The sequence below is a fragment of the Brevibacterium gallinarum genome (genome assembly GCF_014836885.1).
Taxonomy (GTDB): Bacteria; Actinomycetota; Actinomycetes; order Actinomycetales; family Brevibacteriaceae; genus Brevibacterium; species Brevibacterium gallinarum.
Genome location: NZ_JACSPY010000001.1, coordinates 112927 through 168160 on the forward strand (window position 1 = coordinate 112927; position 55234 = coordinate 168160).

Sequence of the window (55234 nt, forward strand, 5' to 3'; positions counted from 1 at the left end):
TCACGTTGACCACGGTAAGACGACTCTGACCGCGGCTATCACGAACGTTCTGGCAAACAAGTACCCGGACCTGAACCAGGCTCAGGCCTTCGACCAGGTCGACAACGCGCCGGAAGAGAAGCAGCGCGGCATCACCATCAACGTCTCGCACGTCGAGTACGAGACCGAGAAGCGTCACTACGCACACGTCGACGCCCCGGGCCACGCTGACTACATCAAGAACATGATCACCGGTGCCGCTCAGATGGACGGCGCGATCCTCGTGATCGCCGCCACCGACGGCATCATGGCGCAGACCCGCGAGCACGTCCTGCTCGCCCGCCAGGTCAACGTTCCGTACCTGCTCGTCGCTCTCAACAAGACCGACGCCGCACTCGCTGAGTACGGCGACGACGCTGATGAGATGCTCGAGCTCGTCGAGATGGAGATCCGCGACCTGCTCGGTTCGCAGGACTTCGACGAGGACGCCCCGATCGTCCGCGTCTCGGCTCTCAAGGCCCTCGAAGGCGACCCGGAGTGGGTCAAGACCGTCGAGGCGCTCATGGACGCCGTCGACGAGAACGTTCCGGAGCCGGAGCGCGACATCGACAAGCCGTTCCTCATGCCTGTCGAGGACGTCTTCACCATCACCGGCCGCGGCACCGTCGTGACCGGTCGTGTGGAGCGCGGCGTGCTGCTGCCGAACGAGGAAATCGAGATCGTCGGCATCAAGCCGCAGTCGCAGAAGACCACCGTCACCGCCATCGAGATGTTCCGCAAGACCCTGCCGGACGCTCGCGCCGGTGAGAACGTCGGCCTCCTGCTCCGCGGCACCAAGCGCGAGGACGTCGAGCGCGGCCAGGTCATCTGCAAGCCGGGCTCGATCACCCCGCACACGAAGTTCAAGGGCCAGGTCTACATCCTGCAGAAGGAAGAGGGCGGACGTCACAACCCGTTCTACTCCAACTACCGCCCGCAGTTCTACTTCCGTACCACCGACGTCACCGGCGTCATCGAGCTGCCGGAGGGCACCGAGATGGTCATGCCGGGCGACAACGTTGAGATGACCGTTGAGCTCATCCAGCCGATCGCTATGGAAGAGGGCCTGCGCTTCGCCATCCGCGAGGGCGGCCGCACCGTCGGCGCCGGCCGTGTCACCGAGATCATCGCCTGATCACTGATCAGCTGATGTGATCGAGACGCGATCACACCGAGGCCCCGGGAGTCATTCCGACTCCCGGGGCTTCGTGCGTTCGGCTCCGTGCGTTCAGCTTGGTGCGTTGAGCTTCGTGCGTGCAGGGCCCCTGATCCCGTGCTCCGGCCGGCTCCTCCCACACATTCGCGGATTCTCCGCTAAGGTGAGACCAGAATTGTGATGTGTCTTGCAGGATCCCTCAAAGTACCGCACAGGGCCGCACGGCACCGGCGAGGTTCGCAAGAACCGCGAGACGGAAGGCTGGAGGAGCGCTGATGACGGATCCATCCCGCTGCCGCAGGACCCGGCTGCTGGCCGGAGCGGCGATGGCGACAGCGACGCTCGTGGCCCTCAGCGGCTGCGGCAGTCAAGAGGACGCGAAGACGCTGACGTGGTACATCGACCCCGACAACGGCGGCAAGGCGGCGATGGCCGACGCCTGCACCGAGGCATCCGGGGGCAAGTACACCATCCAGACGTCGATGCTGCCCAGCGACGCCGCCGGCCAGCGCGAGCAGCTCATCCGCCGGCTGGCCTCCAAAGACAATTCGATCGACATCATGAGCATCGACACCGTCTATGTTCCCGAGTTCGCCAATGCCGACTTCATCGCCCCGGTGCCCGAGGAGTACGTCGACGAGTTCACTGAGGACGTCGTCGAGGCGGCAGTCGAGTCCTCGATGTGGGAGGACCAGCTCGTCGTCGCCCCCGTCCAGGCCAACACCCAGATCCTGTGGTACCGAAAGTCCGTGGCCGAGGCGGCCGGCCTCGACATGGACAAGCCGGTGACCTGGGACCAGATCATCGAAGCGGCCAAGGACCAGGACAAGGAGATCGGCGCCCACGGCATCCGCGCCGAATCGCTGACCGTGTGGGTCAACGCGCTCTACGAATCCCAGGGCGAGGCGATCGTCAAGGATCCCGAAGCCGAACCGGAGGACACCGAACTCGGCCTCGACTCCCCGGCAGGGGAGAAGGCCGCGCAGATCGTCGACACGATCGGCTCGGAGGGCCTGGGCGGCCCGAACTTCTCCAACCTCGACGAGCAGGGCGCGATGCTGCGCTTCCAGGGAGAGAACGGCGGGTTCATGGTCAACTGGCCCTTCGTCTACCCGGCCATGAAGGCCGCCGTCGAGGACGGCAGCCTCGACCAGGAGGTCTTCGACGACGTCGGCTGGGCGCAGTACCCCGCGGTCGAAGAGGGCACACCGGGTGCTGCGCCGCTCGGCGGCGGCAAGCTCGCCGTCGGCGCGTTCTCCGACCATCAGGACGAAGCCTTCGAGGCGATCAGCTGCATCCGCGAGACGCAGAAGCAGTCCGAGTACTACATCACCGACGGGCTGCCGCCGGCCACCCGCGCCGCCTTCGACGACCCGAAGGTGCAACAGGAGGCCCCGTACTCCGATGCGATCCTCGACTCGCTCGATGTGGCGAAGTCCCGGCCGATCTCGCCGTACTACAACGGCATCACCGGCGGCATCCAGCGGTCCTGGCACCCGCCGGCTGACGTCAGCCCCGAGAGCACACCGAAGACCTCAGCCGATCTCATCCTCGAGATCCTGCGTGGAGAGGCGCTGCTGTGACCAACGACGACACACATCTGCTCACGACCTCCGAGACCGAGGCGACGGACACTGCAGCAGGACAGGGCGCCTCGGCGGCGGGCAAGCGCAAGGGCAAGGCGCACAAGTCCCAGCGCACGAAGGACGAGGCGCGCCTGGGCCTCATGCTCGCCTGGCCGGCCGGTGCCGTGCTGCTGTTGGTGACCGGTTACCCGATCCTGCAGGCGGTCTACCAGTCGTTCTTCAACAAGCGGCTGACCGACCCGGACAACGCCTACTTCAACTGGGGTCTCAACTACGTCACCGTGCTGACCGATCCGCTGTGGTGGCAGACCCTCGGGTTCACGCTGCTCATCACGGTCTTCACCGTCGCCGTCGAGCTCGTCCTCGGCTTCGCATTCGCCGTCGTCATGCTCAATGCGCTCAAGGCGGTGCGCGGGCCGATCCGCACGATCATCCTCATCCCCTACGGCATCATCACCGTCGTCGCGGCGTTCTCCTGGAAGTACGCCTTCGACCTGGGCACCGGCTTCGTCGGCACCTGGCTGGGGATGGAGAGCTTCGACTGGTTCGGCAACTTCTGGTCTTCCTTCGCCGTCATCTCCCTAGCCGAGATCTGGAAGACCACCCCGTTCATCTCACTGCTCATGCTCGCCGGGCTCGCGCAGATCCCCGGCGACATGCTCGAAGCGGCCACCGTCGACGGCGCCAGCCGCTGGCAGCGCCTCGTGCGGGTGACCCTGCCGAACATGAAGGCCTCGATCATGGTCGCGCTCATGTTCCGCACCCTTGAGGCCTTCCGCATCTTCGACTCGGTCTTCGTCATGACCGAGGGCGCCAACGGCACCGCCACGGTGTCCTCACTGGCCTATGACCAGACGATCTCGCAGCTGCAGACCGGCCTCGGCTCGGCAGTCTCCGTGCTGCTGTTCATCGCCGTCGGCCTCATCTGCCTGCTGTTCATCAAGGGCTTCAACGTCAACCTCGGTGCAGGGAAGGAGTAGGACATGAATTCCGGCAAGAAGACACCGCTGGCGACCTTCGGCTGGATCGCCGCCTTCATCCTCATCGGGCTGTGGGCGCTGTTCCCGGTCGTGTGGACCCTGTCGCTGTCGCTCAAGAGCTCAGCTGACATCTCCAACCGTCAGTTCTGGCCCACGCAGATCAGCTGGGAGAACTACGACCTCATCATCAACGGGGCGGCACGCGACCTGTTCCTGCCGGCGCTGCGCAACTCGATCGCGATCTGCCTCATCGCCACGCTCATCGCCGTCATCCTCTCCACCCTGGCTGCCTACGCGATCGCCCGGCTTGAGTTCCCCGGCAAGCGGTTCGTGCTCTACATGTCGCTGGCGGTGACGGTCTTCCCGGTCATCTCGCTCGTCACTCCGCTGTTCAACCTGTGGTCGGTCGTCGGGCTCTACGACACTTGGCTCGGCCTCATCATTCCGTACCTGTCGCTGACCCTGCCGATCTCGATCTGGACGCTGACCTCGTTCTTTCAGCAGATCCCGTGGGAGCTAGAGCAGGCCGCCCAGGTCGACGGCGCGAAGTCCTTCCAGGCCTTCCGCAAGGTCATCGTCCCGCTGGCCGCCCCCGGCGTGTTCACCACCGCGATCATCGCCTTCTTCATCGCCTGGAACGACTTCCTCTACGGCATCTCGCTGACCTCGACCTCAGCGGCCCGCCCGGTCCCGGCGGCGCTGTCGTTCTTCACCGGCGCCAGCCAGTTCGAGGAGCCGGCTGGCGCGATCGCGGCCGCCGCGATCGTCGTGACCATCCCGGTCATCATCATCGTCCTCGTCTTCCAGCGCCAGATCGTCTCCGGCCTGACCTCGGGTGCGGTGAAGGGATGACCCGCACCACCACCTCGGCAGCGGCCGGCGACCGCGCGGCACACACAGCTTCGGCACCCCATTCAGGAGATCAAGATGGCTGAAATCGACCTCAAGAACATCGTCAAGCGCTACGGCGACGGCTTCCCTGCCGTCAACGACGTGTCGCTGAGCATCGACAACGGCGAGTTCGTCATCCTCGTCGGGCCCTCAGGCTCCGGCAAGTCGACCCTGCTGCGGATGATCGTCGGCCTCGAGGACATCACCGAAGGCGAGCTGTTCATCGACGGCAAGCGGGTCAACGACCTGCCGCCGCGCGACCGCGACCTGTCGATGGTGTTCCAGAACTACGCCCTGTACCCGCACTTGACCGTCTACGAGAACATCGCCTTCCCGCTGCGCCTGAACAAGGAGCACTACGACGAGAACGAGGTGAGCGCGCGCGTCGAGCGGGCCGCGAAGATGCTCGAACTCGGCGAGCACCTGCAGCGCAAGCCGGCCAACCTCTCCGGCGGCCAGCGCCAGCGCGTGGCGATGGGCCGGGCGATCGTCCGGGATGCCAAGGCGTTCCTGTTCGATGAGCCGCTGTCGAACCTCGACGCGAAGCTGCGCGGCCAGATGCGCACGGAGATCGCGCGCATGCAGCGCCAGCTCGGCGTCACCACCGTCTACGTCACCCACGACCAGACCGAGGCGATGACGCTCGGTGACAAGGTCGCGGTGCTCAAGCGCGGCGCGCTGCAGCAGTACGCCAGCCCGCAGGAGCTCTACCGTGAGCCGCTCAACCTGTTCGTCGCCGGCTTCATCGGCTCCCCGTCGATGAACTTCCTGCCCGTCGAGTACACCGACGGCCGGCTCAGCTCGCCGTTCGGTGACTTCGAGCTGCCGGGCAAGCGGGCCAAGGGGCTCACCGACGCCCCGCAGCTGCTCATCGCCGGCATCCGGCCCGAGGCCTTCCGCGACGCGACCCTCATGGACGCCGATGAGCGCGACCGCGGTGCCGTCATCACCGCGAAGGTCGACGTCACCGAATGGCTGGGCAATGAGATCTACGCCTATCTGCCCTTCGAGCCCAAGCCCGAGGTGCAGGAAGCGCTCGACGAGCTCGACCGCGACCTCGACGGCGAGGGCATGCGCCCGCAGGTCGTCGCCGCGCTCGAACCGAGCTCGCAGGTCCGCGAGGGCGACGACGTCGAGCTGTGGTTCGATCCGGCCGACGTCATGGTCTTCAACCCCGAGACAGGGGAGAACCTCACCCGCGATGAGGACCGCGCCCGCGAGATCGGCCAGCGCGTCGAGGAGCAGCGCAAGCGCGCACTCGAGCGCGCGCAGTCCGAAGAGGGCTCGATCGTCTCGAACTGACACCCGTGCAGCCGGCAGCGGCTGCGATCGCGTGAGCGCACCCGGTATCGTGCCGGGTGCGCTTCGCTGTCCGCCCCCGAGGCGGTGACGCGCCTGCGTGCGGAAGCTCACGCGGCGCTGCCCGGTGTGGTAGGGTGCCCGATTTGCCTCCCGGTGAGCGGCTGTGACAGTATAGACAAGTTGCGTTTTGGGCAGATGACCCCTGCACTGCGGCCATTGTGCCGCGAACAGCCCAGAATCGACCGGAAGAATCTGGATGATCCGGGTTCGCTTGCACCGGGCAGCCATTTGATGATGCGTGTACGTTCGGCCGGAAGGCAAGAGCGACACGCCCGACCTCGGGGGTCGGTCACAGCAAGCCGGCGCAGACCATGCGATCCGTACGGACCATGGTTGATGGCCGGAGGACCAACAGAAAGAGACGAAGCCATGGCGGGACAGAAGATCCGCATTCGGCTCAAGTCGTACGACCACGCCGTCATCGACAGTGCAGCACGCAAGATCGTGGACACTGTGACGCGCGCGGGAGCTACGGTTGTGGGCCCAGTGCCGCTGCCGACGGAGAAGAACGTGTACTGCGTCATCCGTTCGCCGCACAAGTACAAGGACAGCCGCGAGCACTTCGAGATGCGCACGCACAAGCGCCTCATCGACATCGTTGACCCGACGCCGAAGGCAGTCGATTCGCTCATGCGCCTCGACCTTGCCGATGACGTCAACATCGAGATCAAGCTCTAAGGGGGAGTAATGGCCAACACCCGTTCACAGCCGCTCCCCACCACACGTGCCGTCAAGGGCCTCATGGGCACCAAGCTCGGCATGACCCAGGTGTGGGACGAAAACGCCAACCTTGTTCCGGTCACCGTGGTCAAGGCTGACGCCAACGTCGTCACCCAGATCCGCAGCGAAGACGTCGACGGCTACTCGGCCGTCCAGCTCGGCTTCGGTGAGATCGACCCGCGCAAGGTCGACAAGCCGACCTCCGGCCACTTCGAGAAGGCCGGTGTCGCTCCGCGTCGCCACCTCGTCGAGCTGCGCACCTCCGATGCCGCCGAGTACGAACTCGGCCAGGAGCTGGGCATCGACGTGTTCGAGGCCGGCGCCAAGGTCGACGTGACCGCCACCAGCAAGGGCAAGGGCACCGCTGGTGTCATGAAGCGCCACAACTTCGCCGGTGTCGGAGCCTCGCACGGCCAGCACCGCAACCACCGCAAGGCCGGCTCGATCGGCGGGGCTGCCACCCCCGGTCGCGTCTTCAAGGGCATGCGGATGGCCGGACGCATGGGCAACGTGCGCCGCACCACCCAGAACCTGACGATCCACGCTGTCGACACCGACAACAACCTGCTCCTCATCAAGGGCGCCGTCCCCGGCCCCAAGGGAGCAGTCGTGCTCGTTCGCTCCGCAGCGAAGGAGGCCTGAGAGAGATGACTGAAACCAAGACCATCGACGTCCTCGACGCCGCCGGCAAGAAGTCCGGATCCGCTGAGCTGCCCGCAGCAGTCTTCGGCATCCAGACCAACGTGCCGCTCATCCACCAGGTTGTGGTGGCTCAGATGGCTGCCGCACGTCAGGGCACCCACAAGACCAAGACCCGCGCTGAAGTGCGCGGCGGCGGCCGCAAGCCGTACCGCCAGAAGGGCACCGGCAACGCCCGCCAGGGTTCGATCCGCGCTCCGCAGTACGCCGGCGGCGGCATCGTCCACGGCCCGGTGCCGCGTGACTACTCGCAGCGCACCCCCAAGAAGATGAAGGCCGCTGCCCTGCGCGGCGCCCTGTCCGACCGCGCCCGCCTCGACCAGATCTTCGTGGTCAGCGCTCTCATCGACGGCGAGAAGCCCTCGACGAAGCAGGCACGCGCAGCCCTGGAGAACATCTCGACACGGCCGAACAAGCTCGTGGTGATCGAGCGCGGTGACGACCTCACCGAGCGCAGCGTGCGCAACCTGCCGAAGGTTCACGTGCTCACTGCCGAACAGCTCAACACCTACGACGTCCTCATGGCTGATGACATCGTCTTCACCGAAGCCGCTCTGCAGCGCTTCCTCGACATGTCGTCGGTGCAGAAGACCACGGCTGAGTCCGGTGAGGAGGAAGCCAAATGAGCGTCACGTTCAAGGACCCACGCGACATCATCATCGCGCCCGTCGTGTCTGAGAAGACCTACGCGCTGATGGACGAAGGCAAGTACACCTTCCTGGTGGACCCGCGTTCGAACAAGACTGAGATCAAGTACGCAATCGAATCGATCTTCGGTGTCAAGGTGGCATCGGTGAACACCCTCAACCGTGAGGGCAAGCGCCGCCGCACCCGCACCGGCTGGGGCAAGCGCAATGACACCAAGCGTGCCATCGTCGCCCTCAAGGAAGGTTCGATCGACATTTTCGGCGGATCGCTCTAAGAGCGGTCAGACCTGAAGAAGGATAGAGACTCATGGGAATCCGTAAGCACAAGCCGACGACCCCGGGCCGCCGCGGCTCATCGGTCGCCGACTTTGTAGAAGTGACCCGGTCTACGCCGGAGAAGTCGCTTCTGCGTCCGCTGCCCAAGAAGGGCGGACGCAACAGCCAAGGACGCATCACGACCCGCCACCAGGGCGGAGGCCACAAGCGCCAGTACCGTGTCATCGACTTCCGTCGCCATGACAAGGACGGCGTGCCGGCACGTGTTGCGCACATCGAATACGATCCGAACCGCACGGCTCGCATCGCGCTGCTGCACTACGCAGACGGGGAGAAGCGCTACATCATCGCCCCGGACAAGCTCAAGCAGAACGACCGCATCGAAGCCGGACCGTCGGCTGACATCAAGCCGGGCAACAACCTCGCACTGCGCAACATCCCGGTCGGCACCGTGGTCCACGCAGTCGAGCTGCGTCCGGGCGGCGGCGCGAAGATCGCCCGCTCCGCCGGCGCATCGGTTCAGCTCGTCGCCAAGTACGGCCCCTACGCTCAGCTGCGTATGCCGTCGGGCGAAATCCGCAACGTCGACGCCCGCTGCCGTGCCACGGTCGGCGAGGTCGGCAACGCCGAGCAGTCGAACATCAGCTGGGGCAAGGCCGGCCGCATGCGGTGGAAGGGCAAGCGCCCGACCGTCCGCGGTGTCGTCATGAACCCGGTGGACCACCCGCATGGCGGTGGCGAGGGCAAGACCTCCGGTGGCCGTCACCCGGTCAGCCCGTGGGGTCAGCCGGAAGGCCGCACCCGCCGCCCCAACAAGGAAAGCGACAAGCTCATCGTGCGTCGCCGCCGTACCGGCAAGAAGCGTTGATAGGGAGCCTGAAACATGCCTCGTAGTCTGAAAAAGGGCCCCTTCGTTGACGAGCACCTCTTCAAGAAGGTTGATGCTCAGAACGAAAAGGGCACCAAGAACGTCATCAAGACGTGGTCCCGTCGCTCGATGATCATCCCGGACTTCCTGGGACACACGATCGCCGTGCACGACGGACGCAAGCACGTTCCGGTGTTCATCACCGAATCCATGGTCGGGCACAAGCTCGGCGAATTCGCCCCGACGCGGACGTTCCGCGGCCACGACAAGGACGATCGGAAGGGCAAGCGCCGCTGAGGCGCTGCCTGACGATCGGCAGAGAGAAAGAAGGAAACGATGGAAGCCACGGCGAAAGCACGCTACCTGCGTGTCACGCCTCAGAAGGCTCGTCGCGTCGTTGACCTCATTCGTGGTCAGCAGGCGACCGAAGCCCTCGCGGTGCTGAAGTTTGCAGAGCAGTCGGCCTCCGAACCGATCTACAAGCTGGTCTCCTCCGGCATCGCCAACGCGCGTGTCAAGGCAGACAAGCTCGGTGAGGCCTTCAACGAAGACGACCTGGTCATCTCCGAAGCATTCGTAGATGAAGGACCGACCATGAAGCGGTTCCGCCCGCGTGCCCAGGGGCGCGCCGGTCGCATCAACAAGCGCACCAGCCACATCACCGTGGTGCTCGCATCCGGTGATGACGCCAGCGCTGACGGACGGAAGGAAGACCGCTGATGGGCCAGAAGATCAATCCCAATGGATTCCGTCTCGGAATCACCACCGACCACAAGTCCAAGTGGTTCGCCGACTCGACCAAGCCGGGTCAGCGCTACAAGGACTACGTCGGTGAAGACGTCAAGATCCGTGCGATGCTCTCCGACGGGCTCGAGCGCGCCGGCATCTCGAAGGTCAACATCGAGCGCACCCGCGACCGTGTGCGCGTCGACATCCACACCGCCCGCCCGGGCATCGTCATCGGGCGTCGCGGCGCGGAAGCCGACCGCATCCGCGGCAAGCTCGAGAAGCTGACCGGCAAGCAGATCCAGCTCAACATCCTCGAGGTCAAGAACCCCGAGATCGATGCGCAGCTCGTCGCCCAGGGCGTTGCCGAGCAGCTCGCCAGCCGCGTGGCCTTCCGCCGCGCCATGCGCAAGGCGATCCAGTCGGCACAGCGCGCTGGTGCCAAGGGCATCCGCGTGCAGTGCTCGGGCCGCCTCGGCGGTGCTGAGATGAGCCGTTCGGAGTTCTACCGCGAAGGCCGTGTGCCGCTGCACACCCTGCGCGCGAACATCGACTTCGGCCTGTACGAAGCGCACACCACCTTCGGCCGCATCGGCGTGAAGGTCTGGATCTACAAGGGCGACATGACCGACAAGGAGCTCGCCGCACAGGAAGCTGCGCAGCCGAGCCCCCGCGGAGGTCGCGGTGGACGCGGCGGTCGCGGTGGACGCGGCGGACGCGGTCGCGGCGGCGAACGTCGCAACGACGCCCAGCAGAAGAAGAACGACAACACTGCCGACGCAGCTCCGGCTGCACAGGCCGGATCGGAGGGCTGATCTATGCTGATCCCTCGCCGAGTGAAATACCGCAAGCAGCACCACCCCAAGCGGCGTGGACTGGCGACCGGCGGCACGACCGTGGCGTTCGGTGACTACGGCATCCAGGCTCTCGAGCCGGCCTACGTCACCAACCGTCAGATCGAGGCTGCGCGTATCGCCATGACCCGTCACATCAAGCGTGGCGGCAAGGTCTGGATCAACATCTACCCGGACCGCCCGCTGACCAAGAAGCCCGCCGAAACCCGCATGGGTTCCGGTAAGGGCTCGCCGGAGTGGTGGGTTGCAAACGTCAAGCCGGGTCGCATCATGTTTGAGATCGCCGGCGTTTCGGAAGAAGTGGCACGCGAGGCCCTGCGCCTGGCCATCCACAAGCTTCCGCTCAAGGCTCGCATCGTGTCGCGTGAAGGTGGTGAATGACAATGGCGATCGGTTCCAAGGAACTCAACATGGACGCCCTCGACGGCTTCGACAATGACCGTCTTGTCGAAGAACTGAAGAAGGCCAAGGCCGAACTGTTCAACCTCCGGTTCCAGTCCGCCACTGGTCAGCTCGAAAGCCACGGACGCCTCAAGGCCGTCCGGCGCGACATCGCACGGATCTACACCGTGCTGCGTGAGCGCGAGCTCGAGATCCGCTCGAACCCGGCAGCTGCCAAGGAAGAGGATAAGTAATGGCCGAGCAGAAGACTCAGCCGGCACAGGCTGAAGCCGCTCCGGAACGCGGGTCGCGCAAGACCGCTCGCGGCTACGTCGTTTCGGACAAGATGAACAAGACCATCGTCGTCGAGGTCGAAGACCGCAAGATGCACCGCCTCTACGGCAAGATCATGCGCACGACGAGCAAGTTCAAGGCACACGACGAGGACAACACCGCCGGCATCGGCGACCTCGTCCGGATTGCCGAGACCCGTCCGCTGTCAGCCACCAAGCGCTGGCGTCTCGTTGAAATCATCGAGCGCGCCAAGTAAGATGGTGTGGTTTGCGCGTCGAGACACCGGTTCCACCGGTGCCTCGGCGGGCGTCCAGCTCAGCTGACGCCCCATCACCCTCCCGGTCCCGCCTGATCCGCGGCGGCCACCGGGCTTGGGGCGGACATGAAGAAAACAGACGTTCCGTCAGGCTCATCAGATCGGTGAGAACCGACGCGACGACAGGAGAGAACAAGTGATCCAGCAGGAGTCGCGACTCAAAGTCGCCGACAACACCGGTGCCAAGGAGATCCTGGCCATCCGGATTCTCGGCGGTTCAGGTCGACGTTACGCCGGAATCGGCGACACCATCGTCGCCACCGTCAAGGACGCTATTCCCGGTGGCAACGTCAAGAAGGGCGATGTGGTCAAGGCCGTCATCGTCCGCACCCGCAAGGAACGCCGTCGCAATGACGGCTCGTACATTTCGTTCGACGAGAACGCAGCCGTCATCCTCAAGACCGACGGCGAGCCCCGTGGAACCCGTATCTTCGGACCGGTCGGTCGCGAGCTGCGCGACAAGAAGTTCATGAAGATCATCTCGCTCGCTCCGGAGGTGCTGTGAGTATGGCGAACAAGCTCAAGATCAAGAAGGGCGACCTCGTCCAGGTCATCTCGGGTGCTCGTCAGGAGCGCGGCGGCGACCGCGGCAAGCAGGGCAAGGTCCTGGCCGTCTTCCCGGACACCAACCGTGTCCTCGTCGAAGGCGTCAACCGCGTGAGCAAGCACAAGCGCGCCGGACAGACCGCCTCGGGCGCAACCGCCGGCGGCATCGAGATCCACGAAGCGCCGATCCACATTTCCAACGTCATGCTCGTCGACCCAACGGACAACAAGCCGACTCGCGTGGGATACCGCGAAGAGGTCGTTGACCGCGACGGTCGCAAGCGCACCGTGCGGGTCCGCATCTCGCGCCGGACCGGGGAGGACATCTGATGACTGACACCACCGTGCAGAACCGTCCCCTGCCGCGTCTCAAGCAGATCTACCGCGAAGAGATCGTGGCGAAGCTGCAGGACGAATTCGGCTACGCCAACCCGATGCAGGTTCCGACGCTGACCAAGGTCGTCGTCAACATGGGTGTCGGAGACGCCGCCCGTGACTCGAAGCTCATCGAAGGCGCGATCCGCGACCTGACCCTCATCACCGGTCAGAAGCCGGTCGTGACGAAGGCCAAGAAGTCGATCGCCCAGTTCAAGCTGCGTGAAGGACAGCCCATCGGCGCACACGTCACCATGCGCGGCGCCCGCATGTGGGAGTTCCTCGACCGCGTCGTCTCGCTGGCACTGCCGCGCATCCGCGACTTCCGCGGACTCTCGGACCGCCAGTTCGACGGCAACGGCAACTACACGTTCGGCCTGACCGAGCAGTCGATGTTCCACGAGATCAACCAGGATGCCATCGACCGCGTGCGCGGCATGGACATCACGGTTGTCACCACCGCCAAGACCGACGACGAAGGCCGTGCGCTGCTCCGCCACCTCGGCTTCCCGTTCAAGACCAACTAAGCACTACGTTGCAGGTCCGGCCGGACATCCGGCAGGAAACCGCAACGAGGAAGGGCAGAAGCCCACATGACAATGACTGATCCCGTCGCAGACATGCTCACGCGTCTGCGCAACGCCAACTCGGCGTATCACGAGGATGTAAGCATGCCCTACAGCAAGCTGAAGTCCAGCATCGCCGAGATCCTCAAGGCAGAGGGCTTCATCGCAGACTGGAGCGTCGAAGACGCCGAAGTCGGCAAGAAGCTCATGCTCGACCTGAAGTTCGGTCCGAACCGCGAGCGTTCGATCGCCGGCCTGCGCCGCATCTCGAAGCCGGGTCTGCGGGTCTACGCCAAGTCCACCAACCTCCCGAAGGTCCTCGGTGGTCTGGGCATCGCGATCCTGTCGACCTCCTCGGGTCTGCTGACTGACAAGCAAGCCGCAAAGAAGGGCGTGGGCGGAGAAGTCCTCGCCTACGTCTGGTAAGGGAAGGAGAGCAAGCAATGTCACGTATTGGCAAGCAGCCGATCTCCGTTCCGTCTGGTGTTGAGGTCAACATCAACGGCCCCGAGCTCGACGTCAAGGGACCGAAGGGCAATCTCTCGGTCACCATCCCGGAGCCCATCTCGGTGAAGCTCGACGACGGCACGCTGACCGTCGAGCGCCCCAACGATGAGCGCGAGTCCCGTGCCCTGCACGGCCTGACCCGCACCCTGATCAACAATCAGATCATCGGCGTCACCGAGGGCTACTCCAAGCAGCTCGAGATCGTCGGCACCGGTTACCGCGTGCAGGCCAAGGGCCAGAGCCTCGAGTTCTCCCTCGGCTACAGCCACACGATCACCGTCGAACCGCCGGAGGGCATCACCTTCCAGGTCGAGGGATCGAACAAGGTGACCGTCACCGGCATCGATAAGCAGCTCGTCGGAGAGACCGCAGCGAACATCCGCAAGCTGCGCAAGCCGGAGCCCTACAAGGGCAAGGGCGTGCGCTACGCCGGCGAACAGATTCGCCGCAAGGTTGGAAAGGCTGGTAAGTAATCATGGCCTTCGGAATGAAGAAGAGCTACGGCAAGGGCAAGGCTGCCGCTCGTGCCCGCCGCCACGCTCGCCTGCGCAAGCACATCTCCGGCACCGCCGAACGTCCGCGCCTCGTCGTGAACCGTTCGTCGCGGCACATGTTCGTCCAGGTCGTCGACGACTCCGTCGGCAAGACGCTCGCCTCGGCCTCGACCATGGAAGCCGATCTGCGCGCATCGAGCGACGACAAGACCGCAAAGGCTCGCAAGGTTGGCGAACTCGTCGCCGAGCGTGCGAAAGCAGCCGGTATCGAGGCTGTCGTGTTCGACCGTGGCGGCAACGCCTACCACGGCCGCGTGGCAGCGATCGCCGAGGGTGCCCGTGAAGGAGGACTGTCCCTGTGAGCACTGAAGAGAACAAGGACCAGCAGGTCACCAGCACCGAGAACACCGCCAAGCAGGACGATCAGCGCGGTCGCGGCCGTGGCCGCGGACGCGGTGACGGCGGCGGACGTCGGGGCGGTCGTGGAGACCGTGACGACAAGAACCAGTTCATCGAGCACGTCGTGACCATCAACCGTGTGTCGAAGGTCGTCAAGGGCGGACGTCGTTTCTCGTTCACCGCTCTCGTCGTCGTCGGCGACGGTGACGGCATGGTCGGCATGGGCTACGGCAAGGCGAAGGAAGTTCCGGCCGCCATTGCCAAGGGTGTCGAGGAGGCGAAGAAGAACTTCTTCCGCGTCCCGCGCATCCAGAAGACCATCCCGCACCCGGTGCAGGGCGAAGACGCCGCCGGCGTCGTCCTCCTGCGTCCGGCCGCACCGGGCACCGGTGTGATCGCCGGTGGTCCGGTCCGCGCCGTCCTCGACTGCGCTGGCATCCACGACATCCTCTCGAAGTCCCTGGGCTCGGCCAACGCGATCAACATCGTGCACGCGGCCATCGCCGCCCTCAAGGGCCTCGAGCGTCCTGAGGAAGTGGCAGCACGCCGCGGACTCCCGGTCGACGAAGTTGCACCGCACGCCATGCTGCGGGCAGCCGAAAGCGGGGCGAACGCGTGATGGCACAGCTGAAGATTACCCAGGTCAAATCGACAATCGGTGGCAAGCAGAACCAGCGCGATACGCTGCGGACCCTCGGTCTCAAGCGGATCAACGATTCTGTCACGCGTGAGGACAGCCCGGAAGTCCGCGGCATGGTCAACGTCGTGCGCCACCTGGTCACATGTGAAGAGGTGGACTGAAATGGCAGATGAGAAGGCACTCAAGCTCCACCATCTGCGTCCTGCTCCCGGCTCCAACACCGCCAAGACCCGCGTGGGTCGCGGTGAGGCGTCGAAGGGCAAGACCGCCGGTCGCGGCACCAAGGGCACCAAGGCCCGCTACCAGGTGCCGCACGGCTTCGAAGGTGGACAGACCCCGCTGCACATGCGCCTGCCGAAGCTGCGCGGCTTCAAGAACCCGAACAAGGTTCACTACCAGGTTGTCAATCTCGACAAGCTGTCGTCGCTCTTCCCCAACGGCGGAGACGTGACGGTTGAAGACCTCGTCGCCAAGGGCGCTGTGCGCGCCAACCAGCCGGTCAAGGTGCTCGGCACCGGAGAGATCTCCGTGGCCGTCAACATCACCGCTGACAAGTTCTCCGGCTCCGCAGCCGAGAAGATCGCAGCGGCCGGCGGCTCGACCACGACGCGCTGAGGATCCGTCCTCGCCGTCTGCAGAGCCTCGCTCTGAGATGAAGAGGGAGGTCCGCCACGTGCGGGCCTCCCTCTTATCGTCTCCGGCCACGGCAGCCGAGCCCTGTCTCCGCGCCGAAATTCTCGCTTTCCGATTGCTCTCTGGCAGGCGAGTCCTGATAAGGTCGGTCAGGTACTCAAAGACTTGAACGTATTCTCGGGCCCGTGAGCAGCCACTGCTGCCTGCCTGCCCGAGGTGAAGATCCCCAGGAGGACGCTTGCTCGGCGCAATTGGGCGGGCTTTCAAAACGCCCGATCTGAGGAACAAACTCCTCTTCACTCTCGGCATCGTTGTGCTCTACCGCATCGGCGTCTTCATCCCAGCCCCCGGCATCGACTACGGGCAGGTGCAGGAATGCGTCGCCTCCCCGCAGATGACGCAGGGTGCCTTCGGGCTCATCAATCTCTTCAGCGGCGGTGCGCTGCTGCAGCTGTCGATCTTCGCGCTCGGCATCATGCCCTACATCACCGCCAGCATCATCACCCAGCTGCTGCGTGTGGTGATCCCGCGCTTCGAGGCCCTCCACAAGGAAGGCGCCTCCGGTCAGGCGAAGCTGACCCAGTACACCCGCTACATGACGATCGGCCTCGGCCTGCTCAACGCGACGACCCTCGTGACGACTGTGCGCTCCGGTGCGCTCTTCGGCGACGTCGTTGCCTGTCAGAACCTCATCGTCAACGACACCTGGTGGGGCATCGGCATCATCGTTCTGACGCTGACCGCCGGCACCGGCCTCATCATGTGGATGGGCGAGCAGATCACCGAACGCGGTGTCGGCAACGGCATGTCGCTCATGATCTTCACCGCCGTGGCCGCAGGCTTCCCGGCCTCCTTCGGCGGTATCCTGCGCACCCAGGGCATCGACATCTTCGCCATCGTGCTCCTCGTCGGCCTGGCGATCGTGACCCTCGTCGTGTTCGTCGAGCAGTCCCAGCGCCGCATCCCGGTCCAGTACGCCAAGCGGATGGTCGGCCGCCGCATGTTCGGCGGCACCTCCACCTACATCCCGATCAAGGTCAACCAGGCCGGTGTCATCCCGGTGATCTTCGCCTCATCGGTGCTGTACCTGCCGAGCCTCATCTCGCAGTTCGGCGACCCGGAGTCGCCGTGGGTGCAGTGGATCAACAAGTACTTCACCTCCGGTGACCACCCGCTGTACATGGCGGTGTACTTCCTGCTCACGATCTTCTTCGCCTACTTCTACGTCGCGATCACCTTCAACCCCGAAGAGGTCGCCGACAATATGAAGAAGTACGGCGGCTTCATCCCCGGCATCCGCGCCGGCAAGCCGACCGAGCGCTACCTCAGCTACGTGCTCACCCGCATCACCTTCCCCGGTTCGCTCTACCTCGCGGTCATCGCGATGATCCCGCTCATCGCACTCGTCCTCATCGGCGCGAACCAGGACTTCCCGTTCGGCGGCACCTCGATCCTCATCGTCGTCGGCGTCGGCCTGGAGACGGTCAAGCAGATCGACTCGCAGATGCAGCAGCGCCACTACGAAGGCCTGCTGCGCTGATCGCCGCGGGCGCGGTGCCCGCCAGGGCCGCCGTGCCCGAGGCGGTGGGCGCCCAGGTGCCCCCGCCGCCGGATCGGCCGGCTGACCGGTCGTAGAATGGGGGCACACTCCTATGAAAGGAAGCACATGAGCGTACGCATCATCCTCATCGGCCCGCCCGGTGCCGGCAAAGGCACCCAGGCCGCCAAGCTGAGCGAGAAGCTCGGAATCCCGGCGATCTCGACCGGTGACATCTTCCGCGCCAACGTCGCCGGAGAGACCGAACTCGGCAAGACCGCCAAGCGGTACATGGACGCCGGCGAGTATGTGCCCGACGAGGTCACCAACTCGATGGTCCAGGATCGCCTCGGACAGGATGATGCGAAGGCGGGCTTCCTGCTCGACGGCTACCCGCGCACCGAGGCGCAGGTCGCCGAACTCGACCGCATGCTCGAAGGCATGGGGGAGAAGCTCGATCACGTCGTTGAGCTCACCGCAGACACCGACGAGGTCGTCGAGCGTCTGCTCGCCCGCGCCCAGCTGCAGGGCCGCAGCGACGACACCGAGGACGTCATCCGGCACCGTCTCGACGTCTACGCCGAGCAGACCCAGCCGCTGACCGACATCTACGCTGAGCGCGGCCTGCTGCGCCGGGTCGACGGACTCGGCGAGGTCGACGCCATCACCGATCGCATCCTCAAGGCCATCGACGCCTGATGTTCGGACCGCGCCTGGAGTTCAAGACCCCGGCACAGATCAGGACCATGCGCAAAGCTGGTCTGGTCACACGGGCGGCCCTCGAGGCCGCCCGTGCGGCGTGTGTGCCCGGTGCCACCACCGCCGATGTCGACGCTGCCGGCGCCCGCGTCATCGCCGAGGCCGGCGCACGCTCGAACTTCAAGGGCTACCACGGATTCCCCGGCACGCTGTGCGTATCGGTCAATGAGGAGATCGTCCACGGGATTCCCGGCGACCGAGTGCTCGAAGCCGGTGACATCGTCTCGATCGACGGCGGCGCGATCGTCGGCGGCTTCCACGGCGATTCGGCCATCACCGTCTTCGTCGGCGGCGCAGAAGCCGCCAGCGCGGAGGACCGGGAGCTGTCACGGGTGACCGAGGCGGCCATGTGGGCCGGCATCGCCGCCTTCGCCACCGCCACCCGCGTCGGAGAGATCGGGGCCGCGATCGAGGAGGCCGTCGACGACCTCGGCAGCGCAGCCGCCCTCAGCCAGACGCTGGGCACCGAGCGTTCGCGCGGCTTCGGCCTCATCATGGAGTACACCGGCCACGGCATCGGATCCCAGATGCACATGGAACCCGAAGTGCTCAACTACGCAGCCAAGCAGCTCGGGCCCAAGATCAAACCCGGACTCGTGCTGTGCATCGAGCCGATGCTCACCGCCGGCTCTGCCGCATCCGAAGTGCTTGAAGACGACTGGACCGTCGTGACAAAGGACGGCTCACACGCCTCGCACTGGGAACACGCCGTCGCCCGGCACTCCGGCGGCATCTGGGTGCTCACGGCACCCGACGGGGGAGCAGCCGGGCTGGCGCCCTACGGCATCACTCCAGTTCCGCTGGACTGACCGGTGCCGGTGGACTGACCAGTTCCACTGGACTGACCGGTGCCGGTGGACTGATGCCTGCGGGCGCGACCGGTCCGGCCTCAGCGCTGCCGGACGGCGCGGCCGATCCGCTCGACGATCTCCGTGAGGATCGGCGCCGGCGTCGCCATATTCACCCGCACACAGCCGGCCCCCACCTGGCCGCACTCCTGTCCGTTCGTCAGCGACACCTCGGCGTGGGAGCGCAGGAATGCCGCAGCATCCTCGCCGATGTCATAGGCGCGCAGGTCGAGCCACGCGATGTAGGTGCCCTGCGGCACCAGGTAGGACGCCTTCGGCAGATGCGTGTCCACCAGCTCGGCCATGAGCTTGCGGTTGCCGTCGAGGTAGTCGATGAACCGGGCCAGCCATTCGTCGCCGTCGCGGTAGGCCGCTGTCGTGGCGACCAGGCCCGGGTTCGCTGCCGCGCCTGAGACGAAGCGCGCCCGGTCCCGGTAGACGTCCCGGTGCGCGGGATCGGTGAACAGCACCTGCGCGCACTTGAGACCGGGGGTGTTGAACGCCTTCGAACACGACGTCGCGGTGATCGTGTGCCGGCCCGCCGCCTCGGACACGGTGGCGTAGGGAATGTGCCCAGCGCTGTCGAAGACGAGCGGGGCGTGGATCTCATCGGAGAACACGAGTGCGCCGTTCTTCTCGATGAGCTCGGCGATCTGCTCATGCTCAGCACGTGTGTAGACCTTGCCGACCGGATTGTGCGGATTGCAGTGCAGGAACACCGCCCCGGGTTCGAGTGCGGCATCGAGGGCGTCGACGTCGATCTCCCAGTCATCTGCGGTGCGGATGAGCGGCACCTCGCGCACCACCCGGTCGCGGGTCGCCGGAGCGATGAAGAACGGCATGTACGCCGGGGTCAGCAGCACGACCGGGGCTTCCGGCGGTGAGAACAGGTCGAGCGTGGCCAGCAGAGCTGAGAGAACGTCAGGGGCGAAGTCGATATCGTCTGCCGGAATGCTCCAGCCGTAGCGGCGCGCATGGAAGTCAGCGGTGGCCTGCCGTGCATCGGCGTGCATCGCCTGGGGCGCGTACGTGAAGAGCTCCTTGGCGGTCAGCTCTTCGAGTGCTGCGTGGACCGCCGGTGCGGTGCCGAAGTCGGCCTCTGCGATGAACGCCCCCAGCGTCCCCGGGAACGTCGTCCACTTCACCGAACCGCGTTCGACGAGCTCCGCGGGCGTGTATTCCTTCACCTTCTGCTTCCTTTCCTCGGCGTCATTGCCTGTGCGGCGGCCAGCTGGCCAGCAACCAGCCTAGCGCCAGGCGACCAGCCCAGCGACTTCGCGCATCCGCCGGCTGAAGCTGCGGCGGCGCGAACCATCTGCAGGCGCGGATACCGCGCACCACGCTGCTCTGACACAGATCCGCCTACGACCTTAGTCGTAGTCCAGATCGCTGATCAGGAGCGATGTCGGCGCATTAAAAAAGTATGAGAGTCGCATCACAAAACGATCATTTTCTGCTTAGGGTTATGGGTATGACTGATTCAAGACAGACACCGCCGGCGCTGCGCAGAATGCGCACCGCCGGCGTCGCTACGACTGTGACTCTGGCGATGACCCTTGGATTCGGCACCTCTGTCCTCGCTGCACCGTCGCAGCCGGCAGAGAGCGTCCCCCAGACGGCCCCCGAATCGACGACGAATCCCACCGACCTGGTCGACAGGCTCACCATCGCCTACACCGGCGAGACGACATTCGCTGAGGCGGAAGCCCTCGAGATCCCGGTCACCGTCAAGGGCCAGTCCGGCGACATCCTCACCCTCAGGCTCAAGCACGCCCAGAACAACGAGATCGTCGAAGGCACTGATACTGACGTCACGATCGGGGAAGACGGGACGGCAGAGGCAACCCTCGAAGTCGACAAGCTCGCACCGGGCACCTATGCGGTCACTGGCGGCGACGACAACCTCATGAACTCCGACAAGACCTTCACCGTCGAAGAGTCCGGGGGTGCAGAAGCACCGGAGGCTGACGAGGAGTCCGACACTGAGGCAGACAGCACAGACGCCGACGCGGAGCAGAGCGGCAACCGCGAAGACGGCCTCGACGAGTATTACCCCGAGCTGGCCAAGGAGCTGTTCGACGCAGACGGCGACGGCACCTACGAGATCCCCGAGCCGGCCCCCGGCGGCAAGAGCACCGGAAACGTCCCGAAGGGCCTGGAGAAGCACTACGGCCAGGCACTCAACCTCTCAGCAGAGAACTGCGAGAAGCTCGGCCAGCCCAACTTCGAAGAGCGGATCGGCCGCGCACCTGAATGCGGTTACGTCATCATGCCGATCGACGCCGAGGACCCGAGCGCAGGCAACATTGCCGTCTCGGTCATGAAGGTCAAGGCCGGCAAGGTCGAGGACGGCACGTTCGTCGAGAACAAGAAGCCGCGCGGCACCGTGCTGTGGAACCCAGGCGGCCCGGGCGGCTCCGGCATGACGCTCTCGGTCGCCGGCGCGCTCTACGAGCCCGACCTGGCCGCCGAATACGACATGCTCGGATTCGACCCGCGCGGCACCGGCACCTCGATGCCGTTCTCGCAGTGCTCCTCTGACGAGCAGATCGACAAGGACCGCGAGTCCAACCCGCACGGCAAGGACACCCGCGAGGAAGTCGAAGAAGCACTCAAGGACCAGACCGAGCGGTTTGCCAATGACTGCTTCGAGAACACCGGCAAGGCCTTCGACCTCGGTGAGGACGGCCAGAAGAAGCTCATGCAGCACCTGGGCACCTGGGACGCTGTGGGCGACATGGACCTCATGCGCTCGGCCTTCGGTGATGAGAAGCTCAACTTCATCGGCTTCTCCTACGGCACGCGACTCGGATACGTCTATTCGCAGAAGTTCCAGGCCAACGTCGGTCGCCTCGTCCTCGACGGCGTCGTCGATCCCGGCAAGGTCGACGAGCTGGCGGCGATGAAGGCGATCAACGCGGCATCTGAGAAGTTCATGGACAGCGGCAGCGACGATCGGGCCGATGACGAAGACAAGACCATCAAGCAGGGTGCTGGCTTCCAGAACACCTTCGAGCAGTTCGCCAAGGACTGCACCGTCAAGGGTGCGCAGAACAAGACCTGGGGCGAACTGTGGCCCGAGGCCTTCGGGGAGAGCCCGATCGCTGACGAGACGTTCAGCTGTGCACTCGGGGACGGCGTCGAGGACGTCGATCAGCTCACCGATGCGAACGCGAAGCTGCTGCAGACGCTTGAGTCCAAGCCGCTGCCGACCGGGCAGCCGAACGACGAGCGGCTGGTCTCCTTCGCCGACGGCCGCACCGGCGTCTTCCAGGCGCTGTACTCCGAGAGCCTGTGGCCGCAGCTGGCCTACGGCCTCGCCGAGCTCAAGCAGGGTGAGACCGCCGGCATGCTCATGCAGCTGGCTGACAGCTACAACGACCGCGACGAGAACGGCCACTACGCGCCGATGCTCCAGGCGTTCACCAACATTCGCTGCACGGACGCCAACAGCTACGGTGACATGCCTGACATCGAGAAGGCACGTGACTTCGCTGAGCGCTACGACAAGGCCGCTCCGTTCCAGCGTTCGTCGAAGACTCCGGGTGAGTACGACTACTGCGACTTCTGGCAGTTCAAGGGCACCCTGCCCGCTCCGGAGAAGCTGACGAAGGTGCCGAACATCCTCGTCGTCTCGACGACGCATGACTCGGCCACCCCGTACCCGGCTGGCGTCAAGCTCGCTCGCGTCATCGACGGCACCCTGCTGTCGGCCTCGGGTGCGTCGCACACCTCGTACATGAAGCGCGACCCGAACATGACCTGCGTCGACGACACGGTCAACGACTTCCTCATCAACGGTGACGTTCCTGAGGACGGCGACTACGGCAAGAAGCTCGACAAGCCCGACACCGTCAAGGACGATCGCGGCAACGACGTAACGCTCACGACCCAGTGCAAGGTCGAGACGTTCCGCTCGTCTGGCTTCTCGATCTCGACCGACAACGCGCACGCCGGTGAGAAGCTGCTCTACACCGCTGAGCACCAGGACGATGTCGACGACTACACCGTCGCCTTCGACGGCAAGAAGGTCGCTGAGGGCACGATGGACAACGGCGGCAACGCCGCCGGTCAGTTCACCGTCCCGGAGGACGCCAAGCCCGGCAAATACGAGGTCACCCTCGTCAACGCCGCCGGCGATGTCGTCGCCACTGACTTCCTCGAGGTCATGAGCGAGGACAAGCCCAAGGGCGATGACGACGATGACTCCAACGGCGGTGGCGACACCGACAAGGACGACAAGGGATCGGACGACGACGGCAAAGGCAAGAAGGACGACGGCCGCGACAAGAATGCCGACAAGGACGGCAAGCTTCCGCGCACCGGCGCCGAGATCATGCCGTACCTGCTGCTCATCCTCGCCCTCATCGGCGGCGGTTCCGCAGCACTGTACAAGTCGCGCCGAGTCTCCTCGGACAGCTGAGCGATCAGCTGACACCTGAACCGCACGGTTCACGGTGAGCGATCCACAGGGGCGGTCTCTTCGGAGGCCGCCCCTGCGGTGTGTGAGACTGCCCCCGTCGTGTGTGAGGCCGCCCCTGCGGTGTGTGCTGAACGATGGCATCCGAGAGGTGCGAGTGCACCCGAGAGGCGCCCGGGGCGGGGAGTGCGCGGAACCTTCGACGGCGCCGCACGCAGAGCGCGCGTCAGTCCGTGGCGGTCAGTGACGGCCCGACGTTGACAGACAGGAAGATCCGCCGGAACTGCGCCTCCGACAGATACAGGTCGGTGCGCCGCGGGCGGCGGGAGCCCGGTCGCGGATCAGCGCCGCCGAGCGGATTGCGCAGATGGATGCGCAGCGGATCTGCACCGGCGGGCAACGGCCGGCCGTCCTCATCGACCCGAGCGATACCGCAGACAACGTAGACGTGACCGTTCATGACAGCGATCTGCCGGCCGGGATCATCCTCACGCGGGAGGAGCCGGGCCGGCTTCCAGCGCAGCAGCGTGGAGGCCACGACGGGCCGGCCCGTTCCCAGCCAGGATTGAACGGTGGCCAGCGGGGGTACCGGCCGGGCAGGGGCCATCTGACCGGTGAGCAGATAGAAGGCGTTGCCGGCGAAGCCGTGCTCGATCCCAGCGTAGGTGCCGCGTCCGAAGGTCACCGCGGCGGCCTTCTCGACAAGGCTGGCGAGATTCGCCCGGCCCCGGGAGTCCCCGGCGCGGTGGCGGGCGGGCACGAACGGGGAGATCGTCACAGCCCGAGCCCGCAGCCCGGTGCGCAGTCGCACCTGGATGAGCCCATTGGGAAGCCGGTCGATGAGCGAGGCGGTGAAACCGGGCCGGGTGTGCTCGCAGGCGGCGAGGGCTGCGATGAACCAGCAGTCTCCCAGCCTGCCCTGCTGCACCTCAACAGGCGTCTCGATCACCCGGCCGGTCTCATCGGTGGGCACCTCGACACGGACGTCGAGAGCCTGGGAACCACGGGCGCGGGGCTCCAAGGCGGGCAGCGCTGCCAGGGCCGCTGCCGCCTCGGGCGCGGATGCGGGAATGAGCGCCTCGATCGCACGCGCTGCGCGGTGGTGATAGAAGCCGGCACGACGCAGCAGGCGGGGGAGAGGTGTGAAACGGGAATCCGGTTCGCCTAACAACTCGGCATTGAGCGCGCCGGCATCGGCGGGTGTGATGAGCGGCGCAGTCGCAGGCGCAGAAATGAGTGGCACGAACACACTGTTTCGTGTAGAGTAGTGGATTGGTCTGTGACCTCTGGACATGCCAGTTCCGTCTTTCTCCGGGTAGCTTAGCCCATCCGGCGAGCCGTGCGGAACCGGACACTCCGGGTCAGGACTGCCGGTCGAATCAGGCCCCACCCGGGCAGCCGAAGCGGGCCTGAGACACGAACGAACGCAGCATGTCTGCGGGAAAATGGGGTTGACGAACGATATGGCCAAAAAAGAAGGGGTCATTGAGATCGAAGGAACCGTTGTCGAAGCACTCCCGAACGCCTCGTTCCGGGTGGAGCTGACCAACGGCCACAAGGTTCTGGCGCACATCTCCGGAAAGATGCGCCAGCACTACATCCGCATTCTCCCCGAGGATCGCGTCGTGGTGGAGCTCTCTCCCTACGACCTGTCCCGCGGTCGCATCGTCTACCGGTACAAGTAACAGATCTTTTCGACCGCTACTCTGCGTCGCCCCCAGGAAGCCTCCTGGGGTTTTCGCAGTCAGCAAGAAGGACTCACGATGAAGGTTCACCCCAGCGTCAAGAAGGTCTGCGAGAAGTGCAAGGTGATTCGGCGTCACAGCCGCGTCATGGTGATCTGCGACAACCCGCGCCACAAGCAGCGCCAGGGCTGATCGCTCACTTCACGCAGACTCCCGTTCGCTCCTGCTAGATGCAGCTGCGAGCACCACACCCAAGCAGACCTCGCCCCCTGCGGCAGGCCAGGCCCAGCCTGACAGGCAGCAGGACGACACCCCCGGTTCGGAGGCCGGGGACCCGGGACACCTCGGGACAGGTCTGAGCAAGCACCTTCGAAACGAAAATACGGAGTAAGAACTTATGGCACGTCTTGCCGGAGTCGACCTCCCGCGTGAGAAGCGCGTGGAAGTCGCCCTGACATACATCTATGGTGTGGGCCGCACTCGTGCGAGCCAGACCCTGACCGAGACCGGGATCAACCCGCACACCCGCGTCAAGGACCTCAGCGACGATGAGCTCGTGCAGCTGCGCGACTACATCGAGGGAACGTTCAAGGTGGAAGGCGACCTGCGCCGCGAAGTGGCCGCCGACATCCGCCGCAAGGTTGAGATCGGCTGCTACGAAGGCCTGCGCCACCGCCGCGGCCTGCCGGTGCGCGGTCAGCGCACCAAGACCAATGCGCGCACCCGCAAGGGCCCGAAGCGCACGGTCGCCGGTAAGAAGAAGTAATCCCGCTTTCACCGAACACCCTCGATCAGGAGTTTGAGATCTATGCCTCCCAAGTCACGCGCAGGAGCAGTGCGCAAGCCGCGTCGTCGCGATAAGAAGAACATCGTCAACGGCCAGGCCCACATCAAGTCCACGTTCAACAACACGATCGTCTCGATCACCGACCCCACAGGAGCTGTGATCTCCTGGGCTTCCGCCGGTGAGGTCGGATTCAAGGGATCGCGCAAGTCGACCCCGTACGCCGCGCAGATGGCCGCTGAGTCCGCTGCCCGCCGCGCCATGGAGATGGGCCTGAAGAAGGTCGACGTCTTCGTCAAGGGCCCGGGCTCGGGACGCGAGACCGCGATCCGCTCGCTCCAGGCCGCCGGCCTCGAGCTGGGCACCATCCAGGACGTCACCCCGACGCCGCACAACGGCTGCCGCCCGCCGAAGCGCCGCCGCGGCTGAGCCTCTCCGGTTCCCCGCTCCCGAGGCGGGCCGCCTGCTGGCAGGTGAGCCCGCCTCGGGCACGGGGGACCGGACGCACTGTCCACCACCCGCAAGCGTTACGAGTACTGACTTACTCAACTAGTGCATGCGAGCGTCATATAGCGGATGCTCGCTGAAAGGAAGCCCACGTGCTCATTGCACAGCGCCCCACGCTCACGGAAGAGGCTGTATCAGCCAATCGATCGCGCTTCGTCATCGAGCCGCTCGAGCCCGGATTCGGATACACCCTCGGCAACTCGCTGCGTCGGACTCTGCTCTCGTCCATCCCCGGTGCCTCGGTTACGAGCATCCGCGTCGATGGCGTGCTGCACGAGTTCACCACGGTGCCCGGAGTGAAGGAGGATGTCACCGAATTCATCCTCAACCTCAAGTCCCTCGTCGTGTCCTCGGAGTTCGACGAGCCGGTCGTGGCCTACCTGCGCAAGCAGGGCCCGGGCACGGTCACCGCTGAGGACATCTCGGCCCCGGCCGGTGTGGAGATCCACAACCCCGAGCTCTACATCGCCACGCTCAACGAAGACGGCCGCCTCGACATGGAGCTGACCATCGAGCGCGGTCGCGGCTACGTGTCTGCTGCGCAGAACAAGAACGCCGACGCCGAGATCGGCCGGATCCCGGTCGACTCGATCTACTCGCCGGTGCTCAAGGTCACCTACAAGGTCGAAGCCACCCGTGTCGAACAGCGCACCGACTTCGACCGTCTCATCGTCGATGTCGAGACGAAGCCGTCGATCGCCCCGCGCGACGCCGTCGCCTCGGCCGGCAAGACCCTCGTCGAGCTCTTCGGCCTGGCCCGCGAGCTCAACGTCGAAGCCGAAGGCATCGACATCGGCCCCTCGCCGGTGGACGCTGCCCTGGCCGCCGATCTCGCGCTGGCGATTGAGGACCTCGACCTCACGGTCCGGTCCTACAACTGCCTCAAGCGCGAAGGCATTCACACCGTCGGAGAACTGGTCGCCCGCAGCGAAGCAGACCTCATGGACATCCGCAACTTCGGTTCGAAGTCCATCGACGAAGTCAAGGCCAAGCTCAACGAGCTCGGACTCAGCCTCAAGGACAGCCCGGCGGGCTACGGCGAGGCTGGCGAAGAGATGAGCTACGTCGACGACGAGCAGTACTGAGCGGCTGACCGAACAGAGATTTCAAGGAGATAAACAATGCCTACGCCTACCAAGGGCAACCGCCTCGGCGGCTCCCCGGCGCACGAGCGGGCGATGCTGAACAACATGGCGTCCCAGCTCTTCGAGAACAAGTCCATCACCACGACGGTGACGAAGGCCAAGCGCCTGCGCCCGGTCGCCGAGCGCCTCATCACCTTCGCCAAGCGCGGTGACCTGGCTGCCCGCCGTCGCGTCATGCAGCAGATCGGCGACAAGTCCGTCGTCCACGAGCTGTTCACCTCGATCGCCCCGGCTGTCGCCGAGCGTCCCGGCGGCTACACCCGCATCACCAAGATCGGTCCGCGCAAGGGCGACAACGCCCCGATGGCCGTCATCGAGCTCGTGCTCGAGGCCTACTCACCCAAGCAGGCCACGGTGAAGGAGGCCGAGGAGACCACCAAGGCCGCCGCTGCCGATGAGCCCAAGGCCGAGGAGACGCCGGCTGAGGACACCGCCGGTGACGACGAGACCCCCGAGGTCGAGCCGGACGTCACCTCCGGTGCCCAGGACGACGAGGCACAGGAAGCCGCTGAGCAGGCTGAGGATGCTGAGAAGGCCGACGCCGCCGAGCAGGCCGACGACGAGAAGTGAGTCGCTGAGCGTCCTGCAGCATCACGCTGAGCATCGCAGGCCCGGAACCGCTGAGGTTCCGGGCCTGCACTGCATTCAGACCGCAGGTGCGGGCAGCTCTGGACGGACCGTCAGGGTCAGGCGCTACGATCAAGGGACATTGACGCATACCGGCCCGTCAGCAGATGCGGGGCCGCGTCCGGAAAGGAGCGCACATGCCACTGAGGAACAAGAAGAAGCGCAAGCAGCAGGGCCGTTCGCCGCAGGAGGGCCGGGCACTTCTCGTCGGCCTGGCCAGCACCCTCCTCGGTGCAGCCGTCAGTGCGGTGACGCGCAAGATCACAGGCGACCGGCGCCGGCGAAGGAAGAAGAAGTGACGGACTACAGCTGAGCTTTGTTGAGCTCAGCGCAGTCGCGGTGAGCGGGGCACGGGGCCGGTCGACCGTCCCACCGAGAACGCGGTGAAGGGCTGGTAGACCGGCTTCCCGCCATTGCGGGCCGGTGCCGTGCGGCGCAGCACATCGGCAAGCATCGCCGCCGGCAGCTGCACATCCTTCAGCTGTGACTCGACTGAGACCCGCAGCCCGTGCCGGGCGAAGATGAGCCACAGCCGCATGAGCTCCCGGCCCAGCAGCACCCAGCGTTCGGCGCTGACCTCACTGGGATGCCGGGCCTCGATCGCCAGCGCCAGCCGGTCCGGGGCGCGGCGGGCGATGAACGTCGGCAGCATCGTCGACCAGGCACCGGCGGTGACGAGCATGTCGCGCAGCCGGTCACGGGCCTCATCCGGTGCCTCATCACCGCCGAGCAGCCGGGCCGCCAGCCGGGCAGCCCGGCGCGGCAGGCGCAGGGTCTCAGCCGTCAGCCCGTCCTCCCGGTAGCGGGGATCGCGGTCATCGAGCCGCAGCCAGCGCAGCGTCTCATCGAAGGCCTCCCGCGGCTCGAACGGCGCCGACTGCGCATAGCGGGCGGCCTTCACCCAGATCGCCTCCGGCACCTGCGCGATGACGATGCCCGAGATCCGGTCGTCGGCCTCCTGCCGATGCACCTCACCGTGGGCGGTGCGATCGAGGATCGCCTGCGGGCGCAGTGCGGCATACTCGGCCACGGCCGCCTCGACCGCTGCGGTGTCGCGGCGCAGCCGGCCGCGATCAACCTGCCGGGTGAGCACCTCGGCAATCGAGAACCCCGCCGAGACCTCCGCATCGGAAGGATCCGCCGCATCAGCTGCAGGCGCCGTATCGGCCGCGGGCGCCCCATCGCCTGAGGGCGCCGCATCGCCTGCGGGCGCGGGGCCGGCGGGTGCCAGCAGGAACGTGAGCGTCACGTCATGGCGCTCACCGGTGACCGTGAGCTCACGCAGCCGCAGGCCCTCCTCGGCCGCGGCGATCGCACACGCCTCGACCCAGCAGCCCAGCGACATGCCCAGGTCCGCGCCGTGCTCATCGCTGACCGGCAAGGTCCGCTCGGCATCGGTGCGCACCCGGATCCGGGCCCCAGCCTCGGTGATCTCCAGCAGCCGCGGCAGCCACGGCTGCGTGTTGTGGGCGCTCGGGGCGCGGGAGGCGATGTCGAAGAGACCCTCGATCGTCTCGGCGGTCAGCGGTCGGGTCATGCATGCACCTCGCGGAAGAAGAAGCGGAGTTCGTGAAGCCAGTGGCCGCCGGCCCTGCCGGGCACGGCCGAGGAACCGAGATTGTCATCACCGACGAACGTCACGCGCAGCCGCCGGTAGCCCTTGCGCACGAGTTCAGAGTACATCTTCCGCGCCAGCAGCGACACGAGCCCGCGGCCCTGCGCCTCCGGGTGGGCGGCCTGGACGATGAGCACCGCATCGCGTCCCGTGCCCGAGGCGGTGCGCCCGGTGAGCTGCTGCCGCGCCAATAGTGCTGCAGCCGTGGCATTGAGCCGTCCGCCGGTGGCCCGCAGCACGCGGACCGGGTCGGGCACGGTGAGGATGAACGCCGCCGCCGGATCGCCTGGGCCGGCATCGAGGTCCTCGGCGGTGACGATGAGGCCGGGATCCATGAGCAGCGCCAGCCCCTGGGTCTGGGAGGCGAACTGAGCGTCCGTGATCGGCGTGTAGTAGGTCAGCGCATCGAAGGCGGCGTTCATCGTCGGGTGGATGCGGCCCAGTGCCCGGGTGAGTTCGAATCGGGACGGCGTGGTGATCCGTACGCCGGCGGCCGCGCACTCGGCCGCACTCGGCGCGGTCGCCCGGGCGGCGGGGACGTCGGCGAGCTCGACCTCCCACGTGTGCCCGCCGCCCCAGCGGTGGAACCCGGCCGCCTCATACGCCTCGGCCGTGGCTGCGGTGTTCCAGACGGTGTCGAAGAAGCCGGGGTGCTGGTGCCCGGCGACCACCACACCGCCGGTCTGGTTCGGCAGCAGGGACACCGGCCCGAACAGGTGGGTGCAGCCGGCCGCCTGCGCGCGGGCCTCCAGCTCCGCGAAGATCGCCTCAGCCGCCTCCGGTGTTTCGAACTCGGTCGCGCCGAACAGCTGGGCGCGCACCTGCCGGTGCTGCCAGTCGTCGACGACGCCTGCCTGCACCTCCGGCGGGGTGAGCCTGCGGCGCAGCCGGCCCGAGAGCCGCTCATCGAGTGCCGGATACCGGTGAGCGGTGGTGCGCCCGACGACCCGGCCGACCGGATCCTTGGCGATGAGCAGGGTGACATCAGCGGGGAACCAGGATCGGCCGGTCCACCAGGTGGTGACATCTGAGCGCAGCAGCGGCACCCAGTGATCGGCCCCACCCTGGCTGGTGGCCAGCGCGGCGGGGAAGTCGAGGAATTCGCGCAGCTCAGCCCGGGTGGAGACCTCGGAGACGGTGATGAGCATCAGCGACCGCCGCCCAGGTGCGGATCGGTGCCCGCGGTCACCGGTGCCTCGGCGGCGGTCTCACCGGCAACAGGGGAGAACCGGTCGATCATCCCGGTGGAAGCGTCCTCGGCGCGGAAGATCCCGTTCGTGTATCCCCACTCTTCGGCGGTGAGGATGCGGATGAACCCGCCGCGGGCCGGGGACTCATCACCGCGGCCCACCAGCCAGCGCATGATCTCGTGATGCTCGTGCGTGCGGGCAAACCGCATGAGGTCATCCTGGGACTCGAAGGCGACGATGAGCCCGATGCGTTTGGGGAACTCGTAGTAGCTGCGATGCCACAGGTAGCCCGGCGCGCGCTTGAGCGCCCGGGCGAGCTTGGGCCAGCGGCGGACCTGGTCGGCCATCGCGAGCGGGGAGCGGTATTCGTTGCAGCCGAGGAACACCGAACCGGCCTGGCCCTGCGGCGGGGTGTGGGAGAAGTCGGTTGTGCGCATGGTCAGTCCTCCGTCATGAGGTAGACGTTCTTGATCTTCGTCTGCCCGCCGGTGAACGGGCCGGTGCCGTGGTCGTGGAGTTCGAGGTGGATCTCCGCAGCCGAGGGGTCCTCCTCCAGGGACTGCTTGAAGTCCCGGGACACCTCCGTCAGGTGGTCGAGCACCCCCGAGGTGAGTGCGTGGGCCATCTCGGCGCGCTCGCCGTCACTCAGCGCCCGGGCCTCGGCAGTGTCGCGCAGCTGCACATGCAGGGCCGGGCGGACCTCCAGCTCGCCGTGGTCGCGCAGTTCGATGCGGAAGGACTCGATGAGCCCGGCGAAGCGCTCATCGCGGTACAGGCCGTTCTCAACATCGAGCGGGTAGATGTTCGCGCCCATATACGAGATCGTCGAATCGGCCCGGCCGTACAGCAGCACGAACGGCAGCCGCATCCCCTGCCGGCGAAACGCTGCGGACAGCCGGGCGGACAGCTCCGGGAACTGCCGGGTGACGGCGACCATGTCGGGGAAGTCGATGAGGGTCGCCTCATCGCCGATGTTGTAGCGCAGCCTGGGGCTCATGACCGAGGCGGAGTTGATGGTGACGACGAGTTCGCCGTCATCAGTGGTCTCCAGGAAGGTCTCCAGGGGGTTGTACTGGAAGATCATCGGGGTGCGGTCCTCACCAGCGCCCAGCAGGGCGGCGCGGAAGGCGTCATTGCGGGTGAGTTCGCGGCGGATCTCGACGGCCACATCGGTCTCACCGGCCATCCCGATCGTCAGATCCGAGGCGCCATAGCCGGAGTAGACGCGTGCGAAGCGCTTCTGCACATAGTCGCGCAGCCCCTCGGTCATCGCCTCCCCGCCGACGAACCCGTTGAGCCGGAACTCATCCCAGTACTCGGGGTCCTCGGCGTCCATCCGGTCGACGAGGTGTTTGAGGAACGGGGGATAGGCGCTGATGAGGTAGGTGTGGCGCGGGCCGAAGTGGCGCAGCGTGTCGAGGATCTTCTCCAGATCCGGGCCGGTGTTCTTCACCATCGCGACCTTCGCCATCGCCAGCCCGGTGTTCGTGCCCGTCGCCCAGGCACCCATCGAGAAGGCGTTGATGCAGAAGAGGTCTTCGGATCCGAACAGGAACGTGACATACCCGGCGACGTTCTTGTGCACGGTCGCCAGCTCCTTCTTCGAGCGCATCCAGTTGTACGGTGTGCCCGAGGAGCCGGAGGACTCGTCGACGACGGTGCCGACCATGTCGATGCGGCCGTTCCAGCACCGGTCCTCCTCGGCGTAGGCGCTGACATACCCGGACTTCGAGGTCTGCGGGTAGCTGTCGAGATCCCACCAGCGGAACGTGTAGCCGTTGGCGACGAGATGGTCCTGATAGGCCGGCACATCGAGGCTGGCCTGCTGGCAGATCATCCACGCATTCAGCTTGGCGAAGCGCTCCAGGCCCGGCCGGTAGTTCCGGGCCGTCAGCCGCCACAGCGCCGGGTGCGCCCGATAGGCGGTGTAGGCGGTCGTCAGGCCGAGGTTCGTCAGCCGCAGCAGTGCCTGCCGGGCGAGGTTGACCGGCCCGCGCTTGATCATCGGCTGGCGGAGGGCGTCGTCGCTGTTGAGGTTGCTCATAGGGCCAATCTATGGCCCCACACGCGCCACCGGCAGGGTCTGTGTGTGATCGTTCGGCAACATCCCAGCAACGTGCCGGTGGCCGGACCCGTTGCCGAGGCGGTGGCCGGGTTCAGTCGAAGACGACGGTGCGGTGCCCGTCGAGCAGCACCCGCCCCTCGGCATGCCAGCCGACAGCACGCGAGAGCACGGCAGCCTCGACGTCCTGGCCGAAGCGGATGAACTGGGCCGGGGTGTGGCGGTGTTCGACGCGCACGACGTCCTGTTCGATGATCGGTCCCTCATCGAGGTCATCGGTGACGTAGTGGGCGGTCGCACCGATGATCTTGACCCCGCGGTCGTGGGCCTGATGGTAGGGGCGGGCGCCCTTGAAGCTCGGCAGGAACGAGTGGTGGATGTTGATGATCCGCCCGGCCATCCGCTCGCACAGGGCAGGGGAGAGGATCTGCATATAGCGGGCGAGCACGACGAGTTCGATGTCGAGCTCATCGACCAGCCGCAGCAGCTCCGCCTCGGCGTCGGCCTTCGTCTCGGCGGTGACGGGGATGTGGTGGAAGGGCACCCCGGCGTGCTCGGCCATCGGGGCGAGCACCTCGTGGTTGCCGGCCACTGCCGCGATGTCGATCGGCAGCGCCCCGGATCCGGTGTGGAACAGCAGGCTGTTGAGGCAGTGCCCGGCCTTCGAGACCATGACGAGGGTGCGCAGCCTCCGGTCGGCCCGGTGCAGCTCAGCGGACATGTTCAGCCGCTCAGCAACCGGGGCCAGCGCTGCCCGGATGTCGTCCTCGCCGGTGTGGGTGCGGAACTGCAGGCGCAGGAAGAACTGGTGGGTGTCCGGGGAGCCGAACTGCTGGGATTCGGTGATCGTCGCATCAATACTGACGAGCATCCCGGACACGGCGTGGACGATGCCGCCCTGGTCGGGGCAGGCGATCGAGAGCACCCATTCGGGTGCGGTCTCCGCGCCCGAGGCAGGGGCTGGGCTGGCGGCCGGAACGGCGGTGGCGGGTGTGCTGGGCGAGGCGGGGGTCTGCATAGCTCATAAGTGTAGGCAGGCGCATGTGCGCGCCGGTGCCCGACCCCGGCCTCGGGTGCTGGGCGCGTGTGCTGATACGGCGGTGGACGTGTGCATGAGACGCCCGCCGTGGGGCGGTTTCCGGCTGTTAGAGTGGTCTCTGGCGAGCACCATGCCGGCGGTGAAGCCGGGCCGCCCGCTATCGAATCCCAAATAGTCCCGTCTTGCAAGGAGCCGCCGGAATGAACGATGCGTCGACCATGAACGCCTCGATCGATCAGATCGACCCGGAGATCGCCTCCGTCCTCGACCAGGAGCTCGACCGCCAGCGCGGCACGCTCGAGATGATCGCCTCGGAGAACTTCGTCCCCACCGCAGTGCTGCAGGCGCAGGGGTCGGTGCTGACGAACAAGTACGCCGAGGGCTACCCGGGCCGCCGCTACTACGGCGGCTGCGAAGCCGTCGACATCGCCGAGAACCTCGCGATCGACCGGGCCAAGAGCCTCTTCGGCGCCGAGTACGCCAACGTCCAGCCGCACTCGGGTGCTTCGGCCAATGCCGCTGTCATGCACGCCTTCGCCCGCGCCGGTGACGGACTGCTCGGCCTTAGCCTCGCCCACGGCGGCCACCTGACCCACGGCATGAAGATCAACTTCTCCGGCCGCCTCTACGAGGTCTCGGCCTACGAAGTCGATCCTGAGACCTACCGGGTGGACATGGACAAGGTCCGCGAGCAGGCGCTCGCCAGCCGCCCGAAGGTCATCGTCGCCGGCTGGTCGGCCTACCCCCGCCAGCTCGACTTCGCCGCCTTCCGCGAGATCGCCGATGAGGTCGGTGCTGCCCTGTGGGTCGACATGGCCCACTTCGCCGGCCTCGTCGCCGCCGGCCTGCACCCCAACCCGGTCCCGCACGCCGATGTCGTGTCCTCAACGGTGCACAAGACGATCGGCGGCCCGCGCTCGGGCTTCATCCTCTCCCGCGACCCCGAGCACGCCAAGAAGCTCAACTCGGCCGTGTTCCCCGGCCAGCAGGGCGGACCGCTCATGCACGTCGTCGCCGCCAAGGCCGTGGCCTTCAAGCTGGCGGGCACCGAGGAGTTCAAGGAGCGTCAGGAGCGCACCGTCGAAGGTGCCAAGATCCTCGCTGAGCGCCTCCTCGAATCCGATGTCGCCGAGGCTGGTGTCTCCGTCCTCACCGGCGGCACCGACGTTCATCTCACGCTCGTCGACTTGCGCAACTCCGCCCTCGACGGGCAGCAGGCCGAGGACCTCCTCCACGAGGTCGGCATCACTGTCAACCGCAACGCGGTGCCCTTCGACCCGCGTCCGCCGATGGTCACCTCGGGACTGCGCATCGGCACCCCGGCGCTGGCGACCCGCGGCTTCGGGGCGAACGAGTTCACCGAGGTCGCCGACATCATCGCCGAGTCCCTTAAGCCCAGCCCGGACGTTGAGGCCCTCAAGGCCCGGGTGGCGAAGCTGACCGATGACTTCCCGCTCTACGAAGGACTGAACCAGTACTGATGACTGCGCAGAGACTCGACGGCAAGGCAGCAGCCAAGGACATCAAGGATGAACTCGCCGGACGGGTGCGCACGCTGGCCGAGTCCGGGCACACGCCCGGACTCGGCACCGTGCTCGTCGGTGAGGATCCCGGCTCCCAGTCCTATGTGGCCGGCAAGCACCGCGACTGCGAGCAGGTCGGCATCCGCTCGATCCGCCGTGACCTGCCCGAGGACATCAGCCAGGCAGACCTCGAAGCGGTCATCGACGAGCTCAACGCCGATGACGAGTGCACCGCCTACATCGTCCAGCTGCCGCTGCCAGGTCACATCGACACCGATGCGATCTTGGAGCGCATCGACCCGGACAAGGACGCCGACGGCCTGCATCCGATGAACCTCGGCCGGCTGATGCTCAACGTCAACCGACCGATCGAGTCGCCGCTGCCGTGCACCCCGCGCGGTGTCATCGAGCTCATCGACCGGGCCGGCATCGACCTGGCGGGCCAGCACGTCGTCGTCATCGGCCGCGGCGTCACCGTCGGCCGGTCGATCGGCTCGCTGCTCACCCGCCGCGATCACAACGCGACGGTCACCCTGACCCACACCGGCACCCGGAATCTCGATGAGCTGCTGCAGCAGGCCGACGTCATCGTCGCCGCTGCCGGCTCGGCCCACCTGGTCAAGCCCGAGGCGGTCAAGCCCGGTGCCGTCGTCCTCGACGTCGGGGTCTCCCGCGTCGTCGACGAGGAGACCGGCAAAGGCAGGATCACCGGTGACGTCGACCCGGCCGTGGCCGAGGTGGCCGGCTGGCTGTCGCCGAACCCCGGCGGAGTCGGGCCGATGACCCGCGCGCTGCTGCTGCGCAACGTCGTCGAGATCGCCGAACGCCAGGCCGGCCAGCAGGACTGACCCGCACACCGGCAGAACACAGTGAGGGCCCCTCCCGAATGGGGGGGGGCCCCTCACTGTGTGGAGGAGCCGTGCGGCTCAGCGCAGAAGCGGTGGCTTCAGTACGAGTTGCCTCAGTACGGGTTGCCTCAGTACGAGGTCAGCGGCATGCGGAAGAACACGCGTGCGACACCGGGCCCGCCGTAGTCCTCCATGAGCTCGCTTTCAAAGCCTATCGAGGAGTGGAACGAGATCGCACCGGAGTTGTCCGGCATCGTCGTCGCCTGCACTTCCTGCACGCCCTTGCTGCGGGCCAGATCGATGAACGCATCGTAGAGATGGCGCCCGATTCCCTGATGACGGAAGTCCGAGCGGGCGGCGACCAGGTGGATGTAGGCAGGGCCGTCGATCGGGATCGCGCCGAGCAGATAACCGACGATCTCGGTCTTGTGCTTGGCGACGAGCCCAGATGAGGCGAACTGCCGGAACCAGTAGGGATCATGGTCGTCTTTGAGCTCCAGGTCTCCCCAGAACTGCTCCTGCGCATTCACGAGGAACTCGCGCAGGTCGAGGGCGTCTACTTCGTCAAAGGGGCTGATGCTCAGGGCATCCGGATCGATGGGGGTCGTATCAGCCATGGCTCCTCCTTCGGCGGGTTATCTTCTCCCACTCTACGCCCTGGTCAGCCGCAGGGGGTAGAGTGGGCAAACCCTTTGAGCAAGGTCACAGGCACCTGAAGCGCCTGTCATCAGGCCGCATGCACCCCGCTGGTGACCAGGACAGACGTCGATCGCCGGGAGGTGGGGCCCGCCTCGGGCACGGGGCAGTCCCACCTCGCGCACGGGGCAGCGCATGCGGCCCGTTCCTGCTGTGCGAGACGGCGGTCTTGAGCGCCGGAGCGGGGGCTGGACACGTGGCACAATGGTGGCCATGCTCCGAATCGCCACAGTGAATGTCAACGGTGTCCGCGCTGCCTTCCGCAAGGGAATGCCCGACTGGCTGGCCGGCGCCGGCGCTGACATCGTCACCCTGCAGGAAGTCCGCGCCCAGAACGACATCGCCTTAGGCGTCCTCGAACCCACCGGCTTCCACTCCTACTCCGCCGACGCCGAGGCGAAGGGCCGGGCAGGCGTGGCCGTCATGGGCCGCACGCCTGCGAAGGAGCTGCGGATCGGCAACGGCGATGACTACTTCGACCGCTCCGGCCGCTGGCTGGAGGCCGACTACGAGCTCGCCGACGGGTCCCTGCTGACCGTCGTGTCCGTCTACGCCCACTCCGGTGAGGCCGGCACCCCGAAGCAGGATGACAAGTACCGGTTCTTCGACCAGATGCTGCGTCGGCTGCCCGAACTTCAGCAGCATGCCGATCACGCGCTCGTCACCGGCGACCTCAACGTCGGGCACACTGAGCTCGACATCAAGAACTGGAAGGCCAACCAGAAGAAGGCCGGCTTTTTGCCTGAGGAGCGGGCGTACTTCGACCGGTTCTTCGGCGAGCTCGGCTGGGTCGACGTGCACCGCCGGCTCTCCGGCGAGGTGCCCGGCCCCTACACCTGGTGGTCGATGCGCGGGAAGGCCTTCGACAACGACGCCGGCTGGCGCATCGACTACCACGCCGCGACCCCGGGCCTGGCAGAGCTCGCCCGCGCCGCCCGCGTCGACCGGGCTGCAAGCTGGGGTGAGCGGTGGAGCGATCACGCACCGCTGGTCATCGACTACGACCTGCCGGATCTCGCCAGCGCCGACTGAGTCGACCGACTGAGTCGACCGACTGAGCCGGCCGCTGCCGGGATTCTCATTGCGATCTCCTTGCAGCTGGCAGGTACACTGGCAGAGACCTCGCCGATGGTGACAGCATCGGCGCACTCCGGCAGAGAGCACACCACCTCCGTGAAATCGACGATCACTCACCCCTGAGACGCGCAATCTGACCTGCGCTCGGCAGCCGAACCGTCTCGGCTGCAGGGCTTCGGTGATCGACCCTGCCCGCCGGACTATTCCGGAACGCCGGATTCCTGCATTCCTGCAGACCTGTCGGCACTCACCGCTGCGCTGAGCCTGTGCGCGTCTCGATTCGTCTGAACGATCTCGATACGCGGAGGTATGCGTGGAGCATTCACTCATCACTCTTGACTCTCTCACCTACACCTGGCCCGACGGCACTGCCGCTCTGGCTGGGCTCACCGGCTCGATCGCCCGCGGGCGCACCGGGCTCATCGGCGCCAACGGCGCCGGCAAGACGACCCTCGTACGGCTGCTCACCGGGGAACTGGCCCCGACTGCCGGGCACGTGCACCTCCACGGCAGCGTCGGCGTGCTGCCCCAGGACCTGGCCTTAAGCAGCCAGACCGTCGCCGAGGTGCTCGGCATCGACCGGATCCTCACCGCACTTCGGGCAGTGGAGACCGGGGACGTCGACGTCGCGCACTTCGACGTCATCGGCCAGGACTGGGACATCGCCGCCCGCGCCTGCCAGGCACTCGCGGCAGTCGGTCTGCCGCTGGATGAAGAGGAGCTCGACCGGCCGGTGCGCACACTGTCCGGGGGAGAGGCGATGAAGGTCGGGCTTGCAGGGCTGCACCTGCACCGGCCTCAGCTGGCGATCCTCGATGAGCCGACGAACAACCTCGACACAGCCGGCCGGGCACACGTGCGCGGACTCATCGACAGCTGGCGGGGTTCGCTGCTCATCATCAGCCACGACCGCCAGCTCCTCGACGGCGTCGACCGGATCGTCGAGCTCTACGGCACCGGCACCCGTAACGCGGCAGGCGAGCTGCAGGCTTCGACGATGCGCACGTGGGAGGGCCGCTTCAGCGACTATCGCCGGCAGTTGGCTGCCGAACAGGAGGCCGCAGAACAGGCGGCGGTGACCGCGCGCAGCGAGCTGGGCAGGCAGAAGCACAAGCGGATCGAGGCGCAGATCAAACTCGACCGCCGGCAGCGCACGGCCAAGCAGGCGGTCAAGGATGGGAAGGTGCCGCCTATCGTCGCAGGCGGCAAGGCGATGCAGGCGCAGAAGTCAGCTGCGAAGCTCACCGGCACCCACGCAGCCCGGGAGACAGCCGCCCATCAGCAGCTCCAAGAAGCCCAGGCTCAGGTGCGGCCACGTGTCGTCATCGACATCGAACTGCCCGACACGGCGGTGCCGGCCGGGCGGACGGTCCTCGAACTCGACAGCAGTGAGGAGGTCTTCAGCATCCGCGGGCCTGAGCGGGTGGCGCTCGCCGGTCCGAACGGAGCCGGCAAGACGACCCTGCTCAACCGGATCATGACAGCTGCTCACACGGGGGAGGAACCCGGTGTGCGCGTCATCGCCGAGGTCGGGCTGCTGCCGCAGCGTATCCTCCTCGACCCGCAGCTCAGTGTGCTCGAGACGGTCCGGTGTGCAGCTCCACATGCGGACCCGCACACGGTCCGCGCGCAGCTGGCCGGCCTGAACCTGAAGAAGGGCCGGCCCGACCAGTCGGTCGGCCAGCTCTCCGGTGGGGAACGGTTCCGCGTCGCGCTCGCGCGGCTGCTGCTGGCTGACCCGGCTCCGCAGCTGCTGCTGCTCGACGAGCCGACTAACAGCCTCGACCTGGAGAGCGTCGAGGTGCTCGTGGAGGCGTTGGCCGCCTATCAAGGCGCGCTCATCGTTGTCAGCCACGATGCAGAGTTCCTCACTGACATCGGCTGCACTCGGACGTGGGAGGTCATCGGCGGGGCACTGCGTGAGGCACGCTGAGGACCACCGCCACCCCCTCGGCAACCGTTGCCACCACCGCGGGAACGGTCGCGACCGCCTCGGGAGCGGGGCACAACGCAGCGGCCGCCGATCCACCTGACGTGAACCGGCGGCCGCCGGGTGGGACGTCACTGCTTCAGCAGCAGCGCGCCTTCGGGTTCGTCTCCTGCTCGTCGATGAGATCGCGCCAGAATTCGCGTTCGCACATCGCGCCCTCGCGGGTGCCGTGGCGGCGCTCGTAGTGCTCAAGGTAGTGGACGTAGGCGTTCTCGCCCATGACCTCCTTGAGGTACCAGTGCACGGCCTTGAACGGGCGGGCGACTGCGGCAGCAAACGAACTCATCGTCACTTCTCCTTCGGAGCGGCGTGCGAGCCGGAACCGGTGTCAGAGGCACCGTGGTCCTTCTCAGCCTTCTCCTTCGAGGATACGCCGACAGCGCCGGCGGGCGCGAGACCGTGCTTGCGACGGTACTCCTCCCACTGGGCCTCGACCTCGCGCTCGGCCTTCGTGGCGATGAGGCTGGCCGGGGCGAAGAGCTTCGTCGGCACAAACGCGGCCTCCGTCGTCTCCATCGGGCCGGTGCGGATCGACTTGATGCTCACCGCGATCGCCATGACGACGACCATGAGCACCAGCGAGGCGAACACGATCGACAGGGTGCCCTGGATGAACGTGTTGCGCACGACCGCGCGCATCGCATCAACACCTTCGGTGGTGCCCAGTGAGGTCTCACCGGCGGCGAGTGCCTGCTTGTAGGCCGAGTGCTGCGCCCAGTAGCCGAGCTTCGGGTCAGAGGAGAAGATCTTCTGCCACGATGCGGTCATCGTCACAGCAAGGTCCCAGGCCAGCGGGATCCCGGGGATCCACGCATAGCGTGCCTTGCCGATCTTGCAGACCAAGGCGAACACCACCGCCAACGCGATCGCCGCCAGCAGCTGGTTGGAGATGCCGAACAGCGGGAACAGCGTATTGATGCCGCCGAGCGGGTCGGTGACACCCATGAGCAGGATCGAGCCCCAGGCACCGACCATGACGATCGTCGAAACCCAGGCGCCGATGTTCCAGGACGGGTCGCGGAACTTCGGCCAGAAGTTGCCCATCCAGTCCGAGAACATGAAGCGGGCAACACGGGTGCCGGCATCGATCGTCGTGAGGATGAACAGCGCTTCGAACATCACGGCGAAGTGGTACCAGAAGCTCATCGCCGACTGGCCGCCGAAACCGGGCACCTGGTGCAGGATGTGGGCCATGCCCATCGCCAGGGTCGGTGCACCGCCGGTGCGCGAGACGATCGAACCCTCGCCGACGGCCTCACCGGCGGCGGCGAGATCGGCAGCGGTCGTCTGCGTCTCCATGAACGGGTTGGAGTTGATGAACTCGGCAGCTCCCTCGGCAGTGCCACCGGTCAGCGGCTCGGCTGCGTTCATGGCGAAGTAGATGCCCTTGTCGAGACAGATCGCAGCGACGAGCGCCATGATCGCGACGAAGGACTCCATGAGCATGCCGCCGTAGCCGATGAGGCGGGCCTGCGACTCCTTCTCCAGCAGCTTCGGCGTCGTGCCCGAGGACACGAGCGCGTGGAAGCCCGACAGCGCACCACAGGCGATGGTGATGAACAGGAACGGGAAGAGCGCACCCGCAAACGCCGGGCCCTCGGAGTTCGAGGCGAACGGGGTGACGGCCGGCATCTGCACGGTCGGGTTGACGATGATGATGCCAACAGCCAGCAGCACGATGGTGCCGATCTTCATGAAGGTCGACAGGTAGTCGCGCGGGGCCAGCAGCACCCACACCGGCAGGACGGCTGCGAAGAAGCCGTAGATCATGAGCGACCAGGCCAGCGTCGTCTTCGACAGATGGAACATCTCAGCCATCGCCGGGTTGGCGTTGACCCAGCCGCCGGCGATGATCGCGAACACCAACAGGGTGATGCCGATGACGGAGGTCTCGATGACCTTGCCCGGGCGGATGTAGCGCATGTAGATGCCCATGAACACAGCGATCGGGATCGTCATCGCGATCGAGAAGACACCCCACGGGCTCTCGGCCAGGGCGTTGATGATGACAACACCGAGCACGGCGATGAGGATGATCATGATGAGCAGGATGCCGAGCGAGGCGATGAAACCGCCGACGGAGCCGAGCTCGTCACGGGCCATCTGGCCCAGCGACCGGCCGTTGCGGCGGGTCGAGAAGTACAGCACCATGTAGTCCTGCACCGCACCGGCGACGATGACGCCGAGGATGATCCACAGCGTGCCGGGCAGATATCCCATCTGGGCGGCCAGAATCGGGCCGACGAGCGGGCCGGCGCCGGAGATCGCGGCGAAGTGGTGACCGAACACGACGCGGCGGTCGGTCGGGGTGAAGTCGCGGCCGTTCTCATTGATCTCCGCGGGGGTCGCCCGCTTGAGGTCGGGGCGGCAGATCTTCCACTCGATGAACTTCGCGTAGAAGCGGAAGGCGATGAGGTAGCTGCCGACAGCGGCGGCGACGAACCAGCTGGCTGAGAGGTTCTCGCCGCGCACGAACGCGACCATCACCCAGCCGACGGCGGCGATCGCAGCGATCGCAACCCACAGGACGATCTTGCCCGGAGTCCAGCGCGGACGTTCGATCACGCCGACTGGAGGCAGACTCTCATCGGTTTTGACGTATTCAACCGACATACGTGCTCCATTTCTGCTCTGTTGCATGAGCCCCGCCGGGTCAGGCGGGATATCACGGGAACGCGGGCATTCGCCTGGTGGTGCGGCATCCGCGCGGCACGGCACAGCATGGAAGGGCTGGGGCCGGGGAGGCGGAGCGCAACGGGAGAAGTGTGTGAGTTCCCTGAGACTGAATACATGGTGAAGCCAATTCTGTGATTTGTCTAACTCTCTGGCATCTTCTGAGCGAACGACCGTCAAACCGTTACCAAAGTTGCGCATATGTCCACTCTGCGGACAGCCCAGGGCCGTTCTGCGCCCCTGTCCGCCGCCGAGGCGGTGGTCGGGTGACCGAGTCGCAGACCGGGGGTGCGGAAGTGGCACAATGGAATCCATGACCGCCACGCACGACCCGCAGGCCCGCCTGCGCACCCTCTCCGGAATCCAGGCCACCTCCGACTCCCTCCACCTGGGCAACTACATCGGTGCGCTGCAGCAGTTCGTGGAGCAGCAGGAGACGCACGACGCGTTCTTCTTCATCGCGAACATGCACGCGATCACCGTCGAACAGGATCCCGCGCTGCTGCGCGAGCGGACCCTGCGCACCGTCGCCCAGTTCCTCGCCGCCGGCATCGACCCGGAGAAGTCGACGATCTTCGTGCAGTCCCACGTGCCTGAGCACACGCAGCTGTCCTGGGTGCTCGAATGCACCACCGGGTTGGGTGAGGCGCAGCGGATGACGCAGTTCAAGGACAAGTCCGCCAAGCGCGAAAAGGTCTCGCTCGGCCTGCTGACCTACCCGGCGCTCATGGCCGCCGACATCCTCATGTACCACCCCGATGTCGTTCCGGTCGGTGAGGACCAGCGCCAGCACCTGGAGCTCACCCGCAATCTCGCTGAGCGCTTCAACCACCGCTACGGTCGCACCTTCACGGTGCCCGAGGCTGGGATTCCGAAGGAGACGGCCAAGATCTACGATCTGCAGGACCCGACGGCGAAGATGTCGAAGTCGGCGGCCTCCCCGGCCGGTCTCATCAACATCCTCGACGAGCCCAAGGCGCTGGCGAAGAAGTTCAAGTCCGCCGTCACCGACAACGACACCGTCATCGCCTACGATCCCGAGCGCAAGCCCGGTGTGTCGAACCTGCTGACGATCTACTCCTCGCTGTCCGGCCAGCCGATCGATGCGATCGTGACCGAGTTCGACGGCAAGATGTACGGCCACCTCAAGGTCGCCCTCGCTGACCTCGCCGTCGAGACGCTCTCACCGGTGCGCGAGCGCACCCTCGAGCTGCTCGATGACCCGGCTGAGCTCGAGCGGCTGCTGGCGATCGGTGCCGATGCCGCCCAGGCGATTGCCGAGCAGACGATCAAGGACGTGTATGACCGCATCGGGTTCCTCCGCCGCTGAGTCACCGGGCCGTGTGACCCGTCCCCACGAGCCGGGCCTCGGGCCGGCGTGGGGAACGCCGCCGGGTGTCCCCGAGCTGCCGCCGGACGACGGCACCGGGATGGTCTCGATCGGGGTGACCCTCGACGTGCCCGAGCCCTACGGCTCCCAGCTGCAGTCGCTGCGGGCCTCACTCGGCGATGCCCGTGGCACGAGCGTCCCGGCTCACATCACCCTCATCCCGCCGATGGAGATCCCGGCCACCGCGTGGCCGATCGTGCGCGAGCACATTCGCGGCGTCGCGAACACAACCTCGCCGTTCACACTGCAGCTGCGGGGGACCGGGACGTTCATGCCGACCTCGCCGGTCGTGTTCATCACCGTCGCCCGCGGCATCTCCGAATGCCAGCAGCTCTCCGAGGCGCTGCGCCACGGAGTGCTGAATCAGCAGCTGGCGTTTCCGTATCACCCGCACGTCACCATCGCCCAGGAGCTCGACGAGGAGGTCCTCGAACGGGCCTACCGGGAATCGGCCGACTACGACGTGTCATTCATGGCCCACGGCTTCGGCGTGTACTTCCACACCGCCGATGAGGAATGGCAGCTGTTCGACAACGTGCCCTTCGGCCCGTAACCCAGCCACCGCCTCGGGAACGGTGGGCCAGGAGAGTGGCATCTGCTCAGCTGAACCGGAACAATGGCAGGTGTGAAGAAGAAGACCGCACCGCGCAATCTCGCTCCCGAGATGCTGCACACCGCCGCCCGCCTCGAAGACCGCTACCACGCCTGGGCGCGGGAGAAGGCGACGAAGCGCGGCTGGCATCGCACCGTCATCGCCTACGACTCCTACGGCAGCGAGAACTTCATCCGCGTCCTCGCCCGCGTCGTGCTGACGAAGACCGGCCAGCCGGCAGCAGATACGCAGGCTTCGATCCGCGGCTGGCGCTCCTTCGGCAATGTGCCGCTGTCCGATGACCACGCCTGGGTGCGCGTCAACGGCGCCGAACATATGGTCACCGCCGACCGCGGCGGGATCGTCGATGCGATCATCCCCGGTGAGTTCGAGCCCGGCAATGTCGAGATCGAGCTGTGGACCGATGATTCGCTCGTCGACACCGCCAATGTGCGCATCATCGGTCAGGAGCAGGGCTTCGGGATCGTCTCCGACATCGACGACACCGTCATGGTCACCGCACTGCCGCGTCCGTTCCTCGCGGCCTGGAACACCTTCGTCCTCGATGAGCACGCTCGCTCGCCGGTGGCCGGGATGTCGGTGCTCTACGACCGGCTGACCTACCTGCGACCGAACTCGCCGATCCTCTACCTGTCCACCGGGCCGTGGAACGTCGCCCCGACGCTCAAACGCTTCCTCACCCGGAACATGTACCCGGTCGGTCCGCTGCTGCTGACCGACTGGGGACCGACGGCCACCCGTGCGTTCCGCTCCGGGCAGGATCACAAGCGCGCCACCCTCGAACGCCTGGCCCGGGAGTTCCCGCAGGTCAAGTGGCTGCTCATCGGTGATGACGGGCAGCATGACGAGGAGATCTACGGCGAGTTCGTCGAAAACCACCCGGACAATGTCGTCGCGGTGGCAATCCGGCAGCTGACCGTCGGAGAGGCGGTGTGGGCCGGTGGTCGTTCGAAGGGCTCCGGCCGCGGCCAGGGGGTGCCCTGGATCTACGCCCCCGACGGTGCCGGGCTTGCCTCGAAGCTCACCGAGCGCGGCATCTTCTCCTCACTCTGATCTGCCGTCCAGCCTGAACTGTTCCTCACTCTGAGCTGTTCCTCACTCTGAGGTGGCAGCGGCTCGGCGCCGCTCATCGCGCCGGCGCAGAGCGGTGAACGCGATCCCACCGGCTGCCAGCACGGCAGCGGCTGCGGCGATAAGGATGAGCGGTGAGCTCAGCGGGCTGGCCGGCTCCTGTGCCTCGGCTGCCGCAGTCTTCTCATGCGTGGGTGCGGCGGGCTCCGGACTCGGCTCCTCGCTGGGCTCCGGGGTCAGCGCGATGGTCGTCTCGACCGGCAGGTCCGACTGTGCGAACGACCAGTCGAGCAGGTCGATGGCCGCCTGTCGGGTGCTGTTATCCGAATGCAGGATCGCGGCTGCATAGGTCTTGCCGTCCCGTTCGGCTACGGCGACGAAGCTGCCCTTGGACTTGACGGTGTAGCCGTTCTTGAGGCCGAGCCCGCCGTCGACGCGCCCGACGATCTTCGTGTGATCCTGGATCGGGTAGCCCTTGAACTTCTCCTTCGTCTCCGGGTTCACGCCCCCGGGCATCCTGTACTCGGTCGTCTGCACGATCTTCATGAGATAGTCGTTGTCCAGCATCGCCCTGGCGATGATGAGCTGGTCGTGCACTGTCGTGACCTGGCCGTCGGCATCCAGGCCCGAGGTGTTCTTCGGCACCGTGCCGGTCAGCCCGAGCTCTTCGGCCTTGGCCTCCATGAGCTCAACGGCCCGGTCCTGCCCACCGGCGGCATTGCCCAGGGCGTGGGCGGCATCGTTGGCACTCGACATGAGCATCGCGTGGAAGAGCTGGTCGATGGTGTACTCGTTCTTCTGCACGAGTCCCACCTTGGTGCCGTCGACGGCCATATCGTCGAAGACCGCCTCGTACTTCTGCTCCGGGTCATCGAGCACATCGACGAGAGCCAGGGCGGTCAGCAGCTTGATGACCGAGGCCGGGGCAAGCTGCCGGTCCATCTCCTGGGAGGTGAACACCTCGCCGGAGTCGAGATCGCCGACCACCCATGCGGACGCTTTCGGCTGCGGGGCCGGGGCGCCGTCGTCGATGCGTGCGCGTTCGTACATCGTCTCCGTGGGCGAGGCCTCCGGCTCGGCCACGATATCAGCTGCAGCGGAAGAGGAGACCGGAGCAGCAGGAGAGGCCAGCGGGCTGGGGGAGGCCAGAGCAGCAGACGGTGCGAGCGCGCTGCCGGCCGCGACGGCTGCAGCGGCGAGGCCGGCGCCGAGGCGGGTGTTCAGGCGTGCACGCCTGGGTCGTGTCGGACGAATCGAGTGGTTCACAGCTTGCAAGTCTAACCATGCCAGCTGAGACCACCGCACGTCGCCGGCCACCGCCTCGGCGCCGGCGGGCAGGAACCGGCGGTGAATGCACGCAGGCCCCGTGCCGCGAAGATGCGGGACGGGGCCTGATGTGTGAGGCGGGTCAGAAGGCGCGCTGGAGCAGCGCCTGCTTGACCTCGGCGATCGCCTTGGTCACCTCGATGCCGCGCGGGCAGGCTTCGGTGCAGTTGAAGGTGGTGCGGCAGCGCCACACGCCCTCCTTGTCGTTGAGCACCTCCAGGCGCATGTCGCCGCCCTCATCGCGGGAGTCGAAGATGAAGCGGTGGGCGTTGACGATCGAGGCCGGCCCGAAGTACTGGCCGTCGGTCCAGAACACCGGGCACGAGGTGGTGCACGCCGCGCACAGGATGCACTTGGTGGTGTCGTCGAAGCGCTCACGATCCTCGATCGACTGCAGACGCTCACGCGTCGGCTCGTGACCGGAGGTGATGAGGAAGGGCATGATCTCACGGTACGACTGGAAGAACGGCTCCATGTCGACGATGAGGTCCTTCTCCAGCGGCAGGCCCTTGATCGCCTCGACGGTGATCGTCTTGCTCGTGTCGAGGTCCTTCAGCAGGGTCTTGCAGGCCAGCCGGTTGCGGCCGTTGATCCGCACCGCATCCGAACCGCACACGCCGTGCGCACACGAGCGGCGGAACGACAGCGAACCGTCGATCTCCCACTTGATCTTGTGCAGGGCATCGAGCACACGGTCGGTGCCGTACATCGTGACCTTGTACTCCTCCCAGTGCGGGGCCTCGTCCTTCTCAGGGTCGAAGCGCGCGATCTGGAAGGTGCAGTCGAACGACGGGATCTCGCCGCCGCCACCGCCGAGGTGGTCGGGGAGATCGACCTTGGATGCAGGCTCTGCAGTGTTCTGATTCTCGCTCATCAGTACTTACGCTCCATCGGCTGGTATCGGGTGACGACGACCGGCTTGGTCTCCAGGCGCATGCCCTTGATGCCCTCGGCCTCGCCGTCCGGATCGAGGTAGGTCATCGTGTGGTGCATGAAGTTCTCATCGTCACGGTCGGGGAAGTCCTCGCGGAAGTGACCGCCGCGGGATTCCTTGCGGTGGATGGCTGCCACCGTGACGACCTCGGCGATCTCGAGCAGGAAGCCCAGCTCGATCGCTTCGAGGAGGTCGAGGTTGAAGCGCTTGCCGCGGTCGTGGATGCCGACGTTGCGGTAGCGCTCGCGCAGCCGCTCGATCTCGTCGAGTGCCTCGCGCAGGGTCTCGTCGGTGCGGAACACCTGGACGTTGGCGTCCATAATCTCCTGCAGGTCCTTGCGGATCTCGCCGACGAGCTCTGTGCCGTTCGATGCGCGCATCGTGTCGACGAGCTCGACGGTGCGGTCAGCGGCACCTTCCGGCAGCTCCGGCAGCTCGGCGGTCTTGGCGTATTCCGCGGCGGCGATGCCAGCGCGCTTGCCGAAGACGTTGATGTCGAGCAGCGAGTTGGTGCCCAGGCGGTTCGAGCCGTGCACGGAGACGCAGGCGGTCTCACCGGCGGCGTAGAGGCCGGGGACGATGTCGGTGTTGTTGGCCAGCACCTCGGACTTGACGTTGGTCGGGATGCCGCCCATCGCGTAGTGCGCGGTCGGGAACACCGGCACCGGCTCGGTGTAGGGCTCCACACCGAGGTAGGTGCGGGCGAACTCGGTGATGTCCGGCAGCTTCGCGTCGATGTGCGCTGGCTCCAGGTGGGTGAGGTCGAGCAGCACGTAGTCCTTGTTCGGTCCGCAGCCGCGGCCCTCGCGCACCTCGTTGGCCATCGACCGGGCGACGATGTCACGCGGTGCGAGGTCCTTGATGGTCGGGGCGTAGCGCTCCATGAAGCGCTCACCGTCGGCGTTGCGCAGCACCGCTCCCTCACCGCGGGCAGCCTCGGAGAGCAGGATGCCGAGGCCGGCCAGGCCGGTCGGGTGGAACTGGAAGAACTCCATGTCCTCCAGCGGGATGCCGTTGTTGTAGGCGACTGCGACGCCGTCACCGGTCAGGGTGTGGGCGTTCGAGGTGGTCTTGAAGATCTTGCCGAACCCGCCGGAGGCGAACACGACGGCCTTGGCACGGAAGACGTGGATCTCGCCGGTGGCCAGCTCGTAGGACACCACGCCGGCCGGGCGGCGCACGCCGTCGACCTCGGTCATGATGAGGTCGAGGACGTAGAACTCGTTGTAGAACTCGACGCCGTGCTTGACGCAGTTCTGGTACAGCGTCTGGAGGATCATGTGGCCGGTGCGGTCTGCGGCGTAGCAGGCGCGGCGGACCGGGGCCTTGCCGTGATCACGGGTGTGGCCGCCGAAACGACGCTGGTCGATCTTGCCCTCCGGGGTGCGGTTGAAGGGCAGGCCCATCTTCTCCAGGTCGAGGACAGCGTCGATGGCCTCCTTGGCCATCACCTCGGCAGCATCCTGGTCGACGAGGTAGTCGCCGCCCTTGATGGTGTCGAAGGTGTGCCACTCCCAGTTGTCCTCCTCGACGTTGGCCAGCGCGGCGCACATGCCGCCCTGTGCCGCGCCGGTGTGGGAGCGGGTCGGGTAGATCTTGGTCAGCACGGCAGTGCGTGCGCGCTGGCCGGCTTCGATGGCGGCGCGCATTCCAGCGCCGCCGGCGCCGACGATCACCACGTCGTAGTCATGTACCTGCATAGAAATCCAATTCTCCTTGGCCGGAAAGAGCCGGTGGGACGAGTGAGAGAGGCGCGATCACCGTGAGCAGAAGTCAGGGATGAGCGACGGATCGGCTCCGACGGGGCACGGATCGAAGGTGAAGATCACGAGCGTGCCGAGGACGATGATGACCGCCGAGGCGATGTAGAGCGTCAGCAGCAGCGCCATGCGGGTGCGCGGCTTCTCGGCGTAGTCGCTGATGATCGTGCGCATGCCGTTGGTGCCGTGCAGCATGGCCAGCCACAGCATGAGCAGATCCCAGATCTGCCAGAACGGGCTGGCCCACTTGCCGGCGACGAAGCCGAAGTCGAGGCCCTGGACGCCCTCGCCCTGCCACAGGTTGACGAACAGGTGGCCGAAGATGAGCACGATGAGCACGACGCCGGAGAGGCGCATGAACAGCCAGGCCCAGAGTTCGAAGCGCGAGCGCGTGGACTTATGCCGGTCGTAGCCGGTGCGCGGTGCGGGAATGGTCGACGTCATGTTCCTCAGCCTCCGAACGTGTGCATCAGGTGTCGGGGCAGGAACGCGGCCATCATGATGACCCAGCCGATGATGACTGCCCAGAACAGCTTCTTCTGGTTCTTCGGGCCGCCGGACCAGAAGTCGACAGCGGCGATGCGCAGGCCGTTGAAGGCGTGGAACACGATGGCTCCGACCAAGCCGATTTCGCCGATGGCCATCAGAGGGGTCTTGTACGTCGCGATGACGGCGTCGTACGCCTCAGGCGAGACACGGACAAGAGCTGTGTCGAGCACGTGTACGAGCAGGAAGAAGAAGATGCCGACGCCGGTCACGCGATGCGCAACCCAAGACCACATTCCTTCATTTCCGCGGTACAGAGTGCCCGTTGACGCATTGGCCACGGGGCATCCTCCAAGTGAAATGCGAACAGATGTGTACCTCTTGAAATTACGCCGAACTTGGGAGAATCGCCAATCTGCCGGGCGGCATTGTTGCCGATTCGATGTGAATCCCCTCAAAGAGGCGTCCATCAAACGGACGGGAGATCTCGCGCGTCATTTAGGGCATATCCGTGTGCCGTAAACATGCGCGCCGCAGTGATGGGTCTGTGTGCGCATCCACTGCGGCACCCGTGAGCGTGTGCGCCTGTGCTGAGCAGGAGAGACGGTATCGTGGCCGGCAGGTGCGGGGTGCGCCGAGGGTGCCGCCGGTGCCGCAGTCAAGCCACAGATGCAGTCTGAGACGGAGGATGAGACGCGATGAATCCGCACTTCCACGCAGTGATCCCGGCCGGCGGCTCCGGCACCCGGCTGTGGCCGGTCTCGCGGGAGGCCACCCCGAAGTTCCTCCACGATGTCCTCGGCCTCGGCCGCACCCTGCTGCAGTCGACCTGGGATCGCGTCATCCCCCTCGTCGACGCCGACCGCACCTGGGTCGTCACCGGCACCAGCCACGCACATGCCGTGGCCGATCAGCTCCCGCAGCTGCGCAGTGACCGCATCATCACCGAACCCTCGCCCAAGGACTCCGCGGCCGCGATCGGACTGGCCGCGATGCTCATCCACGACACCGACCCGCAGGCGATCATCGGCTCCTTCTCCGCCGACCACTCGATCACCAACGTCGCAGAGTTCCACGATGTCATCGGCCAGGCGGTCACCGCCGCCGAGCAGACCGGCGACATCGTCACCATCGGCATCACCCCCACCTACCCGGCCACCGCCTACGGCTACATTAAGACCGGCTCCCACCTCGGGATCCCCGGCGCCTACGCCGCCCGCCGCGCCGCCGCATTCGTCGAGAAGCCCGCCGCTTCGGTCGCCCGCACCTATGTCTACTCCGGCTCCTATCGCTGGAACGCCGGCATGTTCATCGCGACCACCGAGGCGCTGCTCGCGGTGCTGGCCGAACAGGCCCCTGAGCTCTACGCCGCGCTGCGCTCGGTCGCCGACGTCTGGCACGATGAGCAGGCCCGCGAGCAGCAGCTGGCCGAGGTGTGGTCGGGTCTGGAGAAGCGCGCCATCGACTACGTCGTCGCCGAACCGGCCGCCGAAGCCGGGCGCGTCATCGTCGTGCCCGGCGACTTCGGCTGGGACGACGTCGGGGACTTCGACTCGGTGGCCAAGCTGCGCCAGCCGGTGCCCGGCGAATCCTCGGCCGTCTACGCGATCGGCGAGGAATGCCAGATCGTCGACGTCGACACCTCGGGGGTGGTCTTCTCCAGCACCGACCGGCTCGTCGCCCTCGTCGGGCTCGACGACGTCGTCGTCGTCGACACTGACGATGTGCTGCTCGTCGCCTCCCGCTCCCACGCCCAGGATGTCAAGGCCGCTGTCAGCCGGGTCGCGGAGCTGGGGCGGCAGGACCTGCTCTGAACCCGCGCCCGCGGCGGGCCGGCCGCCCGGCGCCCGCGCGCCTGGGGTGGATTGTGAAGTTTTGGGACACGCGCCCAGGATCGTCGCAGGTCGGCTGACTAGACTCTTGCGCTGTGATCCAAAGCCACCTTGCGCCCTTCTACGATGAGCTGCTCGAGTTCCGGCGTGACATCCACGCCCACCCTGAGCTGTCCTACGAGGAGTTCCGGACGACGGAGAAGATCCTCGGGTTTCTGCGCAACGCCGACCTCGCCCCGCAGGCCCTGGAGGGTACTGGCGTGGTCTGTGACGTGGGGGAGGGTCCGCTCGTCGCCGCGCTGCGCGCCGACATCGATGCGCTGCCGCTCGACGATCTGACCGGCACCGAGTTCGCCTCGACGGTGCCCGGTGTCGCCCATGCCTGCGGCCACGACATCCACCTCAGCGCGCTGGCCGGTGCCGGCCGGGTGCTGAGCGCCATCCACAAGGAGCTGCCCGGTGGACTCGGCGGGCGCATCCGGATGATCTTCCAGCCGGCTGAGGAGGTCACTCCTGGAGGTGCGCTCAAGGTCATCAGCCAGGGTGTGCTCGCCGATGTGCCGCGCGTCTTCGCCATCCACTGCGACCCCAACGTCGACGTCGGCAGAGTCGGCTCGCGCATCGGCCCGATCACCGCCGCCGGCGACACCGTCATCATCCGGCTCTCCGGCCACGGCGGCCACACCTCGCGCCCGCACCTGACCGAGGACCTCGTCTACGCCCTCGGCAAGCTCACCACCGACCTGCCGGCCACGCTCTCGCGCCTCATCGACCCCCGCCATGCGATCTCCCTGGTCTGGGGCGAGATCCGCGCCGGCCACGCCCCCAACGTCGTGCCGGCCGACGGGTTCCTCCAGGGCACCCTGCGCTGCCTCGACGTCGACGGCTGGAACCAGGTCGCCGAGGTGCTGCCTGACCTCGTCGAACGCGTCACCGGACCCTACGGCGTCGACGTCGAGCTGGAGCACCGCCGCGGTGTGCCGCCGGTCGTCAACACCGAGGAGGAGGTCTCCCTGCTCGAGGCCGCCGTGCGCGATGAGCTCGGTCCCGGCAGCGTGCAGCTGACCCCGCAGTCGATGGGCGGGGAGGATTTCGCCTGGTATCTGACGAACTGCCCCGGCGCACTCGTGCGCGTGGGCACCCGCACCCCGGGCGGGATTACGTACGATATCCACCAAGGCGACTACCTCGTCGACGAACGCGCACTGGAGATGAGCGTCCGCGTCTACACCGCGATGGCGCTTCGAGCCCTGGGAGTCCCGTGGTCCTGAAACCTGCCGCAGCCCTCACCACGGCCCTCATCGTGCCCGGACTGGTGCTGCTGACAGGGTGCGGAGCCGAAGAGCCGGCCGAGCCGCTGCTCACCAGCGGCTGCATGGTCTCCTCGCCGGCGGGCTTCGACGACCGCTCGATCGGGCAGCTGAGCTTCGGCGAGGTGTCCAACGCCCAGCGCTCCGATTTCCTCGGCTCGACGTCCACCCAGCGCGTCGACTCGCTCGACGACACGCGCCGGGCGCTGGAGGACTACGCCGACCGCGGCTGCACGCTCACCGCGCTGCTCGGCCCCGGTGGGGCGCAGATGCTCGCCGAGGTCGCCGCCGGCCACCCCGACCAGGCGTGGATGGCGGTGGCCACCGGCGGCGCCGGAGCCGGCGGCCAGGACTTCCCCGACAACGTCATCACCGTCGACTTCGACCTCCTCGAACCGGCCTTCATCGCCGGCTACATCGCCGCCACCAGCTCCGAGACCGGCATCGTGTCGGCCTACTCCTCCTACGGATTCGAGAACAACCGCGGACTGCTCACCGCCTTCGACGCCGGCGTCGAGCAGTTCAACGAGGACACCGACGCAGCAGACGACGAGCGCGTGCGCAGCCACCGCGCCGGCCAGATCGAGGGCCGCACCGTCTCCGACACGACCGCCGCCGGATTCGACATCACCGCCGAGGCGATTGAGGCCGATGCCGATGTCATCGTGCCCTTCGCCTCGGGCGCGGCCAGCGGTTCGCTCACCTGGTTCCACGAGCACTACTTCCCGCCGGACGAACAGACCACCGGGCCCGAGGCGGAGGACGCCCCGGCAGACGAACCCAAGCGCACCCTCGTGTGGTACGGCGCTGACGGCTCGGAGACCCTCGGGCGCGTCGGCCGCTACGTCATCGCCTCGATCGTGCCCAACATCGCCGCCGGCTTCCAGACCACCATCGAAGGCTGGCCGCAGACCGGCTTCGCCGGCGAACTCGAACCGGCAGGCCAGCAGCCCGAACCGATCGGCGACCTGCTCGTGCGCTCCCGCAGCTACCGCGGCACGATCGAGAACGGCGGCATCACGATGGTCGCCTCCGATGTGCCGCTGTCCGGGGTGGCCGGGGTCGGGCGCGAGGTGACAGACGTGCAGGAGCGGATCCGCTCCGGGGAGATCGAACTGCCCTGACCCGCCTGCCGGCAGGCGCGCCCCCCGCGCTCGCCGCAGCAGGCCATGCCGTCAGCAGCAGGCCATGCCGTGCGCTGGAGGCCATGCCGTAAGCTGAGGGACGTGGATTCCAAACTCTTTGAGACTCCCTTCGGAGTCGACCCAGATGACCCGATCCTCGAGCTGCCGAAGGTGTCGCTGCACGACCACCTCGACGGCGGCCTGCGCCCGCAGACGATCATCGACCTCGCCGCCGAGATCGGCCATGAGCTGCCGGCCACCGACGCCGAGGCGCTGCGCCGCTGGTTCTCCGAGTCCGCGAACTCCGGTGACCTGCCGCGTTACCTGGAGACCTTCGACCACACCATCGCCGTCATGCAGACCGCTGAGGGCCTGACCCGGGTGGCACGCGAATGGGCCCTCGACCAGGTCGCCGACGGTGTCTTCTAC

General features: G+C 66.5%; 62 protein-coding genes (2 of these 62 running past the window's edge). 47 read left to right on the forward strand and 15 right to left on the reverse strand.

The window, feature by feature from the left end; all coding sequences use genetic code 11:
• From tuf to map, 28 genes are all read left to right on the forward strand, one after another.
• Positions 1-1153: the 3' portion of an elongation factor Tu gene (gene tuf, locus H9634_RS00535; protein ID WP_191724906.1), read on the forward strand. Its footprint begins 56 nt before the window's first position; 1153 of the gene's 1209 nt are visible here — the last part of the coding sequence; its start codon lies off the left edge, out of view; the stop codon is at positions 1151-1153.
• A 296-nt stretch (positions 1154-1449) separates the two neighbouring features.
• Entirely contained in the window at positions 1450-2757 is a 1308-nt protein-coding gene (locus H9634_RS00540) for an extracellular solute-binding protein (RefSeq protein WP_191724907.1), read from the forward strand.
• Positions 2754-3740: a carbohydrate ABC transporter permease gene (locus H9634_RS00545; protein WP_404801663.1), complete on the forward strand. Its 987-nt coding sequence runs from the start codon at positions 2754-2756 to the stop codon at positions 3738-3740. Before H9634_RS00540 ends, H9634_RS00545 begins: the two co-directional genes overlap by 4 nt.
• Before the next feature lie 3 nt (positions 3741-3743).
• Positions 3744-4592, forward strand: coding sequence for a carbohydrate ABC transporter permease (locus H9634_RS00550; RefSeq protein ID WP_175293034.1), 849 nt, complete (start codon positions 3744-3746; stop codon positions 4590-4592).
• A gap of 75 nt (positions 4593-4667) precedes the next feature.
• The gene (locus H9634_RS00555; RefSeq protein WP_191724908.1) at positions 4668-5933 is read left to right on the forward strand and encodes an ABC transporter ATP-binding protein; all 1266 of its coding nucleotides are present in this window, start codon (positions 4668-4670) and stop codon (positions 5931-5933) included.
• A 429-nt stretch (positions 5934-6362) separates the two neighbouring features.
• Positions 6363-6671 carry a 30S ribosomal protein S10 gene (rpsJ, locus tag H9634_RS00560; protein WP_009379191.1) on the forward strand — a complete coding sequence of 103 codons (309 nt, stop codon included), beginning with the start codon at positions 6363-6365 and terminating at the stop codon, positions 6669-6671.
• Between the two features lie 9 nt (positions 6672-6680).
• Positions 6681-7355, forward strand: coding sequence for a 50S ribosomal protein L3 (gene rplC / locus H9634_RS00565; protein ID WP_102161485.1), 675 nt, complete (start codon positions 6681-6683; stop codon positions 7353-7355).
• A gap of 5 nt (positions 7356-7360) precedes the next feature.
• Positions 7361-8038 carry a 50S ribosomal protein L4 gene (rplD, locus tag H9634_RS00570; RefSeq protein WP_175293032.1) on the forward strand — a complete coding sequence of 226 codons (678 nt, stop codon included), beginning with the start codon at positions 7361-7363 and terminating at the stop codon, positions 8036-8038.
• A complete protein-coding gene (gene rplW / locus H9634_RS00575) occupies positions 8035-8334 on the forward strand; it encodes a 50S ribosomal protein L23 (RefSeq protein WP_102161489.1) in 300 nt (99 codons plus the stop codon). Before rplD ends, rplW begins: the two co-directional genes overlap by 4 nt.
• Positions 8335-8366: 32 nt before the next feature.
• The gene (gene rplB / locus H9634_RS00580) at positions 8367-9203 is read left to right on the forward strand and encodes a 50S ribosomal protein L2 (RefSeq protein WP_102161491.1); all 837 of its coding nucleotides are present in this window, start codon (positions 8367-8369) and stop codon (positions 9201-9203) included.
• A 15-nt stretch (positions 9204-9218) separates the two neighbouring features.
• Entirely contained in the window at positions 9219-9500 is a 282-nt protein-coding gene (rpsS, locus tag H9634_RS00585; RefSeq protein WP_102161493.1) for a 30S ribosomal protein S19, read from the forward strand.
• 39 nt (positions 9501-9539) lie between these two features.
• Entirely contained in the window at positions 9540-9923 is a 384-nt protein-coding gene (gene rplV, locus H9634_RS00590; protein WP_165884685.1) for a 50S ribosomal protein L22, read from the forward strand.
• A complete protein-coding gene (gene rpsC, locus H9634_RS00595) occupies positions 9923-10744 on the forward strand; it encodes a 30S ribosomal protein S3 (RefSeq protein ID WP_102161498.1) in 822 nt (273 codons plus the stop codon). The genes rplV and rpsC overlap by 1 nt, the downstream gene beginning before the upstream one ends.
• A gap of 3 nt (positions 10745-10747) precedes the next feature.
• Positions 10748-11164 (forward strand): 50S ribosomal protein L16, encoded by a 417-nt coding sequence (rplP, locus tag H9634_RS00600; protein ID WP_102161500.1) that lies wholly within the window; start codon positions 10748-10750, stop codon positions 11162-11164.
• Between the two features lie 2 nt (positions 11165-11166).
• Positions 11167-11418: a 50S ribosomal protein L29 gene (gene rpmC, locus H9634_RS00605; protein ID WP_102161503.1), complete on the forward strand. Its 252-nt coding sequence runs from the start codon at positions 11167-11169 to the stop codon at positions 11416-11418.
• Positions 11418-11714 (forward strand): 30S ribosomal protein S17, encoded by a 297-nt coding sequence (rpsQ, locus tag H9634_RS00610; RefSeq protein ID WP_191724909.1) that lies wholly within the window; start codon positions 11418-11420, stop codon positions 11712-11714. The genes rpmC and rpsQ overlap by 1 nt, the downstream gene beginning before the upstream one ends.
• A 196-nt stretch (positions 11715-11910) precedes the next feature.
• The gene (gene rplN, locus H9634_RS00615) at positions 11911-12279 is read left to right on the forward strand and encodes a 50S ribosomal protein L14 (RefSeq protein WP_102161506.1); all 369 of its coding nucleotides are present in this window, start codon (positions 11911-11913) and stop codon (positions 12277-12279) included.
• 2 nt (positions 12280-12281) lie between these two features.
• On the forward strand, positions 12282-12650 hold the full coding sequence (gene rplX / locus H9634_RS00620) for a 50S ribosomal protein L24 (protein WP_102161507.1): 369 nt from the start codon (positions 12282-12284) through the stop codon (positions 12648-12650).
• Positions 12650-13222 carry a 50S ribosomal protein L5 gene (gene rplE, locus H9634_RS00625; RefSeq protein ID WP_191724910.1) on the forward strand — a complete coding sequence of 191 codons (573 nt, stop codon included), beginning with the start codon at positions 12650-12652 and terminating at the stop codon, positions 13220-13222. The genes rplX and rplE overlap by 1 nt, the downstream gene beginning before the upstream one ends.
• Before the next feature lie 66 nt (positions 13223-13288).
• The gene (rpsH, locus tag H9634_RS00630; protein WP_102161510.1) at positions 13289-13687 is read left to right on the forward strand and encodes a 30S ribosomal protein S8; all 399 of its coding nucleotides are present in this window, start codon (positions 13289-13291) and stop codon (positions 13685-13687) included.
• Between the two features lie 17 nt (positions 13688-13704).
• The gene (gene rplF / locus H9634_RS00635) at positions 13705-14241 is read left to right on the forward strand and encodes a 50S ribosomal protein L6 (protein ID WP_191724911.1); all 537 of its coding nucleotides are present in this window, start codon (positions 13705-13707) and stop codon (positions 14239-14241) included.
• Between the two features lie 2 nt (positions 14242-14243).
• Entirely contained in the window at positions 14244-14624 is a 381-nt protein-coding gene (gene rplR / locus H9634_RS00640; protein WP_102161513.1) for a 50S ribosomal protein L18, read from the forward strand.
• Entirely contained in the window at positions 14621-15280 is a 660-nt protein-coding gene (rpsE, locus tag H9634_RS00645) for a 30S ribosomal protein S5 (protein ID WP_318244953.1), read from the forward strand. Before rplR ends, rpsE begins: the two co-directional genes overlap by 4 nt.
• Positions 15280-15462 (forward strand): 50S ribosomal protein L30, encoded by a 183-nt coding sequence (gene rpmD / locus H9634_RS00650; RefSeq protein ID WP_225210439.1) that lies wholly within the window; start codon positions 15280-15282, stop codon positions 15460-15462. Before rpsE ends, rpmD begins: the two co-directional genes overlap by 1 nt.
• Position 15463: 1 nt before the next feature.
• Positions 15464-15916 (forward strand): 50S ribosomal protein L15, encoded by a 453-nt coding sequence (gene rplO, locus H9634_RS00655; RefSeq protein WP_102161519.1) that lies wholly within the window; start codon positions 15464-15466, stop codon positions 15914-15916.
• A 256-nt stretch (positions 15917-16172) separates the two neighbouring features.
• Positions 16173-17474, forward strand: a complete 1302-nt coding sequence (gene secY / locus H9634_RS00660) for a preprotein translocase subunit SecY (protein ID WP_191724913.1) — start codon at positions 16173-16175, stop codon at positions 17472-17474.
• A gap of 126 nt (positions 17475-17600) precedes the next feature.
• Positions 17601-18170 (forward strand): adenylate kinase, encoded by a 570-nt coding sequence (locus H9634_RS00665; protein WP_175293023.1) that lies wholly within the window; start codon positions 17601-17603, stop codon positions 18168-18170.
• Positions 18170-19039: a type I methionyl aminopeptidase gene (gene map / locus H9634_RS00670; protein ID WP_191724914.1), complete on the forward strand. Its 870-nt coding sequence runs from the start codon at positions 18170-18172 to the stop codon at positions 19037-19039. Before H9634_RS00665 ends, map begins: the two co-directional genes overlap by 1 nt.
• 80 nt (positions 19040-19119) lie before the next feature.
• On the opposite strand, the gene H9634_RS00675 is transcribed toward map, so the two are convergent.
• A complete protein-coding gene (locus tag H9634_RS00675) occupies positions 19120-20265 on the reverse strand; it encodes a MalY/PatB family protein (protein WP_191724915.1) in 1146 nt (381 codons plus the stop codon).
• A 284-nt stretch (positions 20266-20549) separates the two neighbouring features.
• Between H9634_RS00675 and H9634_RS00680 the strand changes: the two genes are divergently transcribed.
• On the forward strand, positions 20550-23501 hold the full coding sequence (locus H9634_RS00680; protein WP_225210440.1) for an alpha/beta hydrolase: 2952 nt from the start codon (positions 20550-20552) through the stop codon (positions 23499-23501).
• Positions 23502-23724: 223 nt separating this feature from the next.
• Here H9634_RS00680 and H9634_RS00685 read toward each other — a convergent pair whose 3' ends face one another.
• Entirely contained in the window at positions 23725-24741 is a 1017-nt protein-coding gene (locus H9634_RS00685) for a C2 family cysteine protease (RefSeq protein WP_191724916.1), read from the reverse strand.
• Positions 24742-24961: 220 nt separating this feature from the next.
• Between H9634_RS00685 and infA the strand changes: the two genes are divergently transcribed.
• The 7 genes from infA to H9634_RS00720 all read left to right on the forward strand — a co-directional run bounded on the left by infA (position 24962) and on the right by H9634_RS00720 (position 28545).
• Positions 24962-25183, forward strand: a complete 222-nt coding sequence (infA, locus tag H9634_RS00690) for a translation initiation factor IF-1 (RefSeq protein ID WP_019159374.1) — start codon at positions 24962-24964, stop codon at positions 25181-25183.
• Positions 25184-25261: 78 nt separating this feature from the next.
• Positions 25262-25375, forward strand: a complete 114-nt coding sequence (rpmJ, locus tag H9634_RS00695; RefSeq protein ID WP_102161533.1) for a 50S ribosomal protein L36 — start codon at positions 25262-25264, stop codon at positions 25373-25375.
• 205 nt (positions 25376-25580) lie between these two features.
• Positions 25581-25949, forward strand: a complete 369-nt coding sequence (rpsM, locus tag H9634_RS00700) for a 30S ribosomal protein S13 (protein ID WP_102161535.1) — start codon at positions 25581-25583, stop codon at positions 25947-25949.
• A 42-nt stretch (positions 25950-25991) separates the two neighbouring features.
• Positions 25992-26396: a 30S ribosomal protein S11 gene (gene rpsK / locus H9634_RS00705; protein ID WP_102161537.1), complete on the forward strand. Its 405-nt coding sequence runs from the start codon at positions 25992-25994 to the stop codon at positions 26394-26396.
• A 170-nt stretch (positions 26397-26566) separates the two neighbouring features.
• Positions 26567-27559 carry a DNA-directed RNA polymerase subunit alpha gene (locus H9634_RS00710; protein WP_165884695.1) on the forward strand — a complete coding sequence of 331 codons (993 nt, stop codon included), beginning with the start codon at positions 26567-26569 and terminating at the stop codon, positions 27557-27559.
• A gap of 36 nt (positions 27560-27595) precedes the next feature.
• Positions 27596-28189 (forward strand): 50S ribosomal protein L17, encoded by a 594-nt coding sequence (rplQ, locus tag H9634_RS00715; protein WP_191724917.1) that lies wholly within the window; start codon positions 27596-27598, stop codon positions 28187-28189.
• 194 nt (positions 28190-28383) lie between these two features.
• Entirely contained in the window at positions 28384-28545 is a 162-nt protein-coding gene (locus H9634_RS00720; RefSeq protein ID WP_191724918.1) for a hypothetical protein, read from the forward strand.
• A gap of 26 nt (positions 28546-28571) precedes the next feature.
• Here the strand turns inward: H9634_RS00720 and H9634_RS00725 are convergent, their stop codons facing one another.
• From H9634_RS00725 to purU, 5 genes are all read right to left on the reverse strand, one after another.
• Positions 28572-29783 carry a nitroreductase family protein gene (locus H9634_RS00725; RefSeq protein ID WP_191724919.1) on the reverse strand — a complete coding sequence of 404 codons (1212 nt, stop codon included), beginning with the start codon at positions 29781-29783 and terminating at the stop codon, positions 28572-28574.
• Positions 29780-31009: a hypothetical protein gene (locus H9634_RS00730; protein WP_191724920.1), complete on the reverse strand. Its 1230-nt coding sequence runs from the start codon at positions 31007-31009 to the stop codon at positions 29780-29782. Before H9634_RS00730 ends, H9634_RS00725 begins: the two co-directional genes overlap by 4 nt.
• Entirely contained in the window at positions 31009-31488 is a 480-nt protein-coding gene (locus tag H9634_RS00735; protein ID WP_191724921.1) for a hypothetical protein, read from the reverse strand. The genes H9634_RS00730 and H9634_RS00735 overlap by 1 nt, the downstream gene beginning before the upstream one ends.
• A 2-nt stretch (positions 31489-31490) precedes the next feature.
• A complete protein-coding gene (locus H9634_RS00740; protein WP_191724922.1) occupies positions 31491-33095 on the reverse strand; it encodes a phenylacetate--CoA ligase family protein in 1605 nt (534 codons plus the stop codon).
• Positions 33096-33207: 112 nt separating this feature from the next.
• A complete protein-coding gene (purU, locus tag H9634_RS00745; RefSeq protein ID WP_191724923.1) occupies positions 33208-34131 on the reverse strand; it encodes a formyltetrahydrofolate deformylase in 924 nt (307 codons plus the stop codon).
• A 221-nt stretch (positions 34132-34352) separates the two neighbouring features.
• Here purU and glyA point away from each other — a divergent pair, with 221 nt between their 5' ends.
• Positions 34353-35633: a serine hydroxymethyltransferase gene (gene glyA / locus H9634_RS00750; protein ID WP_318244954.1), complete on the forward strand. Its 1281-nt coding sequence runs from the start codon at positions 34353-34355 to the stop codon at positions 35631-35633.
• On the forward strand, positions 35633-36523 hold the full coding sequence (locus H9634_RS00755; protein WP_191724924.1) for a bifunctional methylenetetrahydrofolate dehydrogenase/methenyltetrahydrofolate cyclohydrolase: 891 nt from the start codon (positions 35633-35635) through the stop codon (positions 36521-36523). Before glyA ends, H9634_RS00755 begins: the two co-directional genes overlap by 1 nt.
• Before the next feature lie 128 nt (positions 36524-36651).
• On the opposite strand, the gene H9634_RS00760 is transcribed toward H9634_RS00755, so the two are convergent.
• On the reverse strand, positions 36652-37140 hold the full coding sequence (locus H9634_RS00760) for a GNAT family N-acetyltransferase (protein ID WP_191724925.1): 489 nt from the start codon (positions 37138-37140) through the stop codon (positions 36652-36654).
• 292 nt (positions 37141-37432) lie between these two features.
• Between H9634_RS00760 and H9634_RS00765 the strand changes: the two genes are divergently transcribed.
• Together H9634_RS00765 and H9634_RS00770 are read left to right on the forward strand one after the other, a co-directional pair.
• Positions 37433-38251, forward strand: a complete 819-nt coding sequence (locus H9634_RS00765) for an exodeoxyribonuclease III (RefSeq protein WP_191724926.1) — start codon at positions 37433-37435, stop codon at positions 38249-38251.
• 358 nt (positions 38252-38609) lie between these two features.
• Positions 38610-40229 (forward strand): ABC-F family ATP-binding cassette domain-containing protein, encoded by a 1620-nt coding sequence (locus tag H9634_RS00770; protein ID WP_191724927.1) that lies wholly within the window; start codon positions 38610-38612, stop codon positions 40227-40229.
• A gap of 136 nt (positions 40230-40365) precedes the next feature.
• On the opposite strand, the gene H9634_RS00775 is transcribed toward H9634_RS00770, so the two are convergent.
• Together H9634_RS00775 and H9634_RS00780 are read right to left on the reverse strand one after the other, a co-directional pair.
• Entirely contained in the window at positions 40366-40572 is a 207-nt protein-coding gene (locus H9634_RS00775; RefSeq protein ID WP_191724928.1) for a CstA-like transporter-associated (seleno)protein, read from the reverse strand.
• 2 nt (positions 40573-40574) lie between these two features.
• On the reverse strand, positions 40575-42899 hold the full coding sequence (locus H9634_RS00780) for a carbon starvation CstA family protein (RefSeq protein WP_191724929.1): 2325 nt from the start codon (positions 42897-42899) through the stop codon (positions 40575-40577).
• A 373-nt stretch (positions 42900-43272) separates the two neighbouring features.
• Between H9634_RS00780 and trpS the strand changes: the two genes are divergently transcribed.
• The 3 genes from trpS to H9634_RS00795 all read left to right on the forward strand — a co-directional run bounded on the left by trpS (position 43273) and on the right by H9634_RS00795 (position 46015).
• Positions 43273-44289, forward strand: a complete 1017-nt coding sequence (gene trpS / locus H9634_RS00785; RefSeq protein ID WP_191724930.1) for a tryptophan--tRNA ligase — start codon at positions 43273-43275, stop codon at positions 44287-44289.
• The gene (locus H9634_RS00790) at positions 44261-44902 is read left to right on the forward strand and encodes a 2'-5' RNA ligase family protein (RefSeq protein WP_191724931.1); all 642 of its coding nucleotides are present in this window, start codon (positions 44261-44263) and stop codon (positions 44900-44902) included. The genes trpS and H9634_RS00790 overlap by 29 nt, the downstream gene beginning before the upstream one ends.
• A 63-nt stretch (positions 44903-44965) precedes the next feature.
• Complete coding sequence (locus H9634_RS00795; RefSeq protein WP_191724932.1) at positions 44966-46015, forward strand: App1 family protein; 1050 nt, start codon at positions 44966-44968, stop codon at positions 46013-46015.
• Between the two features lie 42 nt (positions 46016-46057).
• Here the strand turns inward: H9634_RS00795 and H9634_RS00800 are convergent, their stop codons facing one another.
• From H9634_RS00800 to sdhC, 5 genes are all read right to left on the reverse strand, one after another.
• Complete coding sequence (locus H9634_RS00800; protein WP_318244955.1) at positions 46058-47299, reverse strand: D-alanyl-D-alanine carboxypeptidase family protein; 1242 nt, start codon at positions 47297-47299, stop codon at positions 46058-46060.
• Positions 47300-47441: 142 nt separating this feature from the next.
• The gene (locus H9634_RS00805; RefSeq protein ID WP_191724933.1) at positions 47442-48233 is read right to left on the reverse strand and encodes a succinate dehydrogenase iron-sulfur subunit; all 792 of its coding nucleotides are present in this window, start codon (positions 48231-48233) and stop codon (positions 47442-47444) included.
• A complete protein-coding gene (sdhA, locus tag H9634_RS00810; protein WP_191724934.1) occupies positions 48233-49993 on the reverse strand; it encodes a succinate dehydrogenase flavoprotein subunit in 1761 nt (586 codons plus the stop codon). Before sdhA ends, H9634_RS00805 begins: the two co-directional genes overlap by 1 nt.
• Positions 49994-50050: 57 nt before the next feature.
• Complete coding sequence (locus H9634_RS00815) at positions 50051-50497, reverse strand: succinate dehydrogenase hydrophobic membrane anchor subunit (protein WP_102161582.1); 447 nt, start codon at positions 50495-50497, stop codon at positions 50051-50053.
• A 5-nt stretch (positions 50498-50502) separates the two neighbouring features.
• Positions 50503-50880, reverse strand: coding sequence for a succinate dehydrogenase, cytochrome b556 subunit (gene sdhC, locus H9634_RS00820; protein ID WP_165882387.1), 378 nt, complete (start codon positions 50878-50880; stop codon positions 50503-50505).
• Positions 50881-51237: 357 nt separating this feature from the next.
• Here sdhC and H9634_RS00825 point away from each other — a divergent pair, with 357 nt between their 5' ends.
• The 4 genes from H9634_RS00825 to H9634_RS00840 all read left to right on the forward strand — a co-directional run.
• Complete coding sequence (locus H9634_RS00825) at positions 51238-52353, forward strand: mannose-1-phosphate guanylyltransferase (protein ID WP_191724935.1); 1116 nt, start codon at positions 51238-51240, stop codon at positions 52351-52353.
• Between the two features lie 113 nt (positions 52354-52466).
• A complete protein-coding gene (locus tag H9634_RS00830) occupies positions 52467-53642 on the forward strand; it encodes an amidohydrolase (RefSeq protein WP_191724936.1) in 1176 nt (391 codons plus the stop codon).
• The gene (locus H9634_RS00835; RefSeq protein WP_191724937.1) at positions 53633-54805 is read left to right on the forward strand and encodes a BMP family ABC transporter substrate-binding protein; all 1173 of its coding nucleotides are present in this window, start codon (positions 53633-53635) and stop codon (positions 54803-54805) included. Before H9634_RS00830 ends, H9634_RS00835 begins: the two co-directional genes overlap by 10 nt.
• Before the next feature lie 102 nt (positions 54806-54907).
• On the forward strand, positions 54908-55234 hold the start of the coding sequence (locus H9634_RS00840) for an adenosine deaminase (protein ID WP_318244956.1). It continues 786 nt past the right edge of the window; the window shows 327 of its 1113 coding nt (coding positions 1-327); it begins with the start codon at positions 54908-54910; its stop codon lies beyond the right edge, outside the window.

Excerpts from the sequence above, each read along its gene's own strand:
- H9634_RS00540 (WP_191724907.1), top strand. The coding sequence starts at position 1,450 with ATGACGGATCCATCCCGCTGCCGCAGGACCCGGCTGCTGGCCGGAGCG.
- H9634_RS00550 (WP_175293034.1), top strand. The coding sequence starts at position 3,744 with ATGAATTCCGGCAAGAAGACACCGCTGGCGACCTTCGGCTGGATCGCC.
- H9634_RS00555 (WP_191724908.1), top strand. The coding sequence starts at position 4,668 with ATGGCTGAAATCGACCTCAAGAACATCGTCAAGCGCTACGGCGACGGC.
- rpsJ (WP_009379191.1), top strand. The coding sequence starts at position 6,363 with ATGGCGGGACAGAAGATCCGCATTCGGCTCAAGTCGTACGACCACGCC.
- rplC (WP_102161485.1), top strand. The coding sequence starts at position 6,681 with ATGGCCAACACCCGTTCACAGCCGCTCCCCACCACACGTGCCGTCAAG.
- rplD (WP_175293032.1), top strand. The coding sequence starts at position 7,361 with ATGACTGAAACCAAGACCATCGACGTCCTCGACGCCGCCGGCAAGAAG.
- rplW (WP_102161489.1), top strand. The coding sequence starts at position 8,035 with ATGAGCGTCACGTTCAAGGACCCACGCGACATCATCATCGCGCCCGTC.
- rplB (WP_102161491.1), top strand. The coding sequence starts at position 8,367 with ATGGGAATCCGTAAGCACAAGCCGACGACCCCGGGCCGCCGCGGCTCA.
- rpsS (WP_102161493.1), top strand. The coding sequence starts at position 9,219 with ATGCCTCGTAGTCTGAAAAAGGGCCCCTTCGTTGACGAGCACCTCTTC.
- rplV (WP_165884685.1), top strand. The coding sequence starts at position 9,540 with ATGGAAGCCACGGCGAAAGCACGCTACCTGCGTGTCACGCCTCAGAAG.
- rpsC (WP_102161498.1), top strand. The coding sequence starts at position 9,923 with ATGGGCCAGAAGATCAATCCCAATGGATTCCGTCTCGGAATCACCACC.
- rplP (WP_102161500.1), top strand. The coding sequence starts at position 10,748 with ATGCTGATCCCTCGCCGAGTGAAATACCGCAAGCAGCACCACCCCAAG.
- rpmC (WP_102161503.1), top strand. The coding sequence starts at position 11,167 with ATGGCGATCGGTTCCAAGGAACTCAACATGGACGCCCTCGACGGCTTC.
- rpsQ (WP_191724909.1), top strand. The coding sequence starts at position 11,418 with ATGGCCGAGCAGAAGACTCAGCCGGCACAGGCTGAAGCCGCTCCGGAA.
- rplX (WP_102161507.1), top strand. The coding sequence starts at position 12,282 with ATGGCGAACAAGCTCAAGATCAAGAAGGGCGACCTCGTCCAGGTCATC.
- rplE (WP_191724910.1), top strand. The coding sequence starts at position 12,650 with ATGACTGACACCACCGTGCAGAACCGTCCCCTGCCGCGTCTCAAGCAG.
- rpsH (WP_102161510.1), top strand. The coding sequence starts at position 13,289 with ATGACAATGACTGATCCCGTCGCAGACATGCTCACGCGTCTGCGCAAC.
- rplF (WP_191724911.1), top strand. The coding sequence starts at position 13,705 with ATGTCACGTATTGGCAAGCAGCCGATCTCCGTTCCGTCTGGTGTTGAG.
- rplR (WP_102161513.1), top strand. The coding sequence starts at position 14,244 with ATGGCCTTCGGAATGAAGAAGAGCTACGGCAAGGGCAAGGCTGCCGCT.
- rpmD (WP_225210439.1), top strand. The coding sequence starts at position 15,280 with ATGGCACAGCTGAAGATTACCCAGGTCAAATCGACAATCGGTGGCAAG.
- rplO (WP_102161519.1), top strand. The coding sequence starts at position 15,464 with ATGGCAGATGAGAAGGCACTCAAGCTCCACCATCTGCGTCCTGCTCCC.
- H9634_RS00665 (WP_175293023.1), top strand. The coding sequence starts at position 17,601 with ATGAGCGTACGCATCATCCTCATCGGCCCGCCCGGTGCCGGCAAAGGC.
- map (WP_191724914.1), top strand. The coding sequence starts at position 18,170 with ATGTTCGGACCGCGCCTGGAGTTCAAGACCCCGGCACAGATCAGGACC.
- H9634_RS00680 (WP_225210440.1), top strand. The coding sequence starts at position 20,550 with ATGACTGATTCAAGACAGACACCGCCGGCGCTGCGCAGAATGCGCACC.
- infA (WP_019159374.1), top strand. The coding sequence starts at position 24,962 with ATGGCCAAAAAAGAAGGGGTCATTGAGATCGAAGGAACCGTTGTCGAA.
- rpmJ (WP_102161533.1), top strand. The coding sequence starts at position 25,262 with ATGAAGGTTCACCCCAGCGTCAAGAAGGTCTGCGAGAAGTGCAAGGTG.
- rpsM (WP_102161535.1), top strand. The coding sequence starts at position 25,581 with ATGGCACGTCTTGCCGGAGTCGACCTCCCGCGTGAGAAGCGCGTGGAA.
- rpsK (WP_102161537.1), top strand. The coding sequence starts at position 25,992 with ATGCCTCCCAAGTCACGCGCAGGAGCAGTGCGCAAGCCGCGTCGTCGC.
- rplQ (WP_191724917.1), top strand. The coding sequence starts at position 27,596 with ATGCCTACGCCTACCAAGGGCAACCGCCTCGGCGGCTCCCCGGCGCAC.
- H9634_RS00720 (WP_191724918.1), top strand. The coding sequence starts at position 28,384 with ATGCCACTGAGGAACAAGAAGAAGCGCAAGCAGCAGGGCCGTTCGCCG.
- H9634_RS00725 (WP_191724919.1), bottom strand. The coding sequence starts at position 29,783 with ATGACCCGACCGCTGACCGCCGAGACGATCGAGGGTCTCTTCGACATC.
- H9634_RS00730 (WP_191724920.1), bottom strand. The coding sequence starts at position 31,009 with ATGCTCATCACCGTCTCCGAGGTCTCCACCCGGGCTGAGCTGCGCGAA.
- H9634_RS00735 (WP_191724921.1), bottom strand. The coding sequence starts at position 31,488 with ATGCGCACAACCGACTTCTCCCACACCCCGCCGCAGGGCCAGGCCGGT.
- H9634_RS00740 (WP_191724922.1), bottom strand. The coding sequence starts at position 33,095 with ATGAGCAACCTCAACAGCGACGACGCCCTCCGCCAGCCGATGATCAAG.
- purU (WP_191724923.1), bottom strand. The coding sequence starts at position 34,131 with ATGCAGACCCCCGCCTCGCCCAGCACACCCGCCACCGCCGTTCCGGCC.
- glyA (WP_318244954.1), top strand. The coding sequence starts at position 34,353 with ATGAACGATGCGTCGACCATGAACGCCTCGATCGATCAGATCGACCCG.
- H9634_RS00755 (WP_191724924.1), top strand. The coding sequence starts at position 35,633 with ATGACTGCGCAGAGACTCGACGGCAAGGCAGCAGCCAAGGACATCAAG.
- H9634_RS00760 (WP_191724925.1), bottom strand. The coding sequence starts at position 37,140 with ATGGCTGATACGACCCCCATCGATCCGGATGCCCTGAGCATCAGCCCC.
- H9634_RS00765 (WP_191724926.1), top strand. The coding sequence starts at position 37,433 with ATGCTCCGAATCGCCACAGTGAATGTCAACGGTGTCCGCGCTGCCTTC.
- H9634_RS00775 (WP_191724928.1), bottom strand. The coding sequence starts at position 40,572 with ATGAGTTCGTTTGCTGCCGCAGTCGCCCGCCCGTTCAAGGCCGTGCAC.
- H9634_RS00780 (WP_191724929.1), bottom strand. The coding sequence starts at position 42,899 with ATGTCGGTTGAATACGTCAAAACCGATGAGAGTCTGCCTCCAGTCGGC.
- trpS (WP_191724930.1), top strand. The coding sequence starts at position 43,273 with ATGACCGCCACGCACGACCCGCAGGCCCGCCTGCGCACCCTCTCCGGA.
- H9634_RS00790 (WP_191724931.1), top strand. The coding sequence starts at position 44,261 with ATGACCGCATCGGGTTCCTCCGCCGCTGAGTCACCGGGCCGTGTGACC.
- H9634_RS00795 (WP_191724932.1), top strand. The coding sequence starts at position 44,966 with ATGGCAGGTGTGAAGAAGAAGACCGCACCGCGCAATCTCGCTCCCGAG.
- H9634_RS00805 (WP_191724933.1), bottom strand. The coding sequence starts at position 48,233 with ATGAGCGAGAATCAGAACACTGCAGAGCCTGCATCCAAGGTCGATCTC.
- sdhA (WP_191724934.1), bottom strand. The coding sequence starts at position 49,993 with ATGCAGGTACATGACTACGACGTGGTGATCGTCGGCGCCGGCGGCGCT.
- H9634_RS00815 (WP_102161582.1), bottom strand. The coding sequence starts at position 50,497 with ATGACGTCGACCATTCCCGCACCGCGCACCGGCTACGACCGGCATAAG.
- H9634_RS00825 (WP_191724935.1), top strand. The coding sequence starts at position 51,238 with ATGAATCCGCACTTCCACGCAGTGATCCCGGCCGGCGGCTCCGGCACC.